This is a genomic window from Haematobacter genomosp. 1 (genome assembly GCF_002196855.1).
Taxonomy (GTDB): Bacteria; Pseudomonadota; Alphaproteobacteria; order Rhodobacterales; family Rhodobacteraceae; genus Haematobacter.
Window position 1 is genome coordinate 337,014 of sequence record NZ_NIPW01000010.1, and the last position, 50,874, is coordinate 387,887.

General features: G+C 65.2%; 49 protein-coding genes (1 of these 49 cut by a window edge). 28 read left to right on the plus strand and 21 right to left on the minus strand.

Features of this window, described 5'->3' with window-relative positions:
• From CDV49_RS07915 to CDV49_RS20840, 3 genes are all read right to left on the minus strand, one after another.
• Nucleotides 1-697 carry the 5' portion of an ATPase gene (locus tag CDV49_RS07915; protein WP_088214986.1) on the minus strand. Its footprint begins 176 nt before the window's first position, so only the first 697 of its 873 coding nucleotides appear in the window; the start codon lies at nt 695-697; the stop codon falls past the left edge of the window.
• Between the two features lie 83 nt (nt 698-780).
• A complete protein-coding gene (locus CDV49_RS07920) occupies nt 781-1,737 on the minus strand; it encodes an OmpP1/FadL family transporter (protein ID WP_179209143.1) in 957 nt (318 codons plus the stop codon).
• Complete coding sequence (locus CDV49_RS20840) at nt 1,734-1,859, minus strand: hypothetical protein (protein WP_256947271.1); 126 nt, start codon at nt 1,857-1,859, stop codon at nt 1,734-1,736. The genes CDV49_RS07920 and CDV49_RS20840 overlap by 4 nt, the downstream gene beginning before the upstream one ends.
• A 421-nt stretch (nt 1,860-2,280) precedes the next feature.
• Between CDV49_RS20840 and CDV49_RS07925 the strand changes: the two genes are divergently transcribed.
• The 5 genes from CDV49_RS07925 (at nt 2,281) to recA (ending at nt 7,287) form a co-directional block, all read left to right on the plus strand.
• A complete protein-coding gene (locus tag CDV49_RS07925) occupies nt 2,281-3,390 on the plus strand; it encodes a sulfate/molybdate ABC transporter ATP-binding protein (RefSeq protein ID WP_088214987.1) in 1,110 nt (369 codons plus the stop codon).
• Nucleotides 3,387-4,385 carry a sulfate ABC transporter substrate-binding protein gene (locus CDV49_RS07930; protein WP_088214988.1) on the plus strand — a complete coding sequence of 333 codons (999 nt, stop codon included), beginning with the start codon at nt 3,387-3,389 and terminating at the stop codon, nt 4,383-4,385. Before CDV49_RS07925 ends, CDV49_RS07930 begins: the two co-directional genes overlap by 4 nt.
• Nucleotides 4,382-5,236, plus strand: a complete 855-nt coding sequence (gene cysT / locus CDV49_RS07935) for a sulfate ABC transporter permease subunit CysT (protein WP_088214989.1) — start codon at nt 4,382-4,384, stop codon at nt 5,234-5,236. The genes CDV49_RS07930 and cysT overlap by 4 nt, the downstream gene beginning before the upstream one ends.
• Complete coding sequence (cysW, locus tag CDV49_RS07940) at nt 5,233-6,069, plus strand: sulfate ABC transporter permease subunit CysW (protein WP_088214990.1); 837 nt, start codon at nt 5,233-5,235, stop codon at nt 6,067-6,069. Before cysT ends, cysW begins: the two co-directional genes overlap by 4 nt.
• A 150-nt stretch (nt 6,070-6,219) precedes the next feature.
• Nucleotides 6,220-7,287 carry a recombinase RecA gene (recA, locus tag CDV49_RS07945; protein WP_088214991.1) on the plus strand — a complete coding sequence of 356 codons (1,068 nt, stop codon included), beginning with the start codon at nt 6,220-6,222 and terminating at the stop codon, nt 7,285-7,287.
• Nucleotides 7,288-7,320: 33 nt separating this feature from the next.
• Here the strand turns inward: recA and CDV49_RS20125 are convergent, their stop codons facing one another.
• The 5 genes from CDV49_RS20125 to trpC form a co-directional block, all read right to left on the minus strand.
• Nucleotides 7,321-7,548, minus strand: a complete 228-nt coding sequence (locus CDV49_RS20125; RefSeq protein ID WP_143413136.1) for a hypothetical protein — start codon at nt 7,546-7,548, stop codon at nt 7,321-7,323.
• Between the two features lie 510 nt (nt 7,549-8,058).
• Complete coding sequence (gene lexA / locus CDV49_RS07950) at nt 8,059-8,745, minus strand: transcriptional repressor LexA (RefSeq protein ID WP_035743074.1); 687 nt, start codon at nt 8,743-8,745, stop codon at nt 8,059-8,061.
• Nucleotides 8,746-8,807: 62 nt separating this feature from the next.
• Nucleotides 8,808-9,992, minus strand: a complete 1,185-nt coding sequence (locus CDV49_RS07955; protein WP_088214992.1) for a molybdopterin molybdotransferase MoeA — start codon at nt 9,990-9,992, stop codon at nt 8,808-8,810.
• Nucleotides 9,989-10,504: a cyclic pyranopterin monophosphate synthase MoaC gene (moaC, locus tag CDV49_RS07960; RefSeq protein WP_088214993.1), complete on the minus strand. Its 516-nt coding sequence runs from the start codon at nt 10,502-10,504 to the stop codon at nt 9,989-9,991. Before moaC ends, CDV49_RS07955 begins: the two co-directional genes overlap by 4 nt.
• A gap of 107 nt (nt 10,505-10,611) precedes the next feature.
• Nucleotides 10,612-11,421 carry an indole-3-glycerol phosphate synthase TrpC gene (trpC, locus tag CDV49_RS07965; RefSeq protein ID WP_088215050.1) on the minus strand — a complete coding sequence of 270 codons (810 nt, stop codon included), beginning with the start codon at nt 11,419-11,421 and terminating at the stop codon, nt 10,612-10,614.
• A gap of 90 nt (nt 11,422-11,511) precedes the next feature.
• On the opposite strand from trpC, the gene CDV49_RS20685 reads away from it, so the two are divergent.
• The 4 genes from CDV49_RS20685 (at nt 11,512) to CDV49_RS07985 (ending at nt 16,196) form a co-directional block, all read left to right on the plus strand.
• Nucleotides 11,512-11,853: a hypothetical protein gene (locus CDV49_RS20685; protein WP_218821916.1), complete on the plus strand. Its 342-nt coding sequence runs from the start codon at nt 11,512-11,514 to the stop codon at nt 11,851-11,853.
• A 192-nt stretch (nt 11,854-12,045) separates the two neighbouring features.
• A complete protein-coding gene (locus tag CDV49_RS07975) occupies nt 12,046-12,834 on the plus strand; it encodes an inositol monophosphatase family protein (RefSeq protein ID WP_035743068.1) in 789 nt (262 codons plus the stop codon).
• Between the two features lie 400 nt (nt 12,835-13,234).
• The gene (locus CDV49_RS07980; RefSeq protein WP_088214994.1) at nt 13,235-15,067 is read left to right on the plus strand and encodes an ABC-F family ATP-binding cassette domain-containing protein; all 1,833 of its coding nucleotides are present in this window, start codon (nt 13,235-13,237) and stop codon (nt 15,065-15,067) included.
• Nucleotides 15,068-15,104: 37 nt separating this feature from the next.
• Nucleotides 15,105-16,196 carry a CaiB/BaiF CoA transferase family protein gene (locus tag CDV49_RS07985; protein WP_306424936.1) on the plus strand — a complete coding sequence of 364 codons (1,092 nt, stop codon included), beginning with the start codon at nt 15,105-15,107 and terminating at the stop codon, nt 16,194-16,196.
• A 207-nt stretch (nt 16,197-16,403) separates the two neighbouring features.
• Here the strand turns inward: CDV49_RS07985 and CDV49_RS07990 are convergent, their stop codons facing one another.
• A complete protein-coding gene (locus CDV49_RS07990) occupies nt 16,404-16,862 on the minus strand; it encodes a hypothetical protein (RefSeq protein ID WP_088214995.1) in 459 nt (152 codons plus the stop codon).
• A gap of 263 nt (nt 16,863-17,125) precedes the next feature.
• Here CDV49_RS07990 and CDV49_RS07995 point away from each other — a divergent pair, with 263 nt between their 5' ends.
• On the plus strand, nt 17,126-17,560 hold the full coding sequence (locus tag CDV49_RS07995; RefSeq protein WP_088214996.1) for a SufE family protein: 435 nt from the start codon (nt 17,126-17,128) through the stop codon (nt 17,558-17,560).
• Between the two features lie 3 nt (nt 17,561-17,563).
• Here the strand turns inward: CDV49_RS07995 and CDV49_RS08000 are convergent, their stop codons facing one another.
• Complete coding sequence (locus tag CDV49_RS08000; RefSeq protein ID WP_088214997.1) at nt 17,564-18,310, minus strand: type 1 glutamine amidotransferase domain-containing protein; 747 nt, start codon at nt 18,308-18,310, stop codon at nt 17,564-17,566.
• 164 nt (nt 18,311-18,474) lie between these two features.
• Between CDV49_RS08000 and CDV49_RS08005 the strand changes: the two genes are divergently transcribed.
• Entirely contained in the window at nt 18,475-19,566 is a 1,092-nt protein-coding gene (locus CDV49_RS08005; protein WP_088214998.1) for a PA0069 family radical SAM protein, read from the plus strand.
• Between the two features lie 203 nt (nt 19,567-19,769).
• Entirely contained in the window at nt 19,770-21,389 is a 1,620-nt protein-coding gene (locus CDV49_RS08010) for a glucan biosynthesis protein (protein WP_088214999.1), read from the plus strand.
• A 30-nt stretch (nt 21,390-21,419) separates the two neighbouring features.
• Here CDV49_RS08010 and CDV49_RS08015 read toward each other — a convergent pair whose 3' ends face one another.
• Nucleotides 21,420-21,737 carry a DUF1476 domain-containing protein gene (locus CDV49_RS08015; protein WP_088215000.1) on the minus strand — a complete coding sequence of 106 codons (318 nt, stop codon included), beginning with the start codon at nt 21,735-21,737 and terminating at the stop codon, nt 21,420-21,422.
• Nucleotides 21,738-21,897: 160 nt separating this feature from the next.
• Between CDV49_RS08015 and purC the strand changes: the two genes are divergently transcribed.
• Together purC and purS are read left to right on the plus strand one after the other, a co-directional pair.
• Nucleotides 21,898-22,662, plus strand: a complete 765-nt coding sequence (purC, locus tag CDV49_RS08020; RefSeq protein ID WP_035705606.1) for a phosphoribosylaminoimidazolesuccinocarboxamide synthase — start codon at nt 21,898-21,900, stop codon at nt 22,660-22,662.
• Between the two features lie 97 nt (nt 22,663-22,759).
• Nucleotides 22,760-22,999 carry a phosphoribosylformylglycinamidine synthase subunit PurS gene (gene purS / locus CDV49_RS08025; protein WP_088215001.1) on the plus strand — a complete coding sequence of 80 codons (240 nt, stop codon included), beginning with the start codon at nt 22,760-22,762 and terminating at the stop codon, nt 22,997-22,999.
• 3 nt (nt 23,000-23,002) lie between these two features.
• Here the strand turns inward: purS and CDV49_RS08030 are convergent, their stop codons facing one another.
• Nucleotides 23,003-23,389 (minus strand): translation initiation factor 2, encoded by a 387-nt coding sequence (locus CDV49_RS08030; protein ID WP_088215002.1) that lies wholly within the window; start codon nt 23,387-23,389, stop codon nt 23,003-23,005.
• 150 nt (nt 23,390-23,539) lie between these two features.
• Between CDV49_RS08030 and purQ the strand changes: the two genes are divergently transcribed.
• The 4 genes from purQ to CDV49_RS08050 all read left to right on the plus strand — a co-directional run bounded on the left by purQ (nt 23,540) and on the right by CDV49_RS08050 (nt 30,610).
• Nucleotides 23,540-24,211, plus strand: a complete 672-nt coding sequence (gene purQ / locus CDV49_RS08035; RefSeq protein WP_088215003.1) for a phosphoribosylformylglycinamidine synthase subunit PurQ — start codon at nt 23,540-23,542, stop codon at nt 24,209-24,211.
• Between the two features lie 93 nt (nt 24,212-24,304).
• The gene (locus CDV49_RS08040; RefSeq protein ID WP_373447791.1) at nt 24,305-26,047 is read left to right on the plus strand and encodes a sensor histidine kinase; all 1,743 of its coding nucleotides are present in this window, start codon (nt 24,305-24,307) and stop codon (nt 26,045-26,047) included.
• A 7-nt stretch (nt 26,048-26,054) separates the two neighbouring features.
• Nucleotides 26,055-27,392, plus strand: coding sequence for a sigma-54-dependent transcriptional regulator (locus CDV49_RS08045; protein ID WP_035743035.1), 1,338 nt, complete (start codon nt 26,055-26,057; stop codon nt 27,390-27,392).
• Nucleotides 27,393-27,967: 575 nt separating this feature from the next.
• Nucleotides 27,968-30,610, plus strand: coding sequence for an Rne/Rng family ribonuclease (locus tag CDV49_RS08050; protein ID WP_088215004.1), 2,643 nt, complete (start codon nt 27,968-27,970; stop codon nt 30,608-30,610).
• 56 nt (nt 30,611-30,666) lie between these two features.
• On the opposite strand, the gene CDV49_RS21065 is transcribed toward CDV49_RS08050, so the two are convergent.
• A complete protein-coding gene (locus tag CDV49_RS21065) occupies nt 30,667-31,137 on the minus strand; it encodes a sulfurtransferase TusA family protein (protein ID WP_373447787.1) in 471 nt (156 codons plus the stop codon).
• Here CDV49_RS21065 and CDV49_RS08060 point away from each other — a divergent pair.
• Complete coding sequence (locus CDV49_RS08060) at nt 31,037-31,786, plus strand: cytochrome c biogenesis CcdA family protein (RefSeq protein ID WP_088215006.1); 750 nt, start codon at nt 31,037-31,039, stop codon at nt 31,784-31,786. The genes CDV49_RS21065 and CDV49_RS08060 overlap by 101 nt on opposite strands.
• Here CDV49_RS08060 and CDV49_RS08065 read toward each other — a convergent pair.
• From CDV49_RS08065 to fumC, 3 genes are read right to left on the minus strand one after another with little or no spacing between them, the layout of a single operon-like run.
• Nucleotides 31,783-32,001, minus strand: coding sequence for a ribbon-helix-helix domain-containing protein (locus tag CDV49_RS08065; RefSeq protein ID WP_088215007.1), 219 nt, complete (start codon nt 31,999-32,001; stop codon nt 31,783-31,785). The two genes, CDV49_RS08060 and CDV49_RS08065, sit on opposite strands and share 4 nt — an antisense overlap.
• On the minus strand, nt 31,998-32,612 hold the full coding sequence (locus CDV49_RS21070) for a GNAT family N-acetyltransferase (RefSeq protein WP_088215008.1): 615 nt from the start codon (nt 32,610-32,612) through the stop codon (nt 31,998-32,000). Before CDV49_RS21070 ends, CDV49_RS08065 begins: the two co-directional genes overlap by 4 nt.
• Complete coding sequence (gene fumC / locus CDV49_RS08075) at nt 32,612-34,006, minus strand: class II fumarate hydratase (protein WP_088215054.1); 1,395 nt, start codon at nt 34,004-34,006, stop codon at nt 32,612-32,614. Before fumC ends, CDV49_RS21070 begins: the two co-directional genes overlap by 1 nt.
• 130 nt (nt 34,007-34,136) lie before the next feature.
• Here fumC and CDV49_RS08080 point away from each other — a divergent pair, with 130 nt between their 5' ends.
• Nucleotides 34,137-34,802 (plus strand): hypothetical protein, encoded by a 666-nt coding sequence (locus CDV49_RS08080; RefSeq protein ID WP_143413137.1) that lies wholly within the window; start codon nt 34,137-34,139, stop codon nt 34,800-34,802.
• Here the strand turns inward: CDV49_RS08080 and CDV49_RS08085 are convergent.
• Entirely contained in the window at nt 34,771-35,355 is a 585-nt protein-coding gene (locus CDV49_RS08085) for a DUF1285 domain-containing protein (RefSeq protein ID WP_256947272.1), read from the minus strand. The two genes, CDV49_RS08080 and CDV49_RS08085, sit on opposite strands and share 32 nt — an antisense overlap.
• A 97-nt stretch (nt 35,356-35,452) precedes the next feature.
• Here CDV49_RS08085 and CDV49_RS08090 point away from each other — a divergent pair, with 97 nt between their 5' ends.
• From CDV49_RS08090 to CDV49_RS08105, 4 genes are read left to right on the plus strand one after another with little or no spacing between them, the layout of a single operon-like run.
• Nucleotides 35,453-36,460, plus strand: a complete 1,008-nt coding sequence (locus tag CDV49_RS08090; protein WP_088215011.1) for an AAA family ATPase — start codon at nt 35,453-35,455, stop codon at nt 36,458-36,460.
• Nucleotides 36,457-37,332 carry a DUF58 domain-containing protein gene (locus tag CDV49_RS08095; protein ID WP_256947273.1) on the plus strand — a complete coding sequence of 292 codons (876 nt, stop codon included), beginning with the start codon at nt 36,457-36,459 and terminating at the stop codon, nt 37,330-37,332. The genes CDV49_RS08090 and CDV49_RS08095 overlap by 4 nt, the downstream gene beginning before the upstream one ends.
• Nucleotides 37,332-40,130, plus strand: coding sequence for a DUF4159 domain-containing protein (locus tag CDV49_RS08100; protein WP_088215012.1), 2,799 nt, complete (start codon nt 37,332-37,334; stop codon nt 40,128-40,130). Before CDV49_RS08095 ends, CDV49_RS08100 begins: the two co-directional genes overlap by 1 nt.
• 40 nt (nt 40,131-40,170) lie before the next feature.
• Entirely contained in the window at nt 40,171-42,240 is a 2,070-nt protein-coding gene (locus CDV49_RS08105; protein ID WP_088215013.1) for a hypothetical protein, read from the plus strand.
• On the opposite strand, the gene CDV49_RS08110 is transcribed toward CDV49_RS08105, so the two are convergent.
• Complete coding sequence (locus CDV49_RS08110; protein WP_143413138.1) at nt 42,237-42,830, minus strand: hypothetical protein; 594 nt, start codon at nt 42,828-42,830, stop codon at nt 42,237-42,239. The two genes, CDV49_RS08105 and CDV49_RS08110, sit on opposite strands and share 4 nt — an antisense overlap.
• A gap of 385 nt (nt 42,831-43,215) precedes the next feature.
• Nucleotides 43,216-45,972 (minus strand): aconitate hydratase AcnA, encoded by a 2,757-nt coding sequence (gene acnA, locus CDV49_RS08115; protein ID WP_088215015.1) that lies wholly within the window; start codon nt 45,970-45,972, stop codon nt 43,216-43,218.
• A 289-nt stretch (nt 45,973-46,261) separates the two neighbouring features.
• Here acnA and CDV49_RS08120 point away from each other — a divergent pair, with 289 nt between their 5' ends.
• Genes CDV49_RS08120 through CDV49_RS08130 form a run of 3 tightly spaced genes read left to right on the plus strand, consistent with a single transcriptional unit; the run spans nt 46,262 to nt 48,733 of the window.
• Nucleotides 46,262-47,134: a DUF1223 domain-containing protein gene (locus tag CDV49_RS08120; protein WP_256947274.1), complete on the plus strand. Its 873-nt coding sequence runs from the start codon at nt 46,262-46,264 to the stop codon at nt 47,132-47,134.
• Between the two features lie 51 nt (nt 47,135-47,185).
• Nucleotides 47,186-47,806, plus strand: a complete 621-nt coding sequence (locus CDV49_RS08125) for a DUF1003 domain-containing protein (RefSeq protein WP_088215016.1) — start codon at nt 47,186-47,188, stop codon at nt 47,804-47,806.
• Nucleotides 47,807-47,845: 39 nt separating this feature from the next.
• The gene (locus CDV49_RS08130; RefSeq protein ID WP_088215017.1) at nt 47,846-48,733 is read left to right on the plus strand and encodes a DMT family transporter; all 888 of its coding nucleotides are present in this window, start codon (nt 47,846-47,848) and stop codon (nt 48,731-48,733) included.
• Here CDV49_RS08130 and CDV49_RS08135 read toward each other — a convergent pair whose 3' ends face one another.
• Both CDV49_RS08135 and CDV49_RS08140 read right to left on the minus strand, forming a co-directional pair.
• Nucleotides 48,734-49,417, minus strand: a complete 684-nt coding sequence (locus tag CDV49_RS08135) for an NUDIX hydrolase (protein ID WP_088215018.1) — start codon at nt 49,415-49,417, stop codon at nt 48,734-48,736.
• On the minus strand, nt 49,414-49,830 hold the full coding sequence (locus CDV49_RS08140) for a DUF983 domain-containing protein (protein ID WP_088215019.1): 417 nt from the start codon (nt 49,828-49,830) through the stop codon (nt 49,414-49,416). The genes CDV49_RS08135 and CDV49_RS08140 overlap by 4 nt, the downstream gene beginning before the upstream one ends.
• Before the next feature lie 134 nt (nt 49,831-49,964).
• Between CDV49_RS08140 and CDV49_RS08145 the strand changes: the two genes are divergently transcribed.
• Entirely contained in the window at nt 49,965-50,546 is a 582-nt protein-coding gene (locus CDV49_RS08145; RefSeq protein WP_256947275.1) for an EF-hand domain-containing protein, read from the plus strand.
• Nucleotides 50,547-50,874: the final 328 nt, after the last annotated feature.

Consider the following 50,874-nt stretch of genomic DNA (forward strand, 5'->3'; position numbering starts at 1 on the left):
CGTCGGGATCGACCTCCGTCTCACCCAGACCGGTATCAGTCAGATAGGTCGCCCAGGCGTCATGCAGGAAGGAGGGCTGGTAATACATCGGCTTCGGCGCACGGTCGAAGCGCCGGACGAGTTCCGCGGTATGCGCCTCCGACCCCTTGATCCAGATGAGCAGGGCACGGGAGGCGAGCGCCGTCAGCACCGTGTCTTCCGGGTCGTCGGGTTCGACGACCTCGCAGATGGATCCGCCGGAGTCACAGACGAAATGCGGATAGCCGTAGATATCCTCTGACCGGTCGATGAAGCGCCCGGTATCGAGCAGCGAGGCGATCTCCGCCTCCCGGTGCTGCTCCTGCCGCTTCATGTATTCGGCGAAGGGCAGGCCGCCCTTCTCCGGGTTGCCGGGTTTGCCGAGATAGGTCGAAAGCGGTGCGAGGTTGTCGAAGGTGATGTTGGAGCCGATGAAGATCGAGTCGCTCATCAGAAGCTCGCGCAGGAACGGGTTCCGCATCGCTTCGCGCTTGAAGTTATCGACGATGTATTCGCCCATGTAGCGCGTGCCGATGCGATAATCGACGGAGTAGTGGAACCAGCGCCCACTGTCGCGCAGGATGTTGGAAACATGGGTCTTGCCAAGCCCAGACATGCCGAACAGCAGCACCCGTTTCGCAGGCGCGTCGAGCCAGTCGCGGGCGGTGGCGTGGATCATGATCCCTCCGGTTTTGCCGGAGGGATAACCGCTTCGATCCGGCATGGGTAGCCCCGTTCGCGCGGGAACGGGGCGGTTGGCAATCAGAAGGCGTAGCCCACTTTCATGGCGGCCAGCAGACCTTTCTGGTTGAAGGTCGCGGTATAGGCGCCACCGATGTTCGTCTCGCTGTCCCGCATGTCGAGATAGGAGAGGCCAGCCGTCACCTTCATCGGGCCGTGGGTATAGGTTCCGGCCAGGCCGATGCTCCGACGCCCGTTGGGCGGCCCGAGGTTGGAGGAATAGCCGTCCATCGCAGTCTCATAGCCGAACAGCACGGCGCCGGACCAGGTTTCGTTGAACTTGTGGCCAATGCCCACCACGACGGTCGTGGTATCGTCTTCATACCCCACCAGCGGCCCGCCCGTCAGCATGTTGTAGGCCGGCGGATTGATATCGAATTTGGACCATTCCACCCAGCGGATGGAGCCGAAGGCCAGCCAGTCGGGCGCGATGCCGGTCTGAAACTCCAGCTGAACCGACTTCGGGATGGTGGTGGTGAAGCGCGTGTCGCCCACGAACGTATCCCGCGCCCCGAAATCATGATCGATGGGGGAGGTATAGGTCAACGCGACCCGAACCGCATATTCCGGGATCTCGTAGGCCACCCCGGCCAGCCAGCCCAGATCGGTCTCCGAATCCGTCTGCAATCCGTAGGTGAACCGCGGCGTGTTCAGATTCACGTGCCCGGACGTCCGCAGCACGCGCAGGCCGCCATAGATGCTGAAATTCTCGTTGAACTTGTAACGCGCCATCAGGGTCGCGCCGTTGGAGCGCACCTTGGCCCGCGTTCCCGCGAGGGGGTAATACGTGTCGGACGGATAGCTTACATCGGCGCCCACCGGCTGATCCAGCACGAGCGCCACGTCCAGATCCGGTGTGACGGGATATTTCAGCCCGAGGATGTAGGTGTTGAAGTTCCCCATCACGCCGCCGCCGGTTGACACCGGCAGGCCGTTCAACCGCCCGCTCGAGTCGAGATTCACCGTGCCGAGGCTCACTCCACATAGCGACCCTCTTCGAACAGGATCGAGGATGACGTGAAGGTGCGCTCGATAGCAGCAGCCTGTGCGAGAGTGGCGGACAACCCGAAAAAGGCCGTCGTGAGCAGCAGTCGTTTCATTTTCCCCCCTTTTGGGCGCGGCCTGCGGCACGCCCTTGTGATGAGGCTAGATAACGCATGCGAGCGGTCAACGGTAACCCAAGGGAAAGCAGATCGTTTTTTGCGCGCGCGGCGATGATGCTACACCTGTGGTTGCGTGAATTCCTGTGATGGCGAGTATTTCTCCGCCGCCGCCGAATCCGGGCGACCGTTCCGCAGTTGCGCCTGCGAGGCGGCGGATGTTCCGACGGACGGCCAAGAGCAGGATTTTCTTTCTACGGGCCAGGAATGGTGAGTTGGTTGAAGGGATAGGTATTCTATAAAACGTAGTTCATATAGCATTTTATGCTTTCAACGGCGCCAAAATCGCCCATCCCGTTTCCTTGTTCAGGGTGTTCGCCGCCTCTAGCTTCCGTTGACCCGGAACCCGAGGACAATGGTAATGGCTCTGATCATCGAAAGGCTCACCAAACGCTTCGGGACGACGGAAGTGCTGCGGGGAATCGGGCTGGAAATCGGCTCGGGGGAGCTTGTCGCGCTGCTGGGGCCGTCCGGTTCCGGCAAGACGACGCTGCTCAGGATCATCGCCGGGCTGGACTGGCCGGATGCGGGCGCGATTTCCCATGACGGGACGGATTGGCTGGCGCTGGACGCGCGGACCCGAAACACCGGGTTCGTGTTCCAGCATTACGCGCTTTTCCCGCATATGACGGTGCGCGACAACATCGCCTTCGGCCTGACAGTGCGCCCCCGCTCCAGCCGTCCCGCGAAGGCGGAGATCGCGGCGACGGTGACGGAGTTGCTGAACTTCCTGCAGATTGCGCATCTTGCCGACCGTTATCCGGCCGCTCTTTCCGGCGGGCAGCGGCAGCGGGTGGCGCTCGGACGCGCGATGGCCATCGGGCCGGAAGTCCTGCTGCTCGACGAGCCCTTCGGCGCGCTGGATGCCGCCGTGCGCCGCGATCTGCGCCGCTGGCTGCGCGAGGTGCACGAGGCGCGCGGCACGACCACGGTCTTTGTCACCCACGATCAGGAGGAGGCCTTTGAACTGGCCGACCGGGTCGTGGTGATGGGCGAGGGGCGGATCGAGCAGATCGGCACGCCCGACGAGATCTACGACCATCCCGCGACACCCTTCGTGGCCCGTTTCCTTGGCGCGACGGTCGAACTGCCGGTCACGCTCAGGGCAGGGCGGGTGGAGGCTGCGGGCGTGGATGCGTCCCACCTGCCACGCGTGGCCTATCCCGACGGGGCTGCGCGGCTGTTCCTGCGCCCCGGTGAGATCAGCCCGGCGGTGGATCGGACATCCCCGTTCACGGTCTCGACCATCGTCAGCACCGGCGCGACGCTCCGGCTGTGCGTGACCGGCCCGGGCGGGCTGTCCTTCGATATCGAGGTTCCGCGCCGGTCGAGCGGGGTCGCGGATATCCGCACCGGCACCCCGATCAGGCTGCGCCCCGAAGCGGGCCGCGTCTTCGCCGACGGAAAGCGCGCTCCCCAGGCCGCGCCGCTCGTCGCTCCCACCGCCATACTCAAGGAGAACCGTTCGTGAAACACGCCCTTTTCGGAGCCGTCCTTGCCGCAGGGCTGGGCTTCGCCGCGCCCGTTCTGGCGCAGGACAAGCTGCTCAACGTGTCCTACGACATCGCACGCGAGCTTTTCGCGGCCATCAATCCGGCCTTCGCCGAGAAGTGGAAAGCCGAAACCGGTCGCGACGTGACGATCGACCAGTCGCATGGCGGATCCTCCCGTCAGGCGCGCGCGATCCTTGAGGGGTTGCCCGCGGACGTGGTCACCTTCAATCAGGTCACCGATATCGACGTGCTGGCCGAAGGCGGTCTGATCGCGAAGGACTGGCGCGACCGGCTGCCGAACAATGCCTCGCCCTATTACTCGCTGCCGGCCTTCCTCGTGCGGCAGGGGAACCCGAAGAACATCAGGGACTGGTCCGACCTTGTCCGCGACGATGTGAAGGTGGTTTTCCCGAACCCCAAGACCTCCGGCAACGCGCGGTATACCTATCTCGGCGCCTATGCCTTTGCGCTGGATCAGAACCGCGGCGATCAGGCGAAGGCGCAGGCTTTCGTGAAGAAGCTCTTCTCCAACGTCCCGGTGTTCGACACGGGCGGCCGCGCCGCCACGACGACCTTCGCCGAGCGCGAGATCGGCGACGTTCTCATCACCTTCGAGGCGGAGACCGGCGGCATCGCGCGGGAATATGGCGACAAGGGGTTCGAGCGTGTGACGCCCTCGCTCTCCGTCATGGCGGATTTTCCGGTGAGCGTGGTGGACGAGGTCGCCAAGAAGAACGGCACGGAGAAGCTGGCGGCGGACTATCTGGATTTCCTCTACGCGCCGGAGGGGCAGAAGATCCTCGCCGAGCATTTCTACCGCGTGCATGACGAAGCCGCAGCGGAAGAGTTCGCCGAGAACTTCCCGGAGGTGAAGCTGGTGACGGTGGACGACGTCTTCGGCGGCTGGGAAAAGGCACAGGCCGAGCATTTCGCCGAAGGCGGCATTCTCGACAGCGTGTTCGTCAACCAATGAGCCTCTCCGCCCCCTCCACCGCGCCGGTGCGGCCGAAACGGGTGCTTCCCGGTTTCGGCCTCTCCATCGGCGTGACGATGATCTACCTCACGGTGATCGTGCTGGTGCCTGTGGCGGCGCTGGTGCTGAAGGGGGCGGATATCGGCTTCGCGCGCTACTGGCAGATCGTCACCGGCCCGCGCACGCTTGCCGCGTTTCGGCTCACGCTGACGGCGGCGGCGATGGCGACGGTCGTCAACGCCGTCTATGGCCTGCTGATGGCATGGGTGCTGACGCGCTACGACTTTCCCGGCAAGCGGCTGCTGGACGCGCTGATGGATGTGCCCTTCGCGCTGCCTACGGCGGTGGCGGGCATCACGCTGACCGCGCTTTTCGCCGGAAACGGCTGGTTCGGCATGTGGCTGGAGGCCGCTGGCTTTCCGGTTGTCTATACGATCTGGGGCGTGGCCGTCGCGATGGCCTTCACCTCCATTCCCTTCGTGGTTCGCACGGTGCAGCCCGTACTGGAGGATCTGGATCACGCGCTGGAGGAGGCCGCGACGACGCTGGGCGCGCGGCCGTTCACGATCTTCCGCAGGGTGATCTTTCCGGCGATCCTGCCCGCCTTTCTGGCCGGGGTGACGCTCTCCTTCGCGCGCTCGCTCGGGGAGTTCGGCGCCGTGGTGTTCATCGCGGGCAACCTGCCGTTCGAGACGGAGATCGCCTCGCTGCTCGCCGTCATCCGGCTGGAGGAATACGACTATTCCGGCGCTGCCGCCATTGCGCTGACGCTGCTGCTCTTTGCCTTCGTTCTGCTCGTGCTGTCCAACCTACTGCAATCCTGGGCGATGCGCCACAAGGAGGCCGCATGACGGCCGCCGCCGCCGCCGCTGGCGCGCTTGCGCCTCGCCGGAGCCTGCTGGTTCCCCGGCTGCTGATCGGGCTGGCCGTGGCGATGACGCTGGCGCTTGTCGTCGTGCCGCTCGTCTATATCTTCTGGCGCGCCTTCGGGCAGGGATGGGCGGTCTGGCAGGCGAATATCCTGCATCCCAACACGCTGCACGCCATCTGGCTCACGACGCTCACCGCGCTCATCGTGGTGCCGCTGAATGTGGGATTCGGGCTTGCTGCTGCGTGGCTGGTGGCGCGTTTCCGCTTCCCGGGGCGCAAGTTCGTCATGGCGCTGGTGGAGATCCCGTTCTCCATTTCGCCGATCATCGCCGGTATCTGCTACCTGCTTCTCTATGGGCGGCAGGGGCTGTTGGGGCCTTGGCTTGCCGCGCATGACATCCAGATCCTCTTTGCCCTGCCGGGCATCATCATGGTTACTCTGTTCGTCACCGCTCCCTTCGTTGCGCGGGAGGTGCTGCCGCTCATGCAGGCGCAGGGAAGCGAGCAGGAGCAGGCGGCCGTCACCCTCGGCGCGTCCGGCTGGCAGGTGTTCCGGCGGGTGACATTGCCGAACATCCGCTGGGCGCTGCTTTACGGTGCGGTGCTCTGCACAGCGCGGGCGGTGGGAGAGTTCGGCGCGGTTTCCGTTGTTTCGGGCAATATCCGCGGGCAGACGAACACGCTGCCCCTGCAGATCGAACTGCTCTACAACGACTACAACGCCGTCGGTGCCTTTGCTGCCGCCACCGTTCTGACGTTGATCGCTCTGCTCGCCCTCATCGCCAAGGCTTTCGTTGAGGCGCGTCGGTCATAAACCTTCTGTTAACCTCGCCGTGAGATCGTCGATCCTCAGAGAATTCGATTGATTTGTTCTCGTTTTGATCGCATAGATGATGAGAACAATGAAAGAACTTCCGGCGAAGGTTGCCGGTCGCGGCAGGCTGTGACAAGAAGGGCGCATCACATGGCAATGGCGAACCTCCTCGACATGACGGACAAGCGCGTGAGCGACAAGCAAAAGGCCCTCGACTCGGCGCTCGCCCAGATCGAGCGGCAATTCGGCAAGGGCTCTATCATGAAGCTCGGGGTGGACAGCCCCGTGACGGAGATCGAGTCGACTTCGACGGGGTCGTTGGGCCTCGACATCGCCCTTGGTATCGGCGGTCTGCCGAAGGGGCGTATCGTGGAGATCTACGGCCCCGAAAGCTCCGGCAAGACCACGCTCACCCTTCACGTGGTGGCTGAGGAGCAGAAGAAAGGCGGCGTCTGCGCCTTTGTGGATGCGGAACACGCGCTCGACCCCTCCTATGCGCGGAAGCTGGGCGTCAATCTGGATGAACTGTTGATCTCCCAGCCGGATACGGGTGAGCAGGCGCTGGAGATCGTGGATACCCTGGTCCGTTCGGGCGCTGTCAACCTGGTGGTGATCGACTCGGTGGCCGCCCTCACTCCCAAGGCGGAGATCGAGGGTGACATGGGCGACAGCCAGGTCGGCGCTCAAGCGCGTCTGATGAGTCAGGCGATGCGGAAGCTCACCGCTTCGATCGGCCGGTCGAACTGCATGGTGATCTTCATCAACCAGATCCGCATGAAGATCGGCGTGATGTTCGGTTCTCCCGAAACCACTTCCGGCGGGCAGGCGTTGAAATTCTATGCCTCCGTGCGCCTCGACATCCGTCGGACCGGCTCCATCAAGGATCGGGATGAGGTGGTGGGCAACACCACGCGGGTGAAGGTGGTCAAGAACAAGGTCGCGCCGCCCTTCAAGCAAGTCGAATTCGATATCATGTACGGCGAAGGTATTTCCAAGACCGGCGAACTCCTCGATCTCGGCGTCAAGGCTGGGGTAGTGGACAAATCCGGCTCGTGGTTCTCCTACGGCGATGAACGCATCGGTCAGGGTAGAGAGAACGCCAAGCAGTTCCTGAAAGACCACCCCGACGTTGCCTCTACCATCGAGGATCGTATTCGTGCTGCCCATGGTCTCGATTTCGCCATTGCAGAGAACGATGGCGACATGGTCGAGGATTGAGCAAGGAGGCCGCTTGAAAGCGGCCTCTTTCATTCAACGGGTCGAGGGACACCCATTGAATCCGCGACGTTGTACCTCTGTCAGCACACTAGCCTTCGTCTCCGGTTGTGTGCGCGGGTTGCCATAGAGCTTGCACAGATTGGTCAGGGACATGCCTGCGAGCTCCTGAGCGCGCTGCTCGGGCGTGTTGTTCTCCCGATGATTGGACGAAGCCTGTCCACATCCGGCAAGCACTGCCATGACCAAAAGCATCTTTTTCATCGTTCATCCTTTCCAAAATGACCGCTATGGGAGCATTTCATTTGCTATGACCCCCGATAGCTTGTCCATCCGATGCTAGAGGCCGACTCAAGGAGAGCACCGGACATGAAGGGAGTACTCTGCCCCCTGAGAACTGGACCGTTTGAAACTGGAGTTTTCGGCTAACCTTCCCTGGCTGGGAGAGTAGCTGAACACAGGCTGGTTCATGACGCGTGCTGACGAGCGCGAGAAGATGGCGGCTTGACTCAAGGCTACCATGAGGACGCCCTCACGGTGCGATCGGTTGCGAGACCCCGATCAGACCTCCCAAACTCCGCAGCAGAACTGGCCAGCTGCCTCGACAAAAGCCCGGAAATCCCAACCCCGGTCGACCCAAGGTTCGCTCTCGCACCGATGTTCGCTGATGCTCCATCGAAGCAAGCGCTGAACGTTTTCACGTCAGAGAAAGACGAAGGGAGCCTTAAAAACTTCAATCGGAAAGCCATAGAAAGCCGCCGATTATCTCCCCTGTCAGTAGCTTCGAATAAGCCCGACAAGCCGACCCTGCACCTTCACCTGATCATCACGGAGAAGGCGGGTTTCATAAGTCGGATTTGCCGCTTCTAGCGCGATCATCGAGCCACGCCGCCGGAAGCGTTTGAGCGTTGCTTCCTGACCCTCGACCAAAGCGACGATGATGTCACCATTATCTGCCGTGAGCTGTTCGCGAATCACCACGATATCACCGTCATTGATCCCGGCCTCGATCATGGAATCGCCACGCACCTCCAGGGCGTAGTGATTTCCGCGACCGGAAAGCATCTGCCCGGGCACCGCGACATGATGCGATATTTCACTGATGGCCTCGATCGGAGTACCGGCGGCAATCCGTCCCATCACCGGCAGCTCCGTTGCGTGGATCGGGGTGACAGGGCGCGCACCCTTTGGCTGGGAGGGGCGATCTCCGTCAATGACGCGGGGCGCGAAGCTTGCTTTCTCCATCGCCTCCGGCAACTTGAGGATCTCGATGGCCCGTGCGCGATGGGCGAGTCGGCGAATGAACCCGCGTTCCTCGAGCGCAGTGATAAGGCGATGAATCCCGGATTTGGAGCGGAGATCCAGAGCCTCCTTCATCTCATCAAAAGAGGGGGGAATGCCGTCGCGCTGCATTCTTTTATTGATAAAATCCAGAAGTTCCAATTGCTTGCGCGTCAGCACGGAAACTCTCCCGCCAGTATGTTCCGTTTAAGTTCTAACGGTGTTCGTGCTTTGTGTCAAACTTAAAAAGGAAACCAAGTCACTGTTTCCCCGGCTTTTCTCGCCGGGTCGCCTATGGGGCGGAAGAGGAGTGCATTCGAATCCGAAAGCACCACAATGAGCGAGCTGTCCTGACTTTCCGCCGGATGCAGCAGGGGAAGCGCTCCGGTCTCTTCGAGCCGGGCCCGCATGAAATGCGCGCGGTTACCGTTCCCGGCGATATCGCGGGCGAGGCGGGCGGTGCGAGGGCGTGGAAGGGGGTCCGGGTGGCCCTGCATCGCGCGCAGCATGGGGAGCAGAAACAGCGCGGCGCAGACCATGGCGGAGGCCGGATTGCCCGGCAGCCCCAGAAGCGGCACGCTCCCCCTCCGTCCGGCCATCAGCGGTTTGCCGGGGCGGAGGGCAATGCGGTGGAACTCCAGATCAAGCCCGAGGTCTTCACCGCGTTGCGACATCAGGTCATGATCTCCGACGGAGGCCCCCCCGATCGTGACGATCAGGTCGGCGCCCGCCGTCAGGTCCAGCACCGTTCTCAGGGCATCGAATTCATCGCGGGCGAGGGGAAGGATGCGGGCGATGCCGCCCTCCGCCTCGATCATCGCGGCGAGGGCGAAGGAGTTGGCGGAGACGATCTGGTCTGGGCGCGGCGTCTCGCCGGGCATGACCAGCTCATCGCCGGTGGCGACGATGGCAACGACCGGGCGGCGATGGACGCGGACAGCGGGACGATTCATGGCGGCGATCAGCGCCAGATCGGCGGGAGAAAGGCGGCGTGGTGCGGCCAGCGTCGTGCCGACCGCGAAGTCACCCCCGCGCGGGCGGATGTAACTGCTCGCGGGATCAACATGGGCAAGCGTGACCAGCGTGCCATTCCGGCTCGTGTCTTCCTGCGGGACGACAGCATCCGCGCCCTGGGGCACCGGCGCGCCGGTAAATATGCGGAGCGCCTCTCCTGGCGACAATCGACCTGCATGGGCATGTCCGGCGCCGGCTTCACCGATCACACGGAGCTTTGCCCCGGCATGGTGATCGGCGGCGGTGATTGCATAACCATCCATCACTGAGGCATCGAAGGGCGGTTGATCGCGCTCTGCCAGCACGGGCTCCGCAAGCACCCGGCCGGCGGCCTCCCGGAGGGGCACCGTCTCCACCGCCAGCGGAAAGACGAGGGCCAGAACCCGGGCCTGCGCCTCCTCATGCGGGATCACGTGGCGTCTCCGGCGGTGTAGAGACCGGAGCGGCCGCCATCCTTCATCAGCAGGCGAATGTCGGAGATGACCATACCCCGCTCGACCGCCTTGAGCATGTCGTAAACGGTGAGCGCGGCGACCGTGACGGCGGTCAGGGCCTCCATCTCCACACCTGTCCGGCCAGTGGTCCGCACTGTCGCCTCGATCCTGAGGCCCGGAAGCGCGTGATCGGGCACGAGGTCCACGGCAACGCGGGAAAGCGGCAACGGGTGGCAGAGGGGGATCAGCTCGGCGGTGCGCTTGGCGGCCATGATGCCCGCCAGACGGGCCACACCGATGACATCGCCCTTTTCCGCCGCACCGGTGAGGATGCGGGACAGCGTGGCTTCCGTCATCCTGACGCTGCCCGCAGCTGTCGCGGTGCGGGTGGTCACTTCCTTTTCGGTCACGTCAACCATATGGGCGCGGCCTTCCGCATCGAAATGCGTGAGGCGCTGGCCGATGCCTTCGCCGGCCGTGGCCCCGGTCATGGGGGCGGGCGGCTCTACGGGGGACTGGCTTGCTCCTCCGTCAGCAGCAGCCCGCGGGCCATTCCCGAGCGAACCGGCGACAGCGGAACCGGCGCGGGAAGGCTCGCTCACCCCATCGCTCCGACCATGGGGTTGGCCAGCAGAGTGCGCGTGGCGGAGGCGACATCCTCCTGCCGCATGAGGCTTTCCCCGATGAGGAAGCAGCGCGCGCCGTATTGCGCCAGATCGGCGAGATCGGCGGGCGTGGACATGCCGCTTTCTGCAACGATCGTGCGCTCCGGCGGGACAAGCCGCGAGAGGCGACGGGTCACGTCGAGACTGGTCTCGAACGTATGCAGGTCGCGGTTGTTGATCCCGATGAGCGGCGAGGTGAGGTGCTGGGCGCGGTCCAACTCCGCCTCGTCATGCACTTCGATGAGCACATCCATACCCCAGTCCTTCGCAGCGCCCTCCAGCTCCGCGGCAAGGCTGTCGTCCACCGCAGCCATGATGATGAGGATCGCATCGGCGCCAAGGGCGCGCGCCTCCGCCACCTGATAGGGGTCGAACAGGAAATCCTTGCGGAGCGCCGGAAGATCAACCGCTTCACGCGCCGCGATGAGGTAGCTGTCGTCCCCCTGGAAGGACGGTCCGTCCGTCAGCACCGACAGGCAGGTCGCCCCGCCCTCGGCATAGGCGCGGGCGAGAGCGGGCGGATCGAAATCGGCGCGGATGAGACCCTTTGAGGGACTGGCCTTCTTGATCTCCGCGATCAGGCCGTAGCCGCCGTTCGATGCCTCGATCAGCCGCTCGGCGAAGTTGCGGGGCGCGGAGGCGGCGCGCGCGTCGGCCTCCACATCGGAAAGCGGCCGCGCGGCCTTGCGGGCGGCCACTTCTTCGAGCTTGTAGGCCCGGATCTTGTCGAGGATCGTCGTCATGGCCGGAAGGTAGCGCCGCCGCGGCTCAAAGGAAAGGGCCGCGCGCGGATCGGGCTTGCGGGCGGGACGACATGGCGGCAACAGTGCCGCATGGCAGACACAGTTCCCTCCCTCGTGCTTGTGCCGGAAGTCTGGCGGAGCGCGGCCTGGCAGGCCGCTTTCGCGCCGCCCGCCCGGGAGGAACGGCCGCCTTTCGGCATCGGCCACAATGGCGGCCCTCCCTTGCAGGGCCTGGGAATGGTGCTGCGCTGGCAGGCGGAGGTGAAGGCCGCGTGGAAAGCCCCGGTCGAGGTGGTGCGGCGGCGGATGAAGCTCGCCGAGGCCTGCGGACTGACCTACCGGGAATACACGCTGGAGATACTGGAGCGGGGGCGCTGGCTCACGCCCGGACAGGACAGCGCGCGAATCGCGCAGATCATCGCGGGGCGGTGACAGAGCACGCTCCTATCCCCGGCCAACCCCGGGGAGCACGGCATCCGGCTTGCCGGGGGAAACAGCCGGACCCGGTTTCGCACGGCAGGCGGAAGACCCTCAGGGCCGGTCCCGCTGGCATCCGCAGAATGAGGCGCTTTCCTTATCCTTCCGCAGCCGCTATATGCGCGGGCTGATCGAAAGGAGCCTAGCATGCGGGGCAGCGCCAATCTCAACCTGATGATCAAGGCCGCGCGGCGCGCGGGCCGGAGTCTTGTGAAGGACTTCCGGGAGGTGGAAAACCTTCAGGTCTCCTCCAAGGGGGCCGGGGATTTCGTCTCCAAGGCCGATATCGCCGCCGAGCAGATCATCAAGGAAGACCTTCTTGCCGGACGCCCGACCTATGGCTGGCTGGGCGAGGAGACGGGCGCCATCGCGGGCGCGGATCCGACCCGGCGGTGGATCGTCGATCCGCTCGACGGAACGACCAACTTCCTGCACGGGCTGCCGCACTGGGCCGTTTCCATCGCTCTGGAGCATAAGGGGGAGATCGTCTCCGCCGTGGTGTTCGACGCGGCCAAGGACGAGCTTTACTGGGCGGAGAAGGGCGCGGGCGCCTGGATGAACGAGCAGCGTCTCCGCGTCTCCGACCGTCGCACGATGATCGAGTGCATCTTTGCGACCGGTGTTCCTTTCGGCGGGCGCAGCACGCTGCCGGCGACGCTGAAGGATCTCGGGCGGCTCATGCCGGTCTGCGCCGGTGTGCGGCGCTGGGGGGCGGCGGCGCTCGACCTCGCCTATGTCGCGGCGGGGCGCTACGATGGCTATTGGGAACGCGGGCTGAACCCCTGGGACATGGCGGCGGGTCTGCTGCTGGTGCGCGAGGCTGGTGGCTTTGCGGAGGCCGTCCGCAAGGACGACGACCCGATCGAAAAGGGCACCGTTCTGGCCGCGAACGCGAATATCTTCGACGGTTTCGCCAAGATCATCCGCGAAGCCTGACAGGCGGCAGGAAAAGGCTTTCAGGTCCGCGTTGGAGTGAAATCCTTCGCAATCCGGCGAAATCCAGCCGGAGATCTGGACATTTCGGATCATTCATGGGCCGATTTGCCGATTTCCAGAACCTAGACATGAGACGCCTGAACCTTTGAGCAGCCTGCCAAGGAACCCTGCCCCGGGCAGGGTTTCAGTCTGGCACGCCAAGCGGTGCGCCTGCGGACGCAACGGCCGCGGACCGCCGAGCGACCGGTCTGCCCGCTCCGAGCGGGACCCCGACAAACGGCCGTGCCGCCGTCACCCGCTCGACGTGACCGTCATGTCATTCGGGGGGCGGAGCGGCAGGCAGGCTGATGGACCGCAAGCGCCTGTTGACCTCCGCCCGGTGCGGCACTAGGCCAGCGCCATGGCACGCGCTCCCCTTCTCCAGCTTTCTGGCATCTCTCTCACCTGGGGTGGAAACCCCGTTTTCGCAGGTCTCGACCTTGTGGTGCAGCCCGGCGACCGGCTGGCGCTCGTCGGTCGCAACGGCTCCGGCAAATCGACGCTCATGAAGGTCATGGCGGGGCTGGTGGAGCCCGATGCGGGCGAAAAGGTGCTCTCTCCCGGAACGCATGTCGGCTACATGGAGCAGGAGCCTGACCTGTCGGGCTTTGCCACGCTGGGCGACTTCGCGGCGGATGGCCTGCCCCCGGGTGAGGAATACCGTGTCGCGATGGCCGCCGAAGGGCTGGGCTTCCGCGCCGAAGCGCCGGTTGCCACGGCGTCGGGCGGGGAGAAGCGGCGCGCGGCGCTGGCAAAGCTTCTGGCGGGAGAGCCGGAACTGATGCTTCTGGATGAGCCGACCAACCACCTCGACATTTCCGCGATCGGCTGGCTGGAGGAGACGCTCTCCACCACGCGCTCGGCCTTTGTGCTGATCTCCCACGACCGGGCCTTCCTGCGCCGCCTCGCCCGTGGAATGCTGTGGATCGACCGGGGGGAGGTGCGCAGGCTGGATCAGGGCTTCGACGGTTTCGAGGACTGGCGCGACCGCATCTGGACGGAGGAAGACGCCGCCCGCCACAAGCTCGACCGCAAGATCAAGTCGGAGGCGAAATGGGCGGTGGAAGGCATCTCCGCCCGCCGCAAGCGCAATCAGGGCCGTGTCCGCGCGCTTGCCGCGCTGCGGGAGGAGCGGTCCTCCATGATCCGCCGTCAGGGCACGGCGGACCTCGCGCTGGAGGCCGGAAACCAGTCCGGGCGTCTTGTCGTGGAGGCCAGCCATATCTCCAAGACCTTTGGCGAGCGGACGATCCTGCGCGACTTCTCGCTCCGCATCCTCAGGGGCGACCGGGTGGCCTTCGTCGGACCGAACGGCGCGGGCAAGACCACCCTCATCGGTATGCTGACGGGGCAGATTCCGTCAGATACCGGCACGGTGCGACTCGGCACCAACCTTGAGATCGCGATCTTCGATCAGGCCCGCGCGCAGTTGAACCCGGCACAGACGCTGTGGGAAAGCCTTACCGGCGACCCGGAGATGCGCGTCTCCGGCCAGTCGGATCAGGTGATGGTGCGGGGGCGGCCGAAACACGTGGTGGCCTATCTGAAGGACTTCCTGTTCGACGAGCGGCAGGCGCGCGCGCCGGTCAGCGCGCTGTCCGGGGGGGAGCGCGCGCGGCTTCTGCTGGCGCGGATCATGGCGCGCGAGTCGAACGTGCTGGTGCTCGACGAGCCGACCAACGACCTCGACGTGGAAACGCTGGACCTGTTGCAGGATCTGCTTGGCGAATATGAGGGCACGGTGCTGTTGGTCAGCCACGACCGCGACTTCATAGATCGTGTCGCGACCACGACCGTCGCGATGGAGGGGGACGGGCGCGCCACCGTCTATGCGGGCGGCTGGAGCGACTACCGCGCTCAGAAGGCGGGCGCGGCACCTGCGTCTGCCGATGAGCCGAGGGGCCAGCCCCGCAGGGCGGAGCCGAAGAAAGAGGACGCGCCCCGGCAGGAAAGCGCGGCGGATCGCACCGGTCTCAGTTTTACCGAGAAGCACCGGCTAGAGGCGCTGCCCGCCATCATCGCGCGGCTGGAGGGGGAGATCGCGAAGCTCACCGATTTTCTCTCCGATCCCGAGCTATTCACGCGGGAGCCTGCCAAATTCGCAAAGGCCAGTTCCGCGCTGACGGAGCGGCAGGAGGCGCTGTCACTGGCGGAAGAGGAATGGCTGGCGCTGGAGGAACGCGCCTCCGGCTGACGCGGGGTACGCCGGGGTTAAAAAAAGGGGGGATAGGATGACGGAAGTGAATGGCCCGCTCGCGGGGATCAGGGTTGTCGAGTTCGCGGGGCTGGGACCGACCCCCTTCACCGCCATGCTCATGGCGGACATGGGGGCGGAGGTCATCCGCATCGAGAGACCCGGCAGCGAAAGCCTGCTTGGTCTGGATTACGACATCCTGAACCGGGGCAGGGGCTTCATCCGGTTGGATCTGAAGAATGCGGAGGACAGAGCGACGGCCCGCGCCCTCGTCTCCCGCGCCGACGCGTTGATCGAAGGGATGCGGCCCGGTGTCATGGAAAGGCTGGGCCTCGGCCCGGACGATTTCCCTGAGAACCCGCGTCTCGTCTATGGGCGGATGACGGGCTGGGGGCAGACGGGGCCGCTCGCCCCCGCGGCGGGGCATGACATCAATTACATCTCGCTCTCGGGTGCGCTGCACGCGATCGGGCCGCAGGAGATGCCTGCGGTTCCTCTGAACCTGATCGGGGATTTCGGGGGCGGTGCGCTCTATCTCGCCTTCGGCATGGCTGCTGCGCTGCTGGAGGCTGCCCGCTCCGGCAGGGGGCAGGTGGTGGACGCCGCGATCACCGATGGCACGGTGCATCTCATGTCGATGATCTACGGCATGCGCGCAGGCGGCCGCTGGCAGGACCGGCGTGGCGCGAATCTTCTGGACGGGGGCGCGCCCGAATATGGCTGCTATCGCTGTGCGGATGGCCGTTTCGTTTCGGTCGGGTCGCTGGAGCCGAAGTTCTATGCTGAACTGCTGGCGCGGCTCGGCCTGAATGCCGCTGACCTGCCGGACCGCTCTGATCCCGCGAACTGGCCGAGCCTCAGGGAAACCTTCGCCGCCGTATTCGCGACGCGCAGCCGTGACGCGTGGTGTGCCGAGATGGAGGGGACGGATGTCTGCTTCGCCCCCGTCCTGTCGATCGACGAGGCGGCCAGCCATCCGCACAACGTCGCGCGTGGGGCCTTCGGGACGTGGGACGGTGTCGTGCAGCCCGCACCGGCGCCCCGCCTGTCTCGCACGCAAGGCGTGGTGCGTGAGACGAGTCAGACGGAGCCGCTGGCGGTGCCGGACATTCTGGCGCGCTGGGACTGACCTCGCAGGCTGTCGAAAAAAGCCGGCCACCTCACCGGGCTTGTGTTGAAAGCCAGAACATCTGTCCGGTCACGCGCCAAAAACTGCGGTTTCCGGGGCGCTCCTCAACAATGTGGGAAAGATCTTCGCCCCAAGGCAACCGCGGAATGCTTTTTCAGCGGCCTGCAAGGGGCGGCGGCGCGAAGGCGCCCTCCTCCTGCGCACCGGTCAGCGGGCGGTCACGCTCCGCTGGTTGGTTTCTCCGACGACGACGATATTGCGGATACCCTCAAGCTGATAAGCGTTGATGAACCGCGCTGCCGTCACCTCACGCGCAGTGGTTGAGCCTGCGGGAACGGCCGTACCGGGCGGGACGGCGACGAACCGGTAGGTCATCGTGCCGTTTTCGGCCGGGCCCTGCGGAAGCAGCGCGACGTTCCAGTAGCCCTGGGTCGGCGGGAGCCCGGTGGCGCGGACGATCACGCCGCCCGGGGCCTGATCGATTGTCAGTCCCGTCACCTGCGCGACCAGCGGCCGGGTGTCCACGGTCGCGGCGGCATAGCCTTCCTCCGGCTCGAGCGTGTCCGGAGCCGAGTTCGACCCCGCCCAATTCATCGGATTCCAGCGCGAGGCGCAGCCACCAAGCGCGATGACCAGCGTCAGGGCGGCGAGCAGCGGTATCTTCATCGGACGTCCCTCGTTCTTGGCTTCTTCGGTAGCCGAAAGGGCGGCAGTTGGAAAGCCAATTCCCGCTCGGCCTTTGCGCCGCCGGACACAGGGGCCCGCTCGCGAGCCGCGGATGCAGACGCGCGGTTTCGGACGCCGGGTGGAGCGCTGGCCTCCGCGCGACGGAGACGCGATTGCCGGCCTCCCTTCCAAAGCTACTTCGGCGGCTGGGGCTGGACGAGGGGCGGCGGGACGCTTAGGTCCAGTGCCAAAGGAGACCTGCCGTGGCCACGCCAGCTTTTGAAGACATCGCCGACACGTTCGACTTCCTCGACGACTGGGAGGACCGCTACCGCCATGTGATCGAACTGGGCAAGGCGATGCCGCCGCTCGACGATGCCTTCCGCGTGCCCGCGACCAAGGTGGATGGCTGCGCCAGTCAGGTCTGGATCCGTCCCGTCATGGAGGGCGCGGGCGCGGATGCGGTGTTTTCCTTTGAAGGCGACAGCGACGCGATGATCGTAAGGGGGCTGATCGCCATTCTCCATGCGCTCTATTCCGGGTTGACCGTGGCAGAGGTGCGCAAGGTGGATGCACCAGGTGAGCTGAAGCGGCTCGGCCTTGACGAGCACCTGTCATCGCAGCGCTCGAATGGTCTCCGCGCCATGGTGCGCCGGATCCGCGACGTGGCGGATGCAGAGGCTGCCCGCGCCTCCTGATCCTTATCCCGGACGCCGGAAGAGCGCGGGCGGAACCAGTTCCAGCGTCGGCTGCGCGCCCTGCATGTCCGCCAGCGCGCTCAGCACAAGGCGGGCCACCGGCGCCGCGGAGGCCGGATTCTGCCCGGTGACCAGTCCGCCGTCGCGAAGCGCATGGGGCCGGAACAGGTATTCGTTGCGGCCGATCCGCGCGCCGCGCTCTACCAATGCCGCTTCGATGGAATAGGGCGCGGGGCCTGCGGCGGAAAGCTCCGCATCCGGGGCGGTGCTGATCCGCCGCCGCCGTACTATCGGCTCTCCCTCTGCGTCCAGCGCCGTCAGAAGCGCCGCCGCTCCGGTGGAGACGGTCGCGACAATACCGCCCTTGGCCAGAACGGCCGAAACAAGCGCGCCGACCTCCGGGGTTTCGTGCAGATCCCACAGCGGCCCGACACCGCCCGGAAAGAACAGCGCGTCGAAATCCTCGGCCTTGGCGGCAACGATGGGCAGCGTGCCTTGCAGCAGCTCCATCTCTTGCCCGCGCTCCTGAAAGCGACGGACGGAGCGGGAGATGCGCCCATGCGGGCCATCGACCTCCGATCCGGGCAGACCCGTCGCCTCTCCGCCGAGAACCGATCCCACGACCACCTCATGCCCCGCATCGCGGAAAGCCCAGTAGGGGGTGACGAACTCCTCCCAGTGGAAGCCTGCCGGTGTCCGGTTTCCGCCGGTTTCGCGCCGTGAGGTCAGGACGAAGAGGATGCGCGCCATGGAAACTCCTTTCGGGACTTTCCCCTGCTTAAGGGAGTGAAGCCCTCAGGGGAAACCCACAAGTGGGAGAGGTCGGCGGAAAGGGGCCGGTGCTCCCGCCTCAACCGGCGAAAGACCGCCGGAAGCCAGTTGTTATGTTCGCTAAATGTTCTAATACTGCCCGCATGGCGAAGATTGGCGATTCTCCTCTCCCTCCTCATCTGCGGCTCCGGGCGCGCGGGGCCGGCAGCAATGCCAGCGGCAGGTTCGAAGCGGAGCGGAGGGAGGTGTTCCATGACGGATGGGACATCCCGGAGGAGGAGCGCCTGCTCCGCACCGAACTGCGGATCGAACGTCCGCGAAGCGCCATCACGCGCAACAAGTCACCCGACGTCGGCTTCGACCGCTCCATAAATCCCTATCGCGGGTGTGAGCATGGCTGCATCTACTGCTTTGCCCGGCCCACCCATGCCTATCTGAACCTCTCGCCCGGGCTGGACTTCGAGACGAAGCTCATCGTGCGCCCCGGCATACATGAGGTGCTGGCGCGGGAGCTGTCTTCGCCGAGATATGCCTGCGCTGTCATCGCCATCGGCACCAACACCGACCCCTATCAGCCGGTGGAGGCGAAGGAGCAGGTGATGCGGCGGGTGCTCGAAGTGCTCAGCGAATTCAACCATCCGGTGGCCATCGTCACGAAAGGCGCGCTGATCGAACGGGATATCGACATTCTCGCTCCCATGGCCGCTTCCGGCCTCGCCGCGGTCGGGGTGTCCGTCACCACGCTGGACCCCGACATCGCGCGCAGGATGGAGCCGCGCGCGCCTGCGCCTGCCCGGCGGCTGGCTGCGATCCGCAGGCTGGCGGAGGCCGGCATCCCGGTGCGCGTCATGGCCTCTCCGATGATCCCGGCGCTCACCGATCATGAGATGGAAGCGATCCTCGAGGCCGGGCGCGACGCGGGTGCGACCACGGCCAGCATGATCCCGCTCCGCCTGCCGCGGGAAGTGGCCGACCTGTTCCGCGACTGGGCGGAGCGGAGCTTTCCCGACCGTGCCGGCCGGATCATGGGACGCGTGCGGGAGCTGCACGGCGGGCGCGACTACGATCCGGCCTTCGGCAAGCGGATGCGGGGGGAGGGACCATGGGCCGACCTCATGTCCGCCCGGTTCCGCGTTGCCGTGACGCGTCTCGGCCTCACGCGGGAGGGGCGGGCGCTCCGCACCGACCTGTTCCGCGTTCCACCGCGCCCGGGCGATCAGCTTTCGCTGTTCTGACTGTCAGGGATGGAGGCTTCGGAACCTGCGAAAACCCGCGCTTTCCACATCACAGATACGCGGGAACCCGCACGGAGCCGCCGCTTCGGCATTGATGGCGGCACAGAGGAAATGGTATTCGATCCGCTGCGCGCGAGGTTCCTCCGCGCCGACGGCCCTTTGACGACGCCGTCGCATGTTGCCAGCCAGCAGGAACACCGACGATGTCCATCCGCCTTACCCGACGCAGCCTCCTTGGCGCCGCCGCGGCCACTGCGCTGATGCCACCCCTGCTCGGTATGTCATCGCGCGGCGCCCGCGCGCAGGAAAACAGCCTCCACCTCGGGACCGCGCAACCCTTCACCTTCGAAACGCTGATTCAGCGGGCCGAGGCCGCGGCAAAGACCGCCTATCGCTCGCCGTACCGGCCCGCGCCGGAGGTCACGCAGGAAATCGACTACGAGGCCTGGGGCAAGATCAAGTTCAACACGGACCTCTCGCCCTATGCGCGCGAAGGGTCGGGCGGGGCCTATCCGGTCGTCTTCTTCCACCTCGGCCAGTATTTCCAGAAGTCGGTGCGGATGCACCTCGTTCAGGACAGCACGGCGCGGGAGGTGATGTATTCGCCCTCCTATTTCGCCATGCCGGACGACAGCCCGGCGCGCCGCCTGCCGGAGGATTCGGGTTTCGCGGGCTTCCGGCTTCAGGAATGGTGGGGGGCGGACGACTGGCGGACGCAGGATTGGGTGGCTTTCCTGGGTGCCTCCTATTTCCGGGCGATCGGTGCGCTCGGGCAATACGGCTTGTCGGCGCGGGGCGTGGCCATCAACCCGGCGGTCCCGGATGCGCCGGAAGAATTTCCCGATTTCACCGATTTCTATATCGCGGAATCGCCCGATCCCGAGCAACCCGTGACGGTCTATGCCCTGCTTGACGGGCCGAGCGTGACCGGTGCCTACCGCTTCACCATGACCCGCGGGCAGGACCGCTCCAAGGGCGTGCTGATGGATATCGAATGCACGCTTTTCCTGCGGGAGGACGTGAAGCGCCTGGGCCTCATGCCGCTCACCTCCATGTTCTGGTACGCGGAATACGGGCGCGCACGGATGGAGGATTGGCGGCCGGAGGTACATGATTCCGATGGTCTTGCCCTCTGGACCGGCGCGGGCGAGCGTATCTGGCGCCCCCTTCGCAACCCGACGGAAACGCGCATATCGGCCTTCGGCGATGATAGTCCGAAGGGGTTCGGCCTGCTCCAGCGGGACCGGAACTTCGACCATTACCGCGATGGTGTGTTCTACGACCGCCGCCCGAGCCTCTGGGTGGAACCGCTGAAGCCGCTTGGCAGGGGAAGTGTACAGCTTCTCGAAATCCCTACGGATGACGAGATCCATGACAACATCGGCGCCTTCTGGGTGCCTGAGGAAGCGGCGGTGAAGGGGAGCCGCTACGACCTGTCATACCGGCTTCACTGGGTGGATCAGGAGCCGTTCCCGGCGACAAACGTGGCGCAGGTGATCTCCACCCGCTATGGGCGCGGCGGCCAGCCCGGCAAGCCGCGTCCGCAGGGCGTTTACAAGATCGCCATCGAATTCGACAATCCGCCCGTGCTGACCCAGATCCCCTATGGCGTCTTCCCGACAATCGAGGTCACGACCAGCCGGGGAGAGATCACCCGCACGCTGGTGGAGCCGGTGCCGGGGGGGAACGTCTGGCGCGCGATATTCGACCTGACCGTGGCCGGGACCGACATTGTGGAGATGCGCGGTTACATGGCGCTCGACGGAAAGCCCCTGACGGAGACGTGGCTCGCCCAGTTCGCCCCCAACAATCCGGGGGGCTGAGAAAAGGGGCGCCCGCTGTTGGGGCGCGCCCTATTGCAGATCGTCAAGAACCTCCCGGCGCGCCCGGGTGGTGCATTCGTTGAGCTTGTCGCGTATATCCGCCTCCGCCGCACTGCCGGAGAGTTGCTCCACCAGATGCGCGACCACGTCGGCCTGGCCGCCGCTCAGAAGATCGGTACGAACAATTGCGGCGGCGAAGGCGCTGGCCTCCGGGCCGGTCTTGCCGAGGACATCCGCAGCCCACAGGCCGAGCAGCTTGTTCCGCCGCGCCTCCACCCGGAACTTGAGTTCGGCGTCATGCGCGAACTTGGCTTCAAACGCGCGCTCACGGTCGGCAAACATGGTCATGACTGCAACCTCCTCGCATCTTGGTTATAGGGCCCACAATACACATATGTTCGTCACGGCCACGGTCGCAAGTCCGCGACCGGCTTGCGGGAAGGGCCTTATTATCCTATGACGCAGCCAAGGGCGACGGGTGCGACCGCCGCCGGCCGACGGAGAATTCATGGCACGGCGCAACAAGATTTACGAAGGCAAGGCAAAGATCCTCTACGAAGGGCCTGAGCCGGGTACCCTGATCCAGTACTTCAAGGACGATGCAAAAGCGCAGAACGCGCAAAAATCCACCGTGGTGGAAGGGAAGGGTGTGCTGAACAACCGCCTTTCCGAGTTCTTCATGAACGGCCTCAACGCGATTGGCGTTCCCACGCATTTCATTCGCCGGATCAACATGCGTGAGCAACTGATCCGTGCTGTGGAGATGATCCCGCTGGAGGTTGTCGTGCGGAACTTCGCCGCGGGGGAGATCTCCCAGCGGCTGGGCATTCCGGAGGGAACCGCGCTGCCGCGGCCCATCGTGGAGTTCTACTTCAAGGACGACGCGCTCGGTGACCCGCTGGTGTCCGAGGAGCATATCATCGCCTTCGGCTGGGCCGCGCAACAGGACCTGGACGATATGGTGGCGCTCGCGCTCCGGGTGAACGACTTCATGTCGGGCGTGATGATGGGCGTCGGCATCCGGCTGGCCGATTTCAAGATCGAGATCGGACGCATCTGGGATGGCGACTATCAGCGGCTTGTGGTGGCGGATGAGATCAGCCCCGACAGCTGCCGTCTTTGGGACATGAAATCTCCCGTCGAGCGGCTGGACAAGGATCCGTTCCGGCGCGAGGCTTCCAACCTCTCCGAAGCCTATACGGAGATCGCGCGGCGTCTCGGCGTCCTTCCGTCCAACGTGACCCATGCGACGAAGCCGACCCTCATCAACTGAGGCGGTTTCGGCGTAAGCGGGCTTTCTTTTCCGCGCTGAACCGCCTAGGAGAGCGGCGAATGCCGGGGGGCCGGCGACTGTCCAGGAGAGCGATCCCATGAAAGCCCGCGTCCACGTCATGTTGAAAGACGGTGTGCTCGACCCGCAGGGCGAAGCCGTGCGCCACGCGCTCGCGACGCTCGGGTTCGGGGGCGTGGAAGGTGTCCGCCAGGGCAAGGTGATCGAACTCGACTTGGCAGAGACGGATCGCGCCGCCGCTGAGAAAGCCGTCCGCGAGATGTGCGAAAAGCTTCTCGCGAATACGGTCATCGAGAAATATACTGTCGAACTGAGCTGATCACTAGCGGCAGGCCATTGTCACGTTGATCGGGTTTGGCACGAGTTCCTGCGATGCCCCTGTGGCAGCGTCGATGCCAAGCCCGATGATGCCGCCTGCAAGGATGTTGCCCGCGAGGGCGGCCCCGCCGCTGCCCGATGTCTTGTGCGTGACATTCACCTCTGTCGGCTCGCATTTTTCTCTGGTGAGCGAGACGGCGAATTCCGACCGGCGCGGCATCTTGATCGCGCAGGGCGTGCTTGCACAGCTGTAACCATTGCTTGTCTGGACGGTGGCGCCGGGCGGCAGCGTGATGATCTCGAGCACATCGCTTTTCCCGCGTGTGACGGTGGCGCATCCGCTTATGAGCAATGCAATCGGCAGAAAAAGGGCAACGGAAACCATGTTCATGAGAAACTCCTGTTTAGTGAGCAGAAGAAATCACCAAGAAGTGAACATTAAGTGAACAAGTCGCGCGGTTTCTCGACCCCCGTTGCCTGAGGAGGCGTTTGGCGCTACAGCATCGGCCATCCCGCATCGACATCCTTCGAGGAGCCCGCCATGAAGGCCGCCGTCATCGTTTTTCCCGGATCGAACTGTGATCGCGATCTTGCCGAAGCGTTCCGCAAGGTGGACGGGATCGAACCCGCGATGGTCTGGCACAAGGAAACCGCGCTTCCGCCCGGGATTGACGTGGTGGGGGTGCCCGGCGGCTTTTCCTTCGGGGATTATCTGCGCTGCGGGGCGATTGCCGCGCGCTCGCCCATTGTTTCCGCCGTCCGGGAGTTCGCAGAGCGGGGCGGCTACGTTCTGGGGATTTGCAACGGCTTCCAGGTGCTCACGGAAACCGGCCTGCTGCCGGGTGCGCTGATGCGCAATGCGGGGCTGAAATTCCTGTGCAAGCCCGTTGATCTGACCGTTGCCACGACTGACAGCGCTTTCACCTCCGGCTGGGAAAAGGGCGCGCGGGTGTCCATCCCGATCGCACATCACGATGGAAACTACATCGCCGATGCCGCGCTGCTGGACCGGCTGGAGGCGGAGGACCGCATCGCCTTCCGCTACGCCGACAACCCCAATGGCTCGACCGGCGACATCGCAGGCGTTCTGTCGGAGAACCGCCGTGTCCTCGGCATGATGCCGCATCCCGAGCGCGCCGTGGAAGCGATCCAGGGCGGAACGGACGGGCAGGCGCTGTTCCGGTCGCTCGCCGGCCTGATGGCGGTGGCCTGACGTCATTGGCGGCGGAGCGCCTATCTGCCGCAGGCGTGAGTTGAGCCTGCCCGCGCCTGTGGCTAGAGTGCCGCAATGACGGCAATAGATGAAATGAGCCTTGCAGAACGTGCGGGTCGCATGCCTTGGGTGATGCGGACCGTCATTGCGCTGTTCGTCGTCGGCGCGGTTGCTGTTGTCTGGCTCACCAATCACCTGCTGACCGATCGTCTGACCGATACCACCCGCAACCGGGCAGAGCTTCGGCTCGTTCTCTATGCGGGCAACGTGGCGAGCGAGTTGCAGCGGAATTCCGTGGTTCCGCTGCTGCTGGCGCGCGATCCGGCGTTGATCGGCGCGCTGCAATCGGGCGATTTCTCGGTGACGACGCAGCGGCTGATGTCTTTCCAGACGGAAATCGGCTCCGCCGCGCTGACGCTGATGGACAATGACGGACGTGTGGTGGCGGCGACGAACCGGAACCTGCTCGGCACCAATCATTTCGACGATCCCGCCTTTGCGGAGGCGCAGAAGGCCAAGGAAACCGTGTTCACCGTCGCCGAGACGGAGACGCAGGGCTATCAGTTCAATTTCTCGCGCGCCGTTCTATCCGACAGCCGTCCCATCGGGGTCGTCTCGGTGAGTGTCGATCTGAGCAAGTATGAGCGGTCCTGGGGCGGCTTCTCCGACGCCGTTTCGGTGATCGACAGCGAGGGCAAGATCATCCTCTCCACCGAGCCGCGCTGGCGGGGGCTGACAATGGAGGAGGCACTGGCCGTCCGCTCCGCGCCCTCCGCCATTCAGCGCGCGCTGCAGGCGACGACGGATTGGGCGCAGGCGCCCCCCGATGCCTATCTCCGGGGCGAGGCGGTGATGCGCAATGAGACGCGCATTCCGTTCCGGGGCTGGAAGCTCGTCTCCTACACCCGCTACGACAGTGTGCGGGAGGGGGTGAACACCATCCTCGCGCTGGAGATCATGGGCTTTGCCATTCTCCTGGCGCTGATCTTCTACATGTTTTCCCGCAGGGCGTGGTCGCAATCGGCCAGCCTTAAGAAGGAATCGGCAGAGTTGCGCATTCTGAACGCCCGCCTCCAAAGGGAGATCGCGGAGCGGGAGAAGGTGCAGAAGGATCTCGCGGTGGCGGAACAGACGCTGGCCCAATCCTCGAAACTGGCGGCTCTGGGGGAAATGTCCGCCGCCGTCAGCCATGAGTTGAACCAGCCGCTCGCCGCCATGAAGACCTATCTCGCCGGCGCGAAGCTTCTTCTGCAACGCAAGCGGCCGGACGAGGCGCTGTCCTCCTTCCAGCGGATCGACGACCTCATCGAACGGATGGGCGCGATCACCCGGCAGCTCAAGAGTTTTGCGAGAAAAGGCGGAGAAGCCTTTGAGGCTATTGATTTTCGTTCGTCCGTTTCCACGGCACTTTCCATGATGGAGCCGCAGCTCAAGACCCGTGCCGTCAAGATCACGCGTGGCCTGCCGCGGCAGCCGGTTATGGTAATGGCGGACCGGATCAGGCTGGAGCAGGTCATCATCAACCTGCTGCGGAACGCGCTGGACGCGACGAAGGACTCCAGCCAGCCGCAGATAGACATCCTCCTCTCCGCCGGGGAGACGGCGACCCTGACCGTGCGCGACAACGGCCATGGGATCGAGGACTTGGACAATCTTTTTGAACCTTTCTATACCACGAAGAAACCGGGAGACGGGACAGGGCTCGGCCTCGCCATCTCCTCCGGTATCGTGACCGATCTCGGCGGTCGTCTGACGGCGCATAATGCGTCCGGCGGCGGCGCCGTATTCGAGGTGCAGATCCCGCTCCTCGATCAGCAAGCTGCAGCAGCGGAATAGGAGACCCATGGCCCGCACGATGAAGATCGCCATCGTCGATGACGAACAGGACATGCGTCAGTCGATCAGCCAATGGCTGGCACTTTCGGGCTTCGATACGGAAACCTACGCCTCCGCGGAGGAGGCGCTCAAGGTCATCGGGCCGGACTGGCCCGGCGTGGTGGTGTCCGACATTCGCATGCCCGGCATGGATGGCATGGCGTTTCTGAAACGTCTGATGAGCATGGATTCCGGCCTGCCCGTCATCATGATTACCGGTCATGGCGACGTGCCGATGGCAGTGGAGGCGATGCATGTCGGCGCCTACGACTTCCTTGAGAAGCCGTTCAACCCCGACCGCATGACCGAACTGGCAAAGAAGGCCACCCAGACCCGCCGCCTCGCGCTCGACAACCGGACCTTGCGGCGGGAGCTGTCCGACGGCACGACGATGATGAAGAAGCTCATCGGCGGTTCCCCGGTGATGGACCGGCTGCGGGAGGATATCCTCGATCTGGGGCAGGCGGATGGCCACGTCCTGATCGACGGTGAAACCGGCACGGGCAAGACGCTGGTGGCCCACGCGCTCCATGCCGTGGGGCCGCGCGCAGGCAAGAAGTTCGTCTCGCTTTCCTGTGCCGCGCTTGGAGAGGACCAGCTTTCCCAGCGGCTGTTCGGACCGATGGAGGAGGGCGCGTCCAGCCTTCCAGCGGTGGAGGAGGCGCGGGGCGGCACGCTGGTTCTGGAGGATGTGGAGGCGCTCAGCCCGGCGGCGCAGGCACGCCTGCTGGAGTTCATCAACGATCAGGGCACGCCCGCCGCGACCCGTATCATCGCCATCGTCAATCAGCATGAGGCCGGCCGGACGGTGGAGGACGTTCTGCGCTCCGATCTCTACTACCGGCTTGCCGCGCTGAAGATCACTCTGCCGCCGCTCCGCCAGCGGGGGGAGGATATCCTGACGCTCTTCACCCGCTATGGCGAGCAATTCTCCGAGGAATACGGTTGCGATGCGCCGCAGGTCACGGCGCAGGAAGCGGCGCAGCTTCTGCAGGCGCCCTGGCCCGGAAACGTCCGTCAGCTCATCAATATCGCAGAGCGTGCGGTGTTGCAGAACCGGCGCGGCTCCGGCTCCATCGCCTCGCTGCTGATGGCTGACAGCGACGACAACTCCTCTCCCGCAATGACGACGGAGGGCAAGCCGCTCAAGGAATATGTCGAGGCGTTCGAGCGGATGCTGATCGACAACACCATGCGGCGACACAAGGGATCCATCGCCGCGGTGATGGACGAGTTGTGCCTGCCGCGCCGGACGCTGAACGAGAAGATGGCGAAATACGCCCTGTCGCGTACCGATTACCTGTAACGCAATGATTCGGTCGGCCATGGGCTCACCGTGCGCCCGCCTCCGGCTGGAGGAGCGATCGACGGCGGGGCAAGGGCCGCGCAGCACCGGAGAGATCTTTGCGATCCATGCCTGGCGCCCCGTTTCGGGACGCTGGCATCGGCGACCTGCGATGCCTATGTAGCGCATAACCTGCGGGCGGATGAATTTTGGCGTTGGCAATCGCCGGGATACCCCGTTAGTGTTGCAGTTATCTGGAGTGCGCGGTTTCCGCCCTCCGGGCAAAGATTTCGCCGCGAACGATGCGAAGGCAGGGCGTCCCGAGTATCCGTTCGTCGGAGGATTTGGCCGAAAGGCCGGAGCAGCGCCTCACGCATCAAGCACGGGGCGCACATTGGGGGCGCGGCAGACCGCGTCCAGGATTTGAAATGCGATGGACCGAGTCATGAGGAAAGGACAGCCGAGCGTGCAGACCCCGTCTGCCGCCGCCCTTGCCATGACACGCCTCGCCCCAGCCAGTCACCACCCGGAACCTGTCCGCCCGCCCGTTCGCATGCCGATCGGGCTTTCGGGTTGCCGCGGTGCAACGAGAGATCATGACAAAGAAGATGCTAATCGATGCCACGCACGCGGAAGAAACCCGCGTCGTGGTCGTGGATGGGAACAAGGTCGAAGAGTTTGACTTTGAGACCGTAAACAAGCGCCAGCTCGCGGGGAACATCTACCTCGCCAAGGTGACGCGCGTGGAGCCTTCGCTTCAGGCGGCCTTCGTGGATTACGGCGGGAACCGGCACGGCTTTCTGGCCTTCGCCGAAATCCACCCGGATTACTACCAGATCCCGGTGGCCGACCGTCAGGCGCTGATCGCCGAGGAACGTGCGCTGGCCGAGCAGCAGGAAGCCGATGAGGCCCGCCGCGGCCGCCGCCGCTCCAGGGCTGCCCGGGCGGAAGGGGATGGCGACGCCGTTGCCCAGTCGGAGGCGGATGCCGAACCGACGGGTATGGATGTCGTCGATCTCGGTGAGCCGATGGAGGCCGACCTGTACGTCGCGCCCGACCGGTCCGAGGATGAGGGCGCCTATGCCGCCGTGGATACGGCCTCCGAGACGGATTCCGACATCGAGTCCATCGCGGAGGAGGACGTCTCCGAGGAGCTTCCGCCGCCGCCGAAACAGCGTGCCCGCCGCTACAAGATCCAGGAAGTGATCAAGGTCCGGCAGATCATGCTGGTCCAGGTCGTGAAGGAGGAGCGAGGCAACAAGGGTGCGGCGCTCACCACTTATCTGTCCCTGCCGGGCCGCTACTGCGTTCTCATGCCGAACACGGCGCGGGGCGGTGGTATCAGCCGCAAGATCACCAATGCCGCCGACCGCAAGAAGCTGAAAGAGATCGCCTCCGAACTGGAAGTGCCGGAAGGCGCGGGTCTCATCATCCGCACCGCGGGCGCGCAGCGCACGAAATCCGAGATCAAGCGCGATTATGAGTATCTGATGCGGCTCTGGGAACAGATCCGCGATCTGACGCTCAAGTCCATCGCTCCCGCGCCGATCTATGAAGAGGGCAACCTCATCAAGCGCGCGATCCGCGATCTTTATGAATCCGGTATCGAGGAAGTGCTGGTCGAGGGAGACGCGGGCTATCGCACCGCACTCGACTTCATGAAGATGATCATGCCGCCGGATGCGGGAAAGGTCGTCCACTACCATGACACCATGCCGCTGTTCGCGCGGTATCAGGTGGAAAGCTACCTGTCGGGCATGTTCAACCCCGTGGTGCAGCTCAAGTCGGGCGGTTACATCGTCATCGGTGTGACGGAAGCGCTCGTCGCCATTGACGTGAACTCCGGCCGCGCGACCAAGGAAGGCTCGATCGAGGATACCGCGCTCAAGACCAACCTTGAGGCGGCGGATGAGATATCCCGCCAGCTTCGTCTGCGCGACCTTGCCGGGCTGATCGTCATCGACTTCATCGACATGGAGGAGCGTCGCAACAACGCCTCCGTCGAGAAGCGGCTGAAGGAAAAGCTGAAGACCGACCGTGCCCGTATCCAGGTCGGCCGCATCTCCGGCTTCGGTCTGATGGAAATGTCGCGCCAGCGGCTCCGCCCCGGCATGATCGAGGCGACGACGGCACCCTGCCAGCACTGCCACGGCACCGGGCTCGTCCGCTCGGACGACAGTCTCGCGCTCGCCATCCTGCGGCAGATCGAGGAAGAGGGGACGCGCAAACGCTGCCGCGAGGTGGTGCTGAAGGCGCCCGTGGGCGTGGTCAACTTCCTCGTCAACCAGAAGCGGGAGCATATCGCGCAGATCGAAGCGCGCTACGGCATGTCCGTGCGCATCGAGGCCGATCCCTTCATGATCAGCCCCGATTTCTCCATCGAGAAGCTGAAGACCGCGACCCGCGCGCTGCCGGAAGCACCGAGTGCGGTGATCTCCCTCGATACGACGGAAGCGATGCCGGAGTATGAGGAAGAGGTGGCCGAGGTGGAGGAAACTCCCGTGGCCATCGCCGCTGCTCCGGTTGCGGAGGAACCCCGCGAAGAGGGCGAAGGGCCGGCGCGTAAGAAGAAGCGCCGTCGGCGGCGTCGGCGGAACGGCCAGAACGGTGAGGGCAACGCCACGGCTCAGGACACTGACGCCGAAGGTGATGAGGGCGACGACGAGGCCTCGGAAGCCGAAGCTGAAGTCGTGACCGCTGAACCGGCTGCGGAAGAAGCTCCCGTCGTGGCTGAGCCTGAACCTGTTGTCGCCCCGGTTGAAGCCGAAGCGCCGGTGGTTGAGGTTGCGGCTGTTGCTGTCGAAGCCGTGGCCGAAACGGTGACCGCCGAGGTGGCGCCCGCCGAAGAACCGAAGGCCGAAGCCGAACCGCCGAAGAAGAAGCCGCGCACCCGCCGCAAGAAGGTGGAACCGGTTGCCGAGGCGCCTGCCGAGGCCGTGGAAGCTCCGGCGGAGGCTGAGCCGCCGAAGAAGAAACCGCGCACCCGCCGCAAGAAGGTGGAAACACCCGCGGAGGCAGTGACAACCGAAATCGCCCCCGAAGCGACTCCGGTGTCCGAGGCGACGCTTCCCGCGGATCTGGAGACGGCGGAGCCTGCTCCCGCAGCTCCGGTGTCGGAAGCGACCGCACCCGCTCCTGCAGAGGAGGAGACGGTGACGGCGGAACCGGCGCTCGCGGAGGGAGAAGATGGTGAAAAGCCCGCATCGAAACGGCGCGGCTGGTGGACGGTCAACACCTGATCGCCGCTGGAACTATCGAGAAAGGGCGCCCCGGTGGCGCCCTTTTTTCGTCCTCGTCACCCGCGGGCCTGTATGAGGAACGTTATCTCGACCCCGTTTTCATGACTTTCGAGCAGCCTGTGCCCGGTCTCGGTGCAGAAATGTGGAATGTCTATTCGAGCCATCGGGTCGGTCGCGAGCACGCGAAGCACCTTGCCGGGGGACAGACGGGCCAGCCGCTTCTGCGCGCGCAGCGCAGGCAGGGGGCAACGCAGGTCTCGCGCATCGAGGTCTTCATCCCACATATTCAATCCTTTCGCGGCTGTGCTCTGCCTACCTTCGACTGGCAGGCCACGGCAAGCACCGGCAGGCCACGGCACGAATGGGCCACGGCAAGGTGACATTGGTCGCAGGTGACGGGGGCGTCGGAAGCGGCTAGGAGAAGACATGTTCGGAATCGATCTCTTCGACGCAGCCCTTTTGCCCGCGATGCTCGTCGCGCTGGTAGCGGGTGTGCTGTCCTTCCTGTCGCCCTGCGTTCTCCCCATCGTGCCGCCCTATCTTGCGTATATGGGCGGGGTCAGGATGCACGAAATGACCGAAGGGAGCCGAAGTCGCGCCGCGATCCTGCCCGCGCTGTTCTTCGTCATGGGGCTGTCCACGGTGTTCCTGCTGCTGGGCTTCACGGCCTCGGCGCTCGGCACGTTCTTCCTGCGCAATCAGGAGATGTTCACCCGGATCTCCGGGGCGATCGTCATCATCTTCGGTCTGCATTTTCTGGGCGTGTTCCGCATCCCGATCCTGGATCGCGAGGCGCGGCTGGATGCCGGCGACAGGGGGGGATCGGCTCTCGGCGCCTATGTTCTGGGGCTGGCCTTCGCCTTTGGCTGGACCCCCTGCATCGGCCCGCAGCTGGGGGCGATCCTGTCGCTTGCCGCCTCGGAGAGTTCGGTGACGCGGGGAACGGTGCTGCTTGGCGTCTATGCGGCAGGGCTGGGCATTCCGTTCCTGCTTGCGGCGGTGTTCATCCAGCGCTCCATCGGGCTCATGAACCGGCTGAAGAAGCATATGAAGGTGATCGAGCGGGCAATGGGCCTGCTTTTGATCCTCGTTGGGCTGGCGCTGGTGTCGGGGGCATTCTCCGCCTTTTCCTGGTGGCTTCTGGAGACATTCCCCGCGCTCGGGCGAATCGGCTAACGGGTGAGCGCCCGCTCCAGCACCCAGACCCGGATGGCGGAGGCGAGGCCGACATCCGGCGCGCGGGCCGCGTCGATTTCCGCCGCCAGCGCATTGATTGCGCGGCCATCCTCCTCCGCGTAACGGCGGAACGCGCGCCAGAAAGCCTCCTCCAGCGAGACGCTCGTTCTGTGGCCGTTGAGGGTGAGCGAATGCTTGACGGGGCGCCCCTTCACCGCCGCCGCTCCATCGTCACCGTGCGCTCCCCCTCGAAGTTCCGCTCGCCCGTCGCCACGAAGCCGAGCGCGGCGTAGAAGTCCACCGCCGACAGGGAGGCATCGAGCCGCAGCACCGGCACCTCCTTCGCCTCCGGTGCGGAGAGCAGGGTTTGCATCAACGCGCCGCCGATTCCACGGCCCTGATGGGCAGGATCGACGAAGACGCTCCGCACCCGATCCCCCTCCAGCGCGGCAAGCCCGACCGGATGGCCCCCAGACAGCGCCACGTGGCAACAGGGTCCGGCGATCAGCGCCGCGATTCGCTGGACGGTAAAGGCGGTGACGAGCCGTTCGATGACGGCGGGCGGGTAATCTCTGGCATTGGTCTGCCGCAAGGCCCGGTGGATCACTTGCAGCAGAGCACTCGTATCCCCGGCCTCTGCGCGGCGGATTTCCGGTTGCAGACGGTGGCCATCGAGAAAGGCGCGCTCCTTTCCGGCGCGCGCCTCCTCCATCTGACGTTCGGCCTTGGTCCGGCCGAATTTCGCAGCGTTGGCGTCTCCCTCCGCGCGGCGGGTGGCCCGCTCGCGCGCCTTCCGTGCCTCGCGGAGATTGACGACCTTCGCCATCAGTCCTCCGGGCCGACCATCTTTTCGGGCCGCACCACCTCGTCGAAGGTCTTCTCGTCCACGAAGCCGAGGGCGATGGCCTCTTCCTTGAGCGTGGTGCCGTTCTTGTGCGCCGTCTTGGCCACTTTCGTCGCGTTGTCGTAGCCGATCGTGGGCGCGAGCGCCGTGACCAGCATGAGCGACTCCTTCATCAGCTTGTCGATCCGCGGCTTGTTGGCTTCGATCCCGACGACCATGTTGTCGGTGAAGGATCCCGCCGCATCGCCCAGAAGCTGCATGGACTGCAGGACGTTGTAGCTCATCATCGGGTTATAGACGTTGAGTTCGAAATGCCCTTGCGAACCCGCGAAGCCCACCGCCGCGTCATTGCCCATGACATGCGCGCAGACCATGGTCAGCGCCTCTGCCTGCGTCGGGTTCACCTTGCCCGGCATGATGGAGGAACCGGGTTCGTTTTCCGGCAGGATCAGTTCGCCCAACCCCGACCGCGGGCCGGAGCCGAGCAGGCGGATGTCGTTGGCGATCTTGAAGAGCGAGGCCGCCACCGTCTTCAGCGCGCCGGAGAACATGACCATCGCGTCATGCGCAGCCAGCGCCTCGAACTTGTTGGGGGCGGTGACGAAGGGCAGGGCGGTGATCTCCGCGATCTTGCCGGCGATGGCGGTGTCCCAACCCTTCTTGGTATTGAGCCCGGTGCCGACGGCGGTGCCGCCTTGCGCCAGCTCGTAGATGTCGGGCAGGCAGGCTTCGACCCGCTGGATCCCCTTGGCCACCTGATGCGCATAGCCGGAGAATTCCTGGCCCAGCGTCAGCGGCGTCGCATCCTGCGTATGGGTCCGGCCGATCTTGATGATGTCCTTGAACTCCTCCGCCTTGGCGTCCAGCGCGGCATGGAGCTTCCTCAGCCCCGGGAGCAGCACGTCACGCGCCTGCGTGCCGATGGCGACATGCATGGCCGTCGGGAAGGTGTCGTTGGAGGACTGGCCCATGTTCACATGGTCGTTCGGGTGAACGGGCTTCTTCGACCCCATCTTGCCGCCCAGGATCTCGATGGCGCGGTTGGAGATGACCTCGTTCGCGTTCATGTTCGACTGGGTGCCGGAGCCGGTCTGCCATACGACCAACGGGAAGTTGTCGTCGAATTTGCCGGCCACGACTTCCTTCGCCGCTTCCACCATCGCATTGCCGATCTCGGGCGACAGGTTGCCGGTGGCCATGTTGACCTCCGCCGCCGCCTGCTTGATGACGCCGAGCGCGCGGATGATCGGCACGGGCTGTTTCTCCCAGCCGATCGGGAAGTTCTGGATCGAACGCTGCGTCTGCGCCCCCCAATACTTGTCGGCAGGAACCTCCAGCGGGCCGAAGCTGTCGGTTTCGGTGCGGGTCGCGGTCATCTCGGACTCCTTCATGGACACCGGGCCGGTTTAGCGACTCCCGCCGAAAAGGCAATCCGGCGTTACCGCTAGCGTTGAGACAATGCAGAATCTCATGCTACCCTTCGACCATTGGGAGAAGGAGAATCTTATGAAAATCTGTATCTTGTGCGCTGCAGCAGGCCTCGGGATGGCGACGCCTGCGGTTGCCGCGACATACACTTACCATGGCAGTCAATTCACCTGCAGTTACGCCTACGACCTCAACACGGGGGAGATGCTGGACGGCTGTCCGACCGGAGAAGTCGCGGCGGCCGCCAAGGCGAGCATCGAGATAGATGAGACCAAGGTCCCCGGCGGCAGTCTTGCGGGCCTCACGGTCAGCCTTTCCTTTGACTGGGACTTTCCTGCGCCCGCGATACCGGAATATCTGATCTCCGTTTCGGCCACCTCTCCGCTTTACTTCGGGGGTGGGGACAGGTCGATCTTTGAATTGGGCTATGGAAAGCCGGCACCGTGGCTACCCGGTATGCTCTATCTGAAATTCGATGAAGCGGAGAATTTGATCAGCTATTACATGGGATTGTTCATCGAATACGACAGTATGATCGCCAGCGGGGGGGATGCCATCGCGGGCTTCCTCACGCGCAGCCCGACGGGAAGCACGGATGTGGTCGCATACTATCATGCTCCGGCTGGTTATTGGGAGCGCGGGGAGCCAAGCCCGGTTCCGCTGCCCGCGGCGGGGTCTTTGCTGCTGGCGGGGCTGGGCCTGACGGGAGCGGTCAGCTACCGGAAAGCTCGCGCGCGGGGATGATCGGGAAGAAGCTGCGGCCTGACCACAGGCCCAGCCAATCCTCACCCTCCCGCTCCTCCACCGTGGCGATTTCCACCAGCCTGTAGAAGCTCTTGCGGTCTATCAGCGCCTCCAGCCCGCGGCGGATATGGACATAGGGGGACGGCTCGCCGGTGGCGGGATCGCGCACGACGCGGATCGGATGCTCCTCTCCCGCGACGACGATGTCGCCGACCTGCGTGGTGAAGGTGAGGCTCTGGTCCTTGCCTAGCCCCTCGCGCTCGAAATCGACGGCGACGAAGGGGGCGTCATCCACGGTGATGCCCACCTTCTCGCCCGGCGTGACGAGGAAATATTTCCCGTCCTCCAGCTTGAGGATGGAGGAAAAGAGCCGCACCAGTTCCGGCCGTCCAATAGGGGTGCCGAGGTAGAACCACGTTCCGTCCCGCGCGATCCGCATGTCCAGATCGCCGCAGAACGGTGGGTTCCACAGATGCACGGGCGGCAGGCCCTTCTTGCCGCCCTGCGCCGCCGAAACGCTCTTTGCGAGGCCATCCGCCGAAAGTTCTGCCATCTGTTCCTCCGGTAACGGTTTTGCCATTTGTGCCAGTCACGTTATCTGGCTCTAATGTTGGTATAACCTACAATCACCCGGCAAAAGGGGGAGCGCCGTGACCGAGGAAACCGATCTTGTGGCGGGCATCGAAGCGCTGGCCGGGAAGCTCGCGGAGGCGCGGTCCTCCATCGACCGGCGGTTCATCGGGCAGGAAAGGGTAGTGGAACTGACGCTCGCCGCGCTGCTTTGCGGCGGACATGCGCTGCTCGTGGGGCTTCCGGGGCTGGGGAAGACGCGGCTCGTCGATACGCTGTCCACGGTGATGGGGCTGAAGGGCAGCCGCATCCAGTTCACCCCCGATCTCATGCCGGCCGATATTCTCGGCTCCGAAGTGTTGGAAACGGGCGGCGACGGCTCCCGCGCGTTCCGCTTCATCGAGGGCCCGATCTTCTGCCAGTTGCTGATGGCCGACGAGATCAACCGCGCATCCCCCCGCACCCAGTCCGCGCTGCTGCAGGCCATGCAGGAGCAGGAGGTGACGATCGCCGGGCAGCACCGGCGGCTCGGCCCGCCGTTCCACGTGCTCGCCACCCAGAACCCCATCGAGCAGGAGGGCACCTATCCCCTGCCGGAGGCGCAGCTTGACCGGTTCCTTGTGCAGGTCGATGTCGAATACCCCGACCGCAAGACGGAGAAGGATATCCTGATCGCCACCACCGGGGTGGAAGAAGGCGCGGTGCATCAGGTCTTTGCGGCGGAGGAACTGATGGCTGCGCAGCGCCTCGTCCGCCGGATGCCGGTCGGGGATTCCGTAGTGGAACTGATCCTCGATCTCGTCCGGTCCTGCCGCCCCGGCGAGCCCGAGGCGCTGGCCGTGGTGCGGGAAAACGTGAGCTGGGGTCCCGGTCCCCGCGCGGCTCAGGCGCTGATGCTGACCGTCCGAGCGCGGGCGCTGCTGGAGGGGCGGCTGGCGCCTTCGGTGGAGGACGTGCAGGCGCTGGCAAGGCCGGTGCTCATCCACCGGATGGCGCTGAACTTCGGGGCTCGAGCGCGGGGCGTGCAGCTTTCCGATGTCATCGCCACTGCCGTCGAGCGCGTTGCGGGCATCGAGGCCGCGGCGTGAGCGAGGCCGCCCATCTACGCGAAAGCGCCGAAAATCTGGCGGGCGGGTTGCCGCCGCTGCTTGCCGCGGCAGAGCAGCTGGCGGCGACGGTTCTGCTTGGCCCGCACGGGCGGCGGCGCTCCGGCATGGGCGAGGAATTCTGGCAATACCGTGCGTTCCAGAACGGCGATGAGGCGCGGTCGATCGACTGGCGGCGTTCCGCGCGTTCGGACACTCATTTCGTGCGCGAGCGGGAGTGGCAGGCGGCGCAGAGCGTCATGGTCTGGATCGACCCGGGCCGTTCCATGGCTTTCAGCGGGACGCCGAACCGGCCCGAGAAACGCGCGCGCGCAGAGCTTCTGGCGCTCGCCCTGTCCGTCCTGATGATCCGGGGCAATGAGCGTGTGGGCCTGCTGGGTGCCGATGCGCCGCCCCGCGCGGGACAGGCGCAACTTCTGCGTCTGGCCGATGCGCTGACCCGGACGGAGGTTGGCGGCGACCATGCCGACCCCGACGGGCGCGCCCTGGCCGCACATTCCCGCGCGGTGTTCCTGTCGGACTTTCTGGGCGATGTGGAGGGGGTGGAGCGCGCCATCGGCGAGGCCACCGGCCGGGGCGTGCGCGGCGCGCTTTTGCAGGTGCTGGACCCGGTGGAGGAGGATTTCCCCTTCGACGGGCGCACGATCTTTGAGAGCGTCACCGGTGCGGTGAGCTTTGAAACCCGCAAGGCGGGAGATTTGCGCCGCCGCTATCTGGACCGTCTGGCGGAGCGGAAGGACAAGCTCTCTGCACTCGCCAGCGCGGCGGGCTGGCAGTTTTCCACCCATCACACCGGGAGCACCGCGCTGAGCGCGCTTCTGTGGCTCTATGGTGCGACGGAAAGGGGGCATTGATGTGGATGATCGGCCCCGTGGGCTTCACCGCGCCATTGCTTCTTGCCGCGCTGGTCGTGCTTCCCGTTCTGTGGCTCCTGCTCCGCGCCGTGCCGCCCGCGCCGATCCGCCGGCGGTTTCCGGGGGTGGCACTCCTCCTTGGTCTGAAGGACGAGGAGACGGTGACCGACAAGACGCCGTGGTGGCTGCTGCTGCTCCGTGCAGCGGCGGTGGCGCTGCTCATCCTCGGCTTTGCGGGCCCCGTGCTGAACCCCACGCCGCAGCGGCCGGAAAGCGGGCCGTTGCTGATCCTCGCCGATGGCACCTGGGCGGACGCGGGGGACTGGCAGCGGCGGGTGGAGCGCATGGACGCCCTGCTGTCGGAGGCCGCACGTGCTGGTCGCCCGGTTGCCGTCGTGGCGCTCGCGGATCTGCCGAAGGCGGGCGCTGCTCCCGATTTCCTTGCGGCGGAGGCATGGCGCGCGCGTCTGCCCTCGGTTCAACCCCGTCCATGGGAGCCGGACCCGGAGGCCGTGCGCGCCTTCATTGACCGGCTTCCCCGGGAGGGAATGGAGAGCTACTGGCTCTCTGACGGTATGGCGCGTGAAAGCCGCGAGCCGCTGCTTTCCGCCCTGCAATCCCGTGGGACAGTCACGGTCTATGAGCCGCCACACCTGGTCTATGGCCTGAAACCACCTGTTTACCGTGACGGAATGATCGCGCTGAAGGCGATTCGTCCCCCCGGAGGTCCGGCGACGACCGTGGATATCGCGGCGTTCGGACGCGATCCCGCGGGGATCGAGCGGGAACTGGTTCGGGGAAGCGCCGGGTTCGACGCCTCCGCGACGGAGGCCGGAACGGAGTTGTCGCTGCCGCCCGAACTGCGCAACCGCATCACCCGGTTCGAAGTTACCGGTCAGCGGTCCGCCGCGGCGGTGAGCCTTACCGACGATGCCCTGAAGCGCCGCAAGGTCGCCATTGTCGCGGCGCGGAGCGACCGGGAGGGGCTGGCCCTTCTCTCACCCAGCCACTTCCTGCGGGAAGCCCTGCAACCCACCGCCGATCTGATGGAGGGACCGTTGGAGGACATGCTGCTCGCCTCGCCCGACGTCATCATCATGCCCGATATCGCCCGCGTGTCGGAGGAGGAGAGCGCCCGTCTCGTCGCCTGGATGGAGGAGGGGGGCCTGCTGCTCCGCTTCGCCGGACCCGCACTGGCAGCAAGCGACGTGAGCCGGACTGCGGAGGATCCGCTGCTGCCTGTGCGTCTGCGGGAGGGAGGCCGCTCCATCGGCGGCGCCATGAGCTGGGGGGAGCCCAAGACGCTTCGCGCCTTCGCGCCCGGGTCCCCGTTCTACGGCCTGCCGATCCCGTCCGACGTGAATATCACGGCGCAGGTGATGGCGCAGCCGGACCCGCAGCTTTCCGAGCGGACCATCGCCTCGCTCTCGGACGGCACGCCGCTGGTGACGCGGAAAGCGGTGGGACAGGGGCAGGTCGTCCTGTTCCACGTCACCGCGAATGCGGAATGGTCAAGCCTCCCGCTCTCCGGCCTTTTCGTCCAGATGCTTGAACGGCTGGCGGTCAGCGCGGGAATGGGCATGGGCGGCGGCGCTGGCGATCTGGCGGGAACGACCTGGGTGCCTGAGGAAGTGATCGACGCCTTCGGGCGGGTCAATCGCGCGGGTGCCCTGCCCGGAATCGCGGGCGAGGTTCTGGCAAATTCCCCTCCCGGTCCTGCCACGCCTCCGGGGCTCTATGCGGGGGACGACAGGCGCATCGCCCGGAATGTCATCGGGCCGGAGGCGGTGCTGACGCTGGCCACCTGGCCCGCCGGGGTGCGTGTCGAAGGGCTCGTGGCCGAGACGGAGCGCGACCTGAAGGGGGGCGTGCTGACAATCGGGTTGCTGCTCCTTCTCGTCGACCTGCTGTTGTCGCTCTGGCTTGCCGGGCGCCTCGGCGGGGGGGTGCGGCGACGGTTCGGCACGGCGGCTGTGCTGATCGTCGCGGTCTTCCTGACAGCGCCGGATGCGCGGGCGCAGGAACAGTCGGCATCGGGCGATGATTTTGCCATGGCGGCGACGGCGGAAGTGGTTCTGGCCTATGTCCAGACGGGGGATGCCGCCGTGGATCGTGTTTCGCGGGCGGGGCTTCAAGGCCTGTCGCAGCGCCTGTTCGAGCGCACGTCAGTAGAGCCCGGACAGCCGATCGGAGTTGATCTGGAGCGGGACGAGCTTGCGTTCTTCCCTTTCCTTTATTGGCCGATCACCGCTGATGAACGCCTGCCGTCGGACCATGCATACGCCAATCTGAACCGCTATCTGCGCTCCGGCGGGCTGATCCTGTTCGACACGCGCGACGCCGATATGGCAAGCGCAGGGGGCGGGCAGACGCCGGAGGGGCGGAGGCTCGCGCTCATCGCGGCGCCGCTCGACATTCCGCCGCTGGAGAAACTGCCGGCAGACCACGTTCTGACCCGCACGTTTTACCTGCTTCAGGATTTCCCCGGCCGTTTCAACAGCCATGACATCTGGGTCGAGGCAGCGCCCCCGGATGCCGAACAGGTGGAGGGGATGCCGTTCCGAAACCTGAACGACGGGGTGACACCGGTGGTCATCGGCGGCAACGACTGGGCCTCCGCCTGGGCGGTGAGCGACAATGGCATGCCGCTCATGGCGATCGGACGCGGCACCTCGGGCGAGCGGCAGCGGGAGATCGCGGCGCGTTTCGGCATCAACCTCATCATGCATGTGCTGACCGGCAACTACAAATCCGATCAGGTCCACGTGCCCGCGCTGCTTGACAGGCTGGGTCAATGACCTGCCGTAAAAGCCCCGCGCCGATCGGCGAGGCAACCTCATGACAGACAGCATACTTCTTTCACCGCTGCTGCCCTGGCCGCTGATCTGGGCTTTGGGGGTGGCGCTTGTCCTGTTGGTCGGGCTGTCCTTCTGGCGCGGCTCCTCCGGCTGGTGGCTCAGGGCGCTGGCGGGGGTCGCGCTGTTGCTCGCGCTTGCCAATCCCTCGCTGCAGCGGGAGACGCGCGACCCGCTGAGCGACATCGTTCTGCTTGTGGTGGATGACAGTTCCAGCAACCGTATCGCAGATCGCCCCGCCCAGGTGGATGAGGCCGTCCGCGCCCTGAGCGACCGGCTCGGCGGGCTGCGGAACGTGGAGCTTCGCACCGTTCACGTCCCCGATGGGGAGGGCAACACCGGTTCCCGCGTGATGACCGCGCTTTCCGACGCGCTCGCCAACGAGCCGCGGGACAGGGTGGCGGGGGCGATCCTTGTCACGGACGGTCAGGTGCATGACATGGAACTCGCGCCCGATCTGCCCGCGCCCTTGCAGGTGCTGCTGACGGGGCGGAGCCACGACTGGGACCGCAGGCTCATCATCAGGAACGCTCCACCTTTCGCCATTCTGGGCGAGGAAGTGCGCCTGACGCTCCGCATCGAGGATCAGGGGGAGGTTCCGCCGGAACTCCGCGATCAGGCGCAGCTTACGCTGGCCATCGACGGCGGGGAGCCGACTGTCGTGACCGTTCCCGTGGGCGAGGATCTGGAGCTGCCGGTACGGCTGCCCCATGGCGGGATGAACGTTCTGCAATTCGACGTCGCCGCTGCGCCGGGCGAGCTGACCGACAGGAACAATTCCGCCGTCGTGCAGATCAATGGCGTCCGCGACCGGCTCCGCGTGCTGCTCGTCTCCGGCGAGCCTCATGCGGGAGAAAGGACGTGGCGCAACCTGCTGAAATCCGACGCGTCGGTCGATCTTGTGCACTTCACCATCCTGCGCCCGCCAGAGAAGCAGGACGGCGTTCCGGTCTCTGAACTCTCGCTCATCGCCTTTCCCACCCGGGAGCTTTTCATCGACAAGATCGAGGAATTCGACCTCATCATCTTCGATCGCTACCGGCTGCGCGGCATCCTGCCCGCCGCCTATCTGGAGAATGTGCGCAATTACGTGGAGCAGGGAGGCGCGGTGCTGGTCGCGGGCGGGCCGGAGAGCGCCTCTGCCGACAGCCTCTACCGCTCACCGCTGGCAGCGGCGCTACCTGCCACCCCCTCGGGGCGGGTGATCCAGCAGCCGTTCCGCCCGGAGATCACCGATGTCGGCCACCGGCATCCGGTGACGGAGGGGTTGGAGAAGTTCTCGCCTCCCGGAGAGGATGGGGAGCCGGGCTGGGGCCGCTGGTTCCGGCTGATGGAACTTCTGCCGCGCAGCGGTGAGGTGGTGATGTCGGGCGCAGAGGACAAGCCGCTCCTCATTCTCGACCGTGTCGGAAAGGGGCGCGTCGCGCTGCTGGCTTCTGATCAGGCGTGGCTTTGGGGGCGTGGGTACGAAGGCGGCGGGCCGCAGCTCGAACTGCTCCGCCGTCTCGCGCACTGGACGATGAAGGAGCCGGAGCTGGAGGAGGAGGCGCTGATCGCCACCGCAGATGGTCAGTCCATCACCATCACACGCCGGTCCCTGAAGGACGATCCGCGTCAGGTGACGATCACCGCCGCGGATGGCACCACCACTGTCGTGCCGCTGGAGGAGACGGAGCCGGGGCGGTTCACCGCTACCTATGCCGCGCCTTCGGTCGGGCTGTATCGACTGACCGACGGGGAGCTTGAGACGGTGGTCGCGCTCGGCCCCTCCGCCCCCAAGGAGTTCGAGCAGACCATTGCCACGGGGGACAGGCTCGCGCCGCTGGTCGCAGCAACCCGTGGCGGCATATTCCCGGTCGAGGATGGTATCCCCGCGATCCGCGAGGTTGCCGAAGGGCGTCTTGCCGCCGGTCGTGGCTGGCTCGGCATCACGCCGCGTCAGGCCTATGTGACCACCGATGTGCAGGTTGCAGCCCTACTGCCGCCCTGGGCTTTCCTGCTCGCCGCCGGGCTGCTTGCGGTCGCGGCATGGCTGCGTGAAGGGCGCCGTTAGCGCCGCCCGCTTCGGGCTGCGAGCAAAGCCAGCGGTGTGGCCAGCAACAGGGCCGCCACTGGCAGAGGCACCTCTGCGGGAGCCTCCGCAAGGACATAGGTGCCTCGCGGAAGGCAGCTCTTGCAGGCAAAGGCGGCACCGGTATCCGCTTCGCCGGAATACCAGTAGCCGCCCTCGAACAGCAAAGCAGGAGCCGGGAGGGGAACTTCCGCACTGGCAAGATATCCGTGAAGCACGCCATCCGCATTGAGGGACAGCCCAAACATCGGCAGGCTGTAAGTCTGCATGTCCGGGTAGAGATAGGAGAGGCCGGGCAGCGAGATTTCCGCATCCGTTACGGCGCCGGTAGCGGCAATCTCCATCCAACCTTGCCAGGTGCGGCCTGTCGGGATCCCGCTAAACGGCACTTCGTTGAGCGTCAGCCGGTATGTCGCCGCTTCTGCAGCCGGGGCCGCAAGCCAGAGCGCGAGGATGAGAGCCGCCCCGTTGCGCCACGGTTTTCCTCGCGGACCGTGCCTGTGGCTCCCGGTCCTTGCATAGGACTTCCGCGGGCTGATGGACGCCACCACGGGCGTATATGGGATGAACATGCGATGACCCTTCATGAAGAGGCCTAACGCCGTCTAACTTTTGCCCGAGACCCGCATCTGTCAAGCGGCTTGAAAGCAGTGCCAAGGTCTCCTTCGACGATAGGGAACTCCGCTTAACAGGCTGCCGGGAAAAGTCTGTGTTGGAGCCGAAATCGTGCGCGATATGAGGTAATCCAGCCGAACATCTTCACGTTCTGACCATTCCAGGACCGATTTCGCGCTTCCATAGCATGGCCGTTCGACCTGTCCCGCTGCCTCTCAAAGGGACCGAATAGAAGTCGGAAATCGGCGGCGGAGGGAAGTGGTTCGCGCCCCTCTTTCGGTACAAAAAACCCCCGGAGTTGCCTCCGGGGGGATCATTTGCGTGATACCTGCGCGGCTTGATTCAGCTCTTGGCGAGGTTCCGCAGCACGTAGTGCAGCACACCGCCGTTCTTGAGGTATTCGATCTCCACCTCGGTATCGACGCGGGCCTTGAGCGTGATGTTCTTCACCGAGCCATCCGGCGAGGTGATGGTGCAGGGCACGAGCGAGAGCGGCTTGAAGTCGCCCGCAAGGCCATGGATCTCCACCGTTTCATCGCCTTTGAGGCCGAGATTCTTGCGGTTCTGGCCCTCGGTGAACTCGAACGGGATGACGCCCATGCCGACGAGGTTCGACCTGTGGATCCGCTCGAAGCTCTCCGCGATCACCGCCTTCACGCCGAGCAGGTTGGTGCCCTTGGCCGCCCAGTCGCGCGAGGAGCCGGCACCGTATTCCACACCGCCGAAGATGACGAGCGGAATGCCCTCCGCCTTGTACTCCATCGCCGCGTCGAAGATGGAGGTCTGCTCTCCGTCAGGGCCCTTGGTATAGCCGCCCTCGACCCCGTCCAGCATCTCGTTCTTGATGCGGATGTTGGCGAAGGTGCCGCGCATCATGACCTCATGGTTCCCGCGGCGCGAGCCGTAGGAGTTGAAGTCCTTCTGGGCGACCTGCCGTTCCACCAGATACTTCCCGGCCGGAGTCGTCGGCTTGAACGACCCTGCGGGGGAGATGTGGTCGGTCGTGATCATGTCACCGAGCACGGCGAGGATGCGTGCACCCTCGATATCCGTGATGACGCCCGGCTCCCTCGCCATACCCTGGAAGTAGGGCGGATGCTGGATATAGGTGGAGGTCGGCGGCCAGTCGTAGGTTTCGGAGTCGGTCGTCTCCACCGCCTGCCACTTCTCGTCGCCCTTGAACACGTCGGCGTATTTGGATTGGAACGCCTGCCGGGTCACCGTCGCCTCGACCAGTTCGGCGATCTCCTCATTGGTGGGCCAGATGTCCTTCAGATAGACATTCTTGCCATCCGGCGTCTGGGCGATCGGGTCCTTGGTCAGGTTGATATTGACGTCGCCCGCGATGGCATAGGCGACGACCAGCGGCGGAGAGGCAAGGTAGTTCGCCCGCACGTCCGGCGAGATCCGGCCCTCGAAGTTCCGGTTGCCCGAGAGCACGGCGGTCGCGACCAGATCGTTCTCACTGATCGCCTTGGAGATCGCCGGATCGCCCAGCGGGCCAGAGTTGCCGATGCAGGTCGTGCAGCCGAAGCCGACAAGGTTGAAGCCGATCGCGTCCAGATCTTCCTGAAGATTGGCAGCGTTCAGATATTCGGCAACCACCTGCGATCCGGGGGCCAGAGAGGTCTTCACCCAGGGCTTCCGCGTCAGGCCGAGCGCCCGCGCCTTCCGCGCGACGAGACCGGCGCCGATCATCACGTAGGGGTTCGACGTGTTGGTGCAGGAGGTGATGGCCGCGATCACCACGGAGCCGTCGCGAATGGTGTAATCCGCGCCTTCGACCGCCGCAGTCTTGCGCACATCTTGCCCGGTGGAGATGACACCGCCACCTTCTTCCGCCATTTCATCGGCGGCGACGGACATGTCGATGCCACGGTATTCGCTGACCGTCTTGTAGAAGGCACGGGCGGCGAGGCTCAGCGGCGTGTAGTCCTGCGGGCGTTTCGGGCCGGAGATCGCCGGAACGATTTCCGCCATGTCGAGATGCAGCGTATCGGTATAGACCGGCTCGTAATCCGCGCCGCGCCACATGCCGTTTTCCTTGGCATAGGCTTCGACGAGCGCGATGCGATCCTCGTCCCGTCCGGTGTTGCGCAGGTAACGCAGCGTTTCGTTGTCGATGGGGAAGAAGCCGCAGGTCGCGCCGTATTCGGGGGCCATGTTGGCGATGGTCGCCCGGTCCGCGAGCGGCAGGTGATCCAGGCCCTCGCCGTAGAATTCGACGAACTTGCCGACCACGCCCTTCTTGCGGAGCATCTGCACGACCTTCAGCACGAGGTCGGTCGCGGTGGTGCCCTCAACCATCTTGCCGGTGAGCTTGAAGCCGATGACTTCAGGGATGAGCATGGAAACAGGCTGCCCCAGCATCGCCGCTTCCGCCTCGATCCCGCCAACGCCCCAGCCGAGCACGGCAAGGCCGTTCACCATGGTCGTGTGCGAGTCGGTGCCGACCAGCGTATCGGGGTACGCGACCTCGTTGCCGTCCTGATCGGTATCGGTCCACACGGTCTGCGCGAGGTATTCGAGGTTCACCTGGTGGCAGATGCCGGTGCCGGGCGGAACCACGCGGAAGTTGTTGAACGCCTTCTGGCCCCATTTCAGGAACTGATAGCGTTCGATGTTGCGCTCATATTCCAGATCGACGTTGACCTGGAAGGCGCGGGGGTTGCCGAATTCGTCGATCATCACCGAGTGGTCGATGACGAGATCGACGGGGTTCAGCGGGTTGATCTTCTGCGCATCACCGCCGAGCGCGATGATCCCGTCCCGCATCGCGGCGAGGTCCACCACGGCGGGGACGCCGGTGAAGTCCTGCATCAGCACGCGCGCCGGACGATAGGCGATCTCCCGCGGGTTCTTGCCGCCGAGTTTCGCCCATTCGGCGAAAGCCTTCACATCCTCCACGGAGACGGTGAAGCCGCCATCCTCGAAGCGGAGCATGTTCTCAAGCACCACCTTCAGCGAGGCGGGGAGTTTCGAGAAATCGCCGAGCCCTGCCGCCTCCGCTGCCGGTATGGAGTAGTAGGAATACGTCTTGCCGCCAGCGGTCAGCGTCTTGCGCGTCCCGGCGGTGTCTTTACCGACCATGATGGGCATATTGGCTCCCTTCCGTCTTCAGGGGGTGTCGCTGATGCCGCTATGCCGCAATGGCGCCCTCTGTTCAAGGGGCGGCGAGCGAATGTATACCGTTGTGCACTGCAAACCACCAGAGCGGAAGCAGCATTATCACGGGGGTCTGATCGTTGCCGCGACGGCGTGGACGGGCGAGTGTTGCCTGCGCGCAACGCCGTGAAAAGCCATCGCTTCGCCCTCGCAAAACCTTGATTGGCCTTGCCCCGGTCGCTTCACTACCACCGGGGCAGGGAGAATGGTCGGAGGACAGAAGATGCATCGCCGGATCTGCACCGCTTTCGCCCTCGTCATCGGTCTTGGCGGGCCGGTCGCGGCGCAGGAGACGGGAGGCGGCTGGAGCGGGGCGCCGTCGATGAACTTTCTGGCGCAGGACCATGCCTCCGGCCAGCCCGTTGCACCCCAGCCCGCCGATCCGCTTCCCGGAGCCGCCGAAGCCCCCCGTGTTGCCGTGGTCGAGCTTTTCACTGCGCAGGGTTGCTCCGCCTGTCCGCCTGCCGATGCCTTTCTGGGCGAGCTTGCTGAGCGCAGCGACGTGATCGCACTGGCCCTGCATGTGGACTATTGGGACTATATCGGCTGGGCAGACGGCTTTGCCCGGGCAGAGGCCACGAAGCGGCAGAAGACCTATGCCCGCGTTGCCGGCGCCAAGATGATCTATACGCCGCAGGTCATCGTCGGGGGGCAGGAGCAGCTTATCGGCAATGACTTCGCCGCCATCGGGGAAATCATCCGCGCGCATCTCGCACAGGCATCGACACTCCGCCTCCGCATCCGTGTGGACGGGGATACGGCCATGGTCGAAGCGGTGGCGAGCGATCCCCGTGATGCGGCGGCGGCGGCGTCCATTGCCAGTCTCGACGGGCCGCAGGGCACGCCCGCGCCGGGGGAGATCGTGGTGCAGCTCGTACGCTACAAGCCGGAGGAAACGGTAAGGATCGACGACGGCGAGAATGCCGGACGGACCGTCAGCTACCACAATATCGTCACCGACTGGAAAACGCTCGGACGATGGAACGGCACGGGGACGCTGCGCTTCCGCGTCCATGTCGAAGGAGCAGAGCCCGCAGCGGTGTTGTTCCAGCGTGCGGGGCAAGGCCCCATACTGGCCGCCGCACGGGTGCAGTAGCGCCCGGGGCCAAGTCCGGGCTAGCATTCCGCCAAAGCAGCGGAGACCGCTATGATCCAGAACGACTGCGACATTCCCCCCGGCGGAGAGCCGGAAACCCCGGACCAGCGCAAGATCGAAGACACCGCGGCCCATTATCTTGAGCCGGAGGAGATCGGCCCGCGGGAACGCAACGTCATCCGTCGCCTGCTCAGCCGCCGCACCGTCGCCACGGACATGAACCGAAGATTCGACTCCCGGCGCGACGTTGGCGACCGGCTGGCGGATGGGGTAGCACGGTTCGGCGGATCCTGGACCTTCATCCTGTGCTTCATCGGGTTCCTGACGCTCTGGACCCTGGGAAACATCCTGGCGCGCGGCGAGGCACCCGACCCCTATCCGTTCATCTTTCTCAATCTGATTCTCTCCATGCTTGCCGCGTTTCAGGCGCCCATCATCATGATGAGCCAGAACCGGCAGGCCGAGAAGGATCGGCTGAATGCCAGCCACGACTACGAGGTGAACCTGAAGTCGGAGATCGAGATCATGGCCCTGCACGAAAAGCTCGACCGGATGCGGAACGAAGAGCTTCGCGCCATCGTCGCCAAACAGGAGGAGCAGATCACGCTGCTGGGAGATCTGCTGCGGCAGGCGATCCACAATCTTCCGCAAGACGCGCCGCCGAAGTCATAGGCCGTTCCCATTGCTGCGACAACATGGCACAGCACCCGCATGTTGTGGATCCCCGTTACCGTCTCCGCCGCGCTTCTTCAGACAGTGCGCTTCCTGCTCCAGAAACGGCTGAAGGACACCGGCCTTTCCACAGGCGCCGCCAGCTATGCCCGGTTCCTGTTCGCCGCTCCGTTTGCCGTCGTCTTCGCTTTGCTCGCCTGGGGAAGTTCCGGGCTGGGATGGCCGGACACGCCCGCGATGTTCTGGGTCTTTGCGCTTGGCGGGGGCGTGGGGCAGATCCTTGGCACGCTCGCCACGCTCGCCCTGTTCGGAGAGCGAAATTTCGCGGTCGGCATGGCGTTCACCAAGACGGAGACGTTGCAGGTCGCCCTGTTCTCCGCCGTGGTGCTGGGGGAGGCGGTCTCTCCGCTCGCGCTCGGTGCGATCCTTCTGGGTGTCGCGGGGATCCTGACGCTCTCCCGCAAACCGGGCAGCGCCAGCCTTCTCAGCCGCTCGGCCGCGCTCGGCATCGCGGCCGGGGCAGGGTTCGGGGTATCCGCGATAGGCTACCGGGGCGCAACGCTGGCGTTGGGAGAGGGGAGCGCCTTTCTCCGCGCGGCCTTCACGCTGGCCTGCGTGACCAGCTTTCAGACCCTCGCCATGGGTCTCTGGCTTTCACTCCGGGAGCGGGGGGCCATTCTGCGGGTGGCGCGAGCATGGCGGGTAACCGCGGTGATCGGCCTGTCGGGCATGCTGGCCTCGCTGTGCTGGTTCACCGCATTCGCGCTGCAGAACGCCACTTATGTACGCGCCGTCGGACAGGTGGAGATGGTCTTCACCATCGCCGCCTCATGGATCGTGTTTCGCGAGCGGATCACACCGCGCGAATACCTCGGCATCGCGCTGGTGCTGGGAAGCATCCTGCTTCTGGTGCTCACGCTTCGCTGATCAGCCGATGCGGGAAAAGACGGAGCGCGCCGTGCGGTTGTCGAAGAAAGGCACGCTCGCCGGTCGTCCGCCTTCGCGAACGGCGCGCGAGATCTCGCCCAGAACCACCTCCGTCACGAACGGCAGGTTGAAGGAGCGGGTTTCCGGCAGGGGGATCCACTGAAGGTCCGAAAGCTCGTCGCAGGCGCGGGAGAAATCGTCCAGATCACCCACCAGCTCGGCGGCGTCCACAAGGAAGAACCGCGCATCGAAGCGGCGGGGACGCCCGTCGGGAGTGATGGCACGGAAGACGAAATCCAGCGCCCCCGCGGCAGGCAACAGCCCCGCCGCCGCGAAACCCGCCCAGTCATCGGGGACTTCTCCCGTCCAGGTGCCGGGGCGCCCGAGGGCAAGACCGGTCTCCTCCCACAATTCACGAATTGCCGCACCGGCGAGCGCCGGGATCAGCCGTTCCTCGGAATCATGCGAAAGCCGCGTGGCGACCTGCGGATCGAGCGGCGTGGCAAAGGGCACGTTGCCATCGAAGGGATCGACGGCCCCGCCGGGAAAGACGAATTTCTCCGGCATGAAGGCAGCGGTCTTGCCGCGCTGCCCCATGAGCACGCGGGGCACCGGGCCATCGGCCCGGACAACGATGGTCGTCGCGGCGTCGCGGATGCGGACGGGCAGGGTATCGGCGCTCATTTGCGGCCCCCGAAACCGTGCATCCGCTTGGCCCATTGCAGACCGACCAGCGCCCCCTTGAACCGTGGCAGAAGCCAGAGCGACAGTGCGACGGTGCCGATGGAGAAGGTCGTGATCAGCACAAGCGGGGAAGGCCGCCACGCGTTGAACACCACAAGGATCAGCGGCGCCATGATGTGACCGACGACAAGGATCGTCATATAGGCAGGACCGTCGTCCGCCCGCTGATGGCTCAGATCCTCGCCGCAGGAGGGGCAGGTCTGGCGCACCTTCAGATACCCTTCCATGATGTGCCCTTCGCCACAGGCCGGGCAGCGCCCGCGCCAGCCCCGCAGGACCGCGGGCCAGAACGGGCGTTCGACACCAGAATCGGAAGCCGATTTTGACAGGATGGAAGCAGTGGTTTCGGTCATGACGCGTCTCCTCGCCGCCAAGGTGGCCCATCCCTCGGACAATGGGAAGGGGGGAGAGCGACGGAACCTCGCGTCTCGTCCGTTAGGAGGAGGACAGCCGGAACGATCCGGCGTCCTTCAGACAGGAGCGACCGATGAAACTCAGAACCGCAGGAGCCGCGCTGATCCTTGCCACGCTCGCGCTGCCGGGCCTTGCAGTCGCGCAGGATCGCGCCGCGGAGCAGGGGCCGCGCGGACCGCATGGCATGTTCGACCGGCTTGACACCGATGGCGACGGCCGGGTGACATGGGACGAGGTGCAGGCCGCCCGCGCCGCCGCCGTGGCGGGGCTGGACGCCAATGGCGACGGCTATCTCTCCAAGGAGGAGATCGTGAACTTCCGCCTCGCGCTGGCCAAACAGCGGATCGAACGTCAGGTCGATGGGCTTTTCGACCGCCGCGATGCGAATGGCGATGGCCGGCTCGGCGCCGATGAACTGCTCGCCTCCGGCGGATTCGGGGAGGGGGGCAGCATGCAGATGACGCGCCGCCTGTTCGACCGGATCGACGCCAATGGCGACGGGGTCGTGACGCGGGAGGAGGCGGATGCGGCCCGTGCCCGGATGCAGGAGCGGATGGCGCAGCGCGGCCCGAAGGGCGCGCATCCCTGGGGCAAGGGTGAGGGGCGGCGTCCGATGCCGCAGGCGCCCGCCCATCCGGGACCGGACGCGAACTGAAGATGAGCGGGCTCATGGGGCGGATTTCCGCGCCTTGAGCCTGCCCGCCGCCTCGACTACCCCTTTCGGACATGTCCATGCCGCTCGACGACCTTGCTGACCCCACATTTCCCAAGTAAGGCGCTGATTTCGCTGTCCTGACCATTACATTTCCTATATAAAACATGGTGTTGAAGGCTGCGATGGGCGCGTTTCATGGATCACCCAGAGGGTGCGGGCTTGCAACGGGCAGATCGGGTGGATTTCGACCCTCGCGTGCGGCTGGAATTTCGCGGCACGCAGCTCAGTTCCGACGGCGGCCTTCTGGTGATGCGCGAGCTTGATGACG

Coding starts and splice junctions, on each gene's coding strand:
- CDV49_RS20840 (WP_256947271.1), bottom strand. CDS start 1,859: ATGAAACGACTGCTGCTCACGACGGCCTTTTTCGGGTTGTCCGCCACT.
- CDV49_RS07925 (WP_088214987.1), top strand. CDS start 2,281: ATGGCTCTGATCATCGAAAGGCTCACCAAACGCTTCGGGACGACGGAA.
- cysT (WP_088214989.1), top strand. CDS start 4,382: ATGAGCCTCTCCGCCCCCTCCACCGCGCCGGTGCGGCCGAAACGGGTG.
- cysW (WP_088214990.1), top strand. CDS start 5,233: ATGACGGCCGCCGCCGCCGCCGCTGGCGCGCTTGCGCCTCGCCGGAGC.
- recA (WP_088214991.1), top strand. CDS start 6,220: ATGGCAATGGCGAACCTCCTCGACATGACGGACAAGCGCGTGAGCGAC.
- CDV49_RS20125 (WP_143413136.1), bottom strand. CDS start 7,548: ATGAAAAAGATGCTTTTGGTCATGGCAGTGCTTGCCGGATGTGGACAG.
- moaC (WP_088214993.1), bottom strand. CDS start 10,504: ATGACCGGGGCCACGGCCGGCGAAGGCATCGGCCAGCGCCTCACGCAT.
- trpC (WP_088215050.1), bottom strand. CDS start 11,421: ATGACGACGATCCTCGACAAGATCCGGGCCTACAAGCTCGAAGAAGTG.
- CDV49_RS20685 (WP_218821916.1), top strand. CDS start 11,512: ATGGCAGACACAGTTCCCTCCCTCGTGCTTGTGCCGGAAGTCTGGCGG.
- CDV49_RS07975 (WP_035743068.1), top strand. CDS start 12,046: ATGCGGGGCAGCGCCAATCTCAACCTGATGATCAAGGCCGCGCGGCGC.
- CDV49_RS07980 (WP_088214994.1), top strand. CDS start 13,235: ATGGCACGCGCTCCCCTTCTCCAGCTTTCTGGCATCTCTCTCACCTGG.
- CDV49_RS07985 (WP_306424936.1), top strand. CDS start 15,105: ATGACGGAAGTGAATGGCCCGCTCGCGGGGATCAGGGTTGTCGAGTTC.
- CDV49_RS07990 (WP_088214995.1), bottom strand. CDS start 16,862: ATGAAGATACCGCTGCTCGCCGCCCTGACGCTGGTCATCGCGCTTGGT.
- CDV49_RS08000 (WP_088214997.1), bottom strand. CDS start 18,310: ATGGCGCGCATCCTCTTCGTCCTGACCTCACGGCGCGAAACCGGCGGA.
- CDV49_RS08005 (WP_088214998.1), top strand. CDS start 18,475: ATGGCGAAGATTGGCGATTCTCCTCTCCCTCCTCATCTGCGGCTCCGG.
- CDV49_RS08010 (WP_088214999.1), top strand. CDS start 19,770: ATGTCCATCCGCCTTACCCGACGCAGCCTCCTTGGCGCCGCCGCGGCC.
- CDV49_RS08015 (WP_088215000.1), bottom strand. CDS start 21,737: ATGACCATGTTTGCCGACCGTGAGCGCGCGTTTGAAGCCAAGTTCGCG.
- purC (WP_035705606.1), top strand. CDS start 21,898: ATGGCACGGCGCAACAAGATTTACGAAGGCAAGGCAAAGATCCTCTAC.
- purS (WP_088215001.1), top strand. CDS start 22,760: ATGAAAGCCCGCGTCCACGTCATGTTGAAAGACGGTGTGCTCGACCCG.
- CDV49_RS08030 (WP_088215002.1), bottom strand. CDS start 23,389: ATGAACATGGTTTCCGTTGCCCTTTTTCTGCCGATTGCATTGCTCATA.
- purQ (WP_088215003.1), top strand. CDS start 23,540: ATGAAGGCCGCCGTCATCGTTTTTCCCGGATCGAACTGTGATCGCGAT.
- CDV49_RS08040 (WP_373447791.1), top strand. CDS start 24,305: ATGAGCCTTGCAGAACGTGCGGGTCGCATGCCTTGGGTGATGCGGACC.
- CDV49_RS08045 (WP_035743035.1), top strand. CDS start 26,055: ATGGCCCGCACGATGAAGATCGCCATCGTCGATGACGAACAGGACATG.
- CDV49_RS08050 (WP_088215004.1), top strand. CDS start 27,968: ATGACAAAGAAGATGCTAATCGATGCCACGCACGCGGAAGAAACCCGC.
- CDV49_RS08060 (WP_088215006.1), top strand. CDS start 31,037: ATGTTCGGAATCGATCTCTTCGACGCAGCCCTTTTGCCCGCGATGCTC.
- CDV49_RS21065 (WP_373447787.1), bottom strand. CDS start 31,137: ATGGGGAGAACGCAGGGCGACAGGAAGGACAGCACACCCGCTACCAGC.
- CDV49_RS21070 (WP_088215008.1), bottom strand. CDS start 32,612: ATGGCGAAGGTCGTCAATCTCCGCGAGGCACGGAAGGCGCGCGAGCGG.
- fumC (WP_088215054.1), bottom strand. CDS start 34,006: ATGACCGCGACCCGCACCGAAACCGACAGCTTCGGCCCGCTGGAGGTT.
- CDV49_RS08080 (WP_143413137.1), top strand. CDS start 34,137: ATGAAAATCTGTATCTTGTGCGCTGCAGCAGGCCTCGGGATGGCGACG.
- CDV49_RS08085 (WP_256947272.1), bottom strand. CDS start 35,355: ATGGCAGAACTTTCGGCGGATGGCCTCGCAAAGAGCGTTTCGGCGGCG.
- CDV49_RS08100 (WP_088215012.1), top strand. CDS start 37,332: ATGTGGATGATCGGCCCCGTGGGCTTCACCGCGCCATTGCTTCTTGCC.
- CDV49_RS08105 (WP_088215013.1), top strand. CDS start 40,171: ATGACAGACAGCATACTTCTTTCACCGCTGCTGCCCTGGCCGCTGATC.
- CDV49_RS08110 (WP_143413138.1), bottom strand. CDS start 42,830: ATGTTCATCCCATATACGCCCGTGGTGGCGTCCATCAGCCCGCGGAAG.
- acnA (WP_088215015.1), bottom strand. CDS start 45,972: ATGCCCATCATGGTCGGTAAAGACACCGCCGGGACGCGCAAGACGCTG.
- CDV49_RS08120 (WP_256947274.1), top strand. CDS start 46,262: ATGCATCGCCGGATCTGCACCGCTTTCGCCCTCGTCATCGGTCTTGGC.
- CDV49_RS08125 (WP_088215016.1), top strand. CDS start 47,186: ATGATCCAGAACGACTGCGACATTCCCCCCGGCGGAGAGCCGGAAACC.
- CDV49_RS08130 (WP_088215017.1), top strand. CDS start 47,846: ATGTTGTGGATCCCCGTTACCGTCTCCGCCGCGCTTCTTCAGACAGTG.
- CDV49_RS08135 (WP_088215018.1), bottom strand. CDS start 49,417: ATGAGCGCCGATACCCTGCCCGTCCGCATCCGCGACGCCGCGACGACC.
- CDV49_RS08140 (WP_088215019.1), bottom strand. CDS start 49,830: ATGACCGAAACCACTGCTTCCATCCTGTCAAAATCGGCTTCCGATTCT.
- CDV49_RS08145 (WP_256947275.1), top strand. CDS start 49,965: ATGAAACTCAGAACCGCAGGAGCCGCGCTGATCCTTGCCACGCTCGCG.